The sequence below is a fragment of the Rhodococcus sp. G6(2025) genome (assembly GCF_058628105.1).
In genome coordinates this window covers 225,963-280,963 of sequence record NZ_CP179750.1, presented here as the reverse complement: position 1 = coordinate 280,963, position 55,001 = coordinate 225,963, and the positions used below count along the sequence as shown (strand labels likewise).

Sequence of the window (55,001 nt, the reverse complement as noted above, 5' to 3'; positions counted from 1 at the left end):
CGTCTCCCGCCAGCCGCGGTGGTAGCCCGCCCACATGCCGACGAGGGACCCGATGATGCAGGACAGCGCGACCGCGGGCAGCGCCACCAGGAGGGTGGTGCGGCACGCGACGATCAGCCGGGCCAGCATGCTGCGTCCGAGCGGGTCGGTGCCGAGGATGTTCATCCACCCGTTCGCCACGTGGAACGGTGCGAGGTTGGACTGGTCGAGGTTCTGATCCGTCGCGGCGTCGCCGACGAGCCACGGGCCGAAGACGGCGACGAGGAACACGAACACCAGGATCGCCGCCGCGACCGTGGCCATCCGGTCCCGCGGGAGCAGTCGCCACAACGGCGCCTTGCTCCGGGACGGTTTCGGTGCCGGAACGGTTTCTCCGACGGGGGCAGCGACGGCAGGCGTCTCGTCGGGGCCCGGGTAGAGGTCGCCGGCGCCGTCCAGGCGGGGTGCGTTGTCTATGGACATCTCGGCGGCCTCCTAGACCTTGGACTTCTCACGGACACGCGCGTCGAGAAGTGCGTAGCCCGCGTCGATCAGGATGTTGAGGACGAAGATGCTGACCGCGGTCAGCAGCACCGCCGCCTGCAGTACTGCGAAATCGCGCTGCAGGATCGCGTCGATCATCAGCTTGCCGATGCCGGGCCATCCGAAGATCGCCTCGACGACGACGGCGCCGTTGACCAGGCCGACGGTGAGGTCGCCGGCCACCGTCAGCGCCGGAGCCGCGGCGTTCCGGAGCGCGTGATGGGTGACGACGCGCAGGTCGCCTGCGCCCTTACTCCGAGCAAGACGTACGTATGGTGCGGACAGCGCCGACACCATCGCGCCGCGGACCACCTGGGTGAGCACGCCGAGGGGCCGGATGAGCAGAGTCGCGATCGGCAGGATCCACGACAGCGCGCTTCCGGTACCCGACGTGGGCAGCACCCCCAGCACCACCGCGAAGATCCACACGCCGGTGATGGCGAACCAGAAATCGGGGATGCTGGCCGCGGTCATCGACAGCAGGCTCGAGATCCGGTCGGCGAGCGAATTCGGCCGGTACGCCGCCCAGCAGCCGATCACGATGGCGCCGATGATCGCGAGCAGCATCGTGAAGAACGCCAGCTGCAGCGTGGCCGGGAACGCCCGCAACGCCATGGTCGCGGCGGATTCACCGGTGCGCAGCGATTCGCCGAAGTCGAGGTGGGCAACCCCGGACAGGTAGTCGACCATCTGGCTCAGGACCGGCTTGTCGAGGCCGTTCTCGGCCGCGAACTCGGCGCGCTGATCCGGTGTCGCGGAGACCGGGAGGTAGAGGTTGGTCGGGTCGCCGGTGAGGCGGGCGAGCAGGAACACACCGAAGAGGACGACGAGGAGGGGTACGAGGCTGGTGTAGACGCGTCGGCGCAGGAAGGCGAACATGACTCACCGCCTTCGGATCGGGTTCGGTTGGGACATCTCAGTTCCTCCGGGGGGCTGGGAAGAGGGGTTAGCCGTTCGCGGATGTGTCCGCGTGGGTCATCTCGCTCAGGCGCATCTCGTCGCCGGTCGCGGAGTTGGGCGCGTACTGCACGGTCGGGGACTTGGCGAGCACCGCGTTCATGTGGGCGATGTACGCGAACTGCCGGATCTCCTTCGGCTCGTTGGCCAGTACCGAGGCGAACGCGTCCTGCCGGGCGTCGCCGACGAGTTGCTCGGCGGCGTCGATCTGCGCGTCGTATCCGGGCGAGCCGAAGTAGCTCTGGTATCCGTCGCTGCGCATGTACTGGTCGACGGTGAACTGCGCGTCACCCGCCTGGTTGCCGTGCTGGATCATCAGCAGAATCGGTCCGGTGCCCTGCGGGAACGGCCGGATCTGGTACTGCATCTGCCCGGCCGTGTCCATCATCTCGATCTTCACGTTCAGGCCCGCCTTGCTCAGCGAGTTCTGGATGACCTCGATGGTCTCGTTGATCTTCGGGAACTGGCCCGTGCGCCCGATCAGGCGGATCTGGTTGTCGACGGGAACGCCGTCGGCCTTCGCCTCCGCCACCAGTTGCGCGGCGCGATCGGAGTCGTAGGGGGTCGGCTGCAGGTCGGGGTCGAACCCGACGATGCTGCTGCCGACGAGTTGCCCGGCCGGCTCGCCGAGGCCCTGGAACAGTGCCTTGACGATCCCCTCCCGGTTGACGGAGAGGTCGATGGCCTCGCGGACGCGGTAATCGTCGAGCGGAGGTTCGGTGGCCATCATGCGTAGCGCCGTCGTCTCGTTGTTGGGGTAGGCGACACCGAGGTCGCCCGCGCCGTCCTCCGGACCGAGGTACGTGGCGAGTTCGGCCTCGTCGTTGGTGACCATCGCGGCGCGGACGCTGCCCTCGGTCCGCCACTGGTAGATCGCCCGCGTGTACTCGGGCGCCATGCCCCAGTACGTGTCGTTGCGGACCAGCGCGAGTCGCTGCCCGTGATCCCAGTAGTCGATCTTGTAGGGGCCGGTGCCGATGGGATCGCGCACCTTGTCCTGGGCGTCGGTGGTGGAGGGCACCATCTCCACGAACGAGATCCGCAGCGGAAGGATCGGGTCGGCGACGGGAGTCTGCACCGTCACGGTCGACGGGTCGATCGCGTTCACCACGAGTTCGTCGTCGCCGAAGACGTACCCGTCGACGTCGCAGCCGATGGTGGAGTTGACGGTGCGATCAATCGAGAAGGCGGCGTCCTCGGCGTCGAAGACGCTGCCGTCGCTGAACGTGACGCCCGGACGGATCCGGAACGTCCAGACCGTGTCCGACGTCTGCTCCCATGAGTCGGCGAGCTTCGGTTCGAGATCGCCGGTATCGGCGTTGCGTTCCACCAGCGGCTCGGTGATGTTGGAGCGGACGACGACTCCGGTTGAGGTGAGTGACGCGTCGCAGGGTTCGAGCGTGGGCGGCTCCTGCGGGAGCACGATCCGCAACGTGTCGGGGCTGGCGGCGTCGCTGTGGCTCGAATTGGCCACCGAGCAACCTGTGACCAGAGCCGGCACCGTCAGTGCGGCGGTGGCCGCGACGACGGCGCGGTAACGGGTTCCCTGCTGCAGCGAACGTGCAGGGCTCATGGTGTCCTCCGTAGGGATGTGTCGCGTACTCGACGCGAGTGAAGAGGGCCCGCCTGTGACGGTAGACACACGCTATGAGCGGCCCGGAGGAGCGTCAACAGGGGAAAACGGCCCAAAACGGCTCGTGAGGGCGGTCACACGCACAATTGATGGAGACTGCGATCACCCCGGCAGGCCCCTGACCGGCGCATACAGGGGGTTACGGCATCTGCGCACGTCAACGCGCCGCCAACCAATGCCGTTTGAGTATCGATCCATGTTATTTACGTGTTGGACAGGTATTCCGGGCGCCGCTTAACGTACGGGTAACCGGTGACGCGGAGAGTCGCGTCACCACTCGTCAGGAGGCACGATGGTGACCGCTGAGTCGTCCGTGAAAGAAGCTGCTGTACAAACTGTTTCGGGAGGACGCGTCCTGAAGGTCGGGCCGCTGAAGCCGTCCCTCACCGCGACGCTCGCCGAGAAGTACGACGCACTCGACCTCCCGCTGGGCGACGACCGCACCAGCTTCCTCGCCGAACACGGCGAGTCCGTCACCGCGGTCGTGACGTCCGGCCGCACCGGAGTCGACGCCGCACTGATGACGGAACTGCCGAACCTCGGCGCGATCGTGCACTTCGGAGTCGGTTACGACACAACCGATGTCGTGCTCGCCGAGGAACTCGGAATCGGTGTGAGCAACACCCCCGACGTCCTCACCGACTGCGTCGCCGACACCGCCGTCGGATTGCTGATCGACACGCTCCGCGGCTTCTCCGCCGCCGACCGCTTCGTGCGTGACGGCCGCTGGCCCGCCGAGGGCAACTTCCCCCTCACCCGGCAGGTTAGCGGCACGCGGGTCGGCATCGTCGGGCTGGGACGTATCGGCTCCGCCATCGCCACCCGCCTCACCGGCTTCGGTTGCACGATCTCGTACCACAATCGGCGCGAGGTTCCCGGCTCCCCGTTCGCCTACGTCGGCTCGGCCGCCGCACTCGCCGCCCGGGTGGATGTGCTGATCGTCGCCGCAGCGGGCGGAAAGGGCACCGAAAAGCTCGTGGACCGACAGGTTCTCGAGGCCCTCGGACCCGACGGCTACCTGATCAACGTGGCACGCGGAAGCGTCGTCGACGAGGACGCGCTCGTCGAACTGCTCACCGAACGCAAACTCGCCGGTGCCGGACTGGACGTATTCGCCCGCGAACCGCACGTTCCCGAAGCGCTCCTCGCGCTCGACACCGTCGTCCTCCTCCCCCACGTCGCGAGCGGCACGACCGAGACCCGGGCCGCGATGGAGGCTCTCACCCTGCAGAACCTCGACGAATACCTCGCCCAGGGCACCCTGACCACCCCCGTACTCGAGCCGAGGTCACGATGAGCGTCATTCTCAGCTACGTTCCGACAATCGAAAGTCGAGGCGCCCTGGCCTTCGGATTCACCGAAGCCCGCATGCGCGCAACCGATCTCGTCGTGATCGCGGACGGCGACAGCGCCTCGAATCCCGGCTTCGGGGCCGAACTGCACTCCGCGAGGGAGGAAGCGGACGCAGCCGGCGTCGACTACCGCATCGCGCGGAACGAACCCGACCGCTCCCACGCCGACAACCTCATCGACGCGTCCTACGACTCCGCCGCCGAACTCCTCGTCCTCGGCATGCGGCGACGCTCCCCCGTCGGCAAACTCCTCATGGGCAGCGTCGCCCAGCGTGTGCTCCTCGAAGCGCAGTGCCCCGTCGCCGGAGTCAAGCCGCCCGTCGCAGCAGAGGTCTGAGCGGCACGGACGAGGTTGATTCCCCGGCCCATCCATAACGCTCACGGCGCCGAATACCAGCCGTGGGACAGCCATGATCGATGGGCCTCAGCGCGCCGACGGCGCGGAACTGGGCGGTCGCCTCCTGACCTTGGTCGGCGACCGCGACTTCCAGGCGCTCGCACCCGAGATCTCCCAGATCGCGTGCGACCACGGCAGCGACCGGTCGGCGTTCACGGCGGTCGTGGCGTGGATCGTCACGACCATCGCCGACCTCATCGCGGATCCGGCCTCGAGCGTCACCGACGCCGTCGACAGCTTCATCAGCGTCGTACCCGTCGTGCACGACACCGCCGAGCTGAACGAGGAATTGCCCGCGCCCGCCGAGTGGCTGTTCACCGCCGTCGTGAGACACCTGCAGAGCAGGCATCGGGAGGGATCCGATCCCCCGCCGCCCGTGCCTGCCGACACCGCACTCATTCGCATGCAGGCCCTCGTCGAAGCCTTGCTGTGGCTCGACGCCCTGCTCGAATGCGACCACAGCCTGTAGGCGAGCACAATTCCCTGACTCGGGGACGGTGCCCTCACAGTGACGGCCGTCTCTAGTCGGAATAGCCCGGCCCGTAGGCCCGTTCCCCCAGTGGATCCCGATCCTGCGCGGCGGCACCGAGAACGGCGCTGCCGAACACGCCTACGGAAAGACCGATATCTGTGAATCTCTTCTCCCCCTTGACACTCGGCGAACTCGAACTGCCCAATCGGGTCGTGATGGCACCCCTGACCCGCGTCCGCTCCGGGCGTGACGGTGTGCCCGGACCGCTGGTGGTCGAGCACTACCGTCAGCGGGCCTCTCTCGGTCTGATCGTCGGCGAAGGCACGTACCCCAGCCACGCCGGCCAGGGCTTCCCCGGCCAGCCCGGGCTGGTGACACCCGAGCAGGTTGCGGGCTGGAAGAACGTCGCCGACGCCGTGCATGCGGCCGGTGGACGGATCGTCGCCCAGGTCATGCACGCCGGCCGCGTCACGCACGAGGGAACAACCGGCGGTCACGAGGTGGTCGGCCCGAGCGCCGTCGCCATCGACGGTGAGACCCGCACCTATGAGGGGAAGGCTCCGTACCCGGTGCCCCGCGCGCTGCGTACCGAGGAACTCCCCGCCGTGATCGAGGATTTCGTCCAGGCGTCGCGGAACGCGGTGGCAGCCGGGATGGACGGCGTCGAAATCCACGCCGCCAACGGCTACCTGCTGCACGAATTCCTCTCCCCGGCATCCAACCTGCGTGAGGACGCGTACGGCGGCTCCCCCGCGAACCGGGCACGCTTCGTCGTCGAGGTGGTCGAGGCCGTCGCAGACGCCATCGGCGCCGGGCGGGTGGGTATCCGCATCTCACCCGAACACAACATCCAGGACGCCCTGGAACTGGACGCCGACGACGTTCGGGCCACCTACGGCGCGCTGGTCGACGCCATTGCTCCGTTGAAGCCCGCCTACCTGAGCATTCTGCACAAGGACCCGTCCGGGCCCCTTGCCCAGGACCTGCGGACGCGCTTCGGCGGCCCGGTGCTGATCAACAGTGGTTTCGGGGCGGTCACCACCCGCGACGAAGCGCTGGCCATCCTCGACGACGGCCACGCCGATGCCGTCGTCGTCGGGCGTCCCGCGATCGCCAACCCGGATCTCGTGCGGCGCTGGCAGGAAGACCTGCCGCTCAACACCCCGGACCCCGAGACCTTCTACTCGGAGGGCGCGAGGGGCTACACCGACTACCCGGTGTTGCAGCACTGAGCCGACCCGCAGGCCGACACATTGTGGCCCATGACGCCAGGTCATGGGCCACAGCGCTATCCGACGGACGCCCCCGTGTCGCGTATCCGGGCCCGGCACCGTACGGTTAGTCGTAGTTGAGTACACAGCTACCGAGTTCACGGACCGCCCGGCGCGTCCGTGCTCCAATCGGGCGTACCAACTGTGCACGCTGTGCCAGGACGCCCACCTCGAAGGTGGCCGACAGTGAGAGCACCATTCCGCACGACGCTCTCGCAGCCGAAGCTCCCGACGAACAGCTTGACTTCTATCTTCTCGTGACCTGTCGGAGGAACTGCATTTTCGGACCACTGAACTCCGGGCCTGCTCTGCCGCGGCGACGCTCACAGAAGTTGAAAGGTGATCGTTCATGCCACTCACCGTGGAGCACACCACTCGTTACGCCGATGCCCTCATGACGCTGGCCCTGGCCGCCCACCGCCCGGCCACCGTCGTCAACACCGGCAGCGGATACGCCGTCCGGGTCGATTTCGAGCGCGGCATTTACCTGCTCGCCACCAACGCACCGGGGGATCTCAGTTCCGATCCGGACGCGCAGAACCCGTGGGTGGTGACTTTCTTTCAGAAGCAGCCGGCCGCCGAGGACACTCGGCTCGTGACGGTGACCGGGGAATGGCTCGTCGACGCGTTCGACCAGGCCCTCGCCATGATGCCGATTTCGGGGATCGCCGACGACCCGGACGCACAACCCGCCGAGCTGCGCCTCGCCGGCACGGAGGTCCACGACCTCGCTCACTGACACCGTGTGACGGGGCTCCATCCGCCCGTCACCGCCCGGCAGCAGACCGTCTACCCCCACCGGGTAGGCGGTCTGCGAGTCTTCCCAGCCGCTCGACCGCGGGCAGCGCCTGCGCGATCTTCTCCGCGTCGCGGGCAATGATCTCGGCGCTCTGGTCGATGCCCTTCGCGCTCACGGCGAGCCCCTCCGCGGTCTCCGCGATCTGCTTGGCGGCGTCGAGCAGTTCGGACAGGTCGTCGAGTGCGGGCCCCAGACGGTCGATCAGCACCCCGATCTGGCGTATGCGGAGCATCACCGTCGTGACGGCGCGTTCCCACTCGCGGATCTCGCTCGAGACGTTCTGCAGGATGTTGATGGGAGGCTCCTTGTCGGTGCTCGGCGGCCGGGCCTGGCGACGCGCACCCAACCTATCTGTTACTCACAGTTCCCCATACTCGGCCTGGCCGTTCAGATCGTGGCCGGTGGCCGCGCGCGCGTAGGAGTGGAGACTGGCGATCACCTCGGCGCGGCGCAGCGCATCGATCTGGTGGTTTTGGTCCTGGTCGGCGCTGGAGATTCGCGGGTTACCGGGATGGGGGTCATCTTTCTATGAGCACACTGGCGCGGACCGGCTGGCGATGATTTCGGCGGCGATGGAGATGGCGGTCTCGGCTGGCCCCCGGTTGCCGATGTCGAGGCCGATCGGGCTGGATAGCGTGGCAAGACTTTCTGGGCGGAGGCCGGCCGCGGCCAGGTCCCGCCGTCGGTTGGTGTCGGCGGTGAGTGACCCCATGGCCCCGACGTAGGCGAGGGGCTGTGTCCATTTGGCCTCGTCGAGGCATTCGAGGAGGACGGGAATGTCGATCTTGGGGTCGTGGGTGAGAACGACAATGACTGTGCGGGAATCGAATCGGCCTTTGTTGCGCTCACTTGTGATCCAGTCCGACGGCCACTCGCACACGACCTCTTCGACATCGGGAAATCGCTGCGGTGTCGTGAACACGGGGCGGGCATCGCAGATGGTGACCCGGTAGCCCATTCGGGTACCGACTAGCCCGGTCTCCATTGCGAAGTCGGTCGAACCCACGATCACCATCCGGGGCCGGGACGGGAAGCGGCGTATCAGCGTTCCGGAGGAGGTCAGGCCGGTGGGGGCGTCGAGTTCGTTTGCGATGCGGTGGGTACCTGCTTCCGGTCCGGTGAGGATCGTCTCGAGGATGACGGTTTCGTCGCGCAGCGTCCGTTCCATGAGGTCGGCGAGTTGCGGCATGGTCTCGCGGTCTACTCGTTCCACGAGCACGATCAGTGATCCGCCGCAGGTCAGTCCGGGTTCGAGGATGTCGCCGGTGGGGCCGTAGTGCTCGATTCGGGGGTGCCCGGTGGCGAGGACGTCGAGGGCGGTTTCGTAGAGGGCGCCTTCGACGCAGCCGCCCGAGATGCTGCCGACCACGGTTCCGTCCTGGTGGACTGCGAGCATCGCGCCGGGGTCTCGTGGGGATGACCCGTGGGTGGCTATGACGGTGGCGACCGCGATAGCGCGGTGTGCTTCCCATTCAGTGTGGATGTCGCGAAGGACGGTGTTCACGAGTGCCTCGCAATTCTGTTCGCGTCACGGTTCCGGCGACCGGGGCTGGGGAGCCGTCGCGGTGGTGGCGAGGATCGTACAATAGTTTTGCGCAAAGATAAGTCCTGAAATTGTCGGTGAGTCGGTCGCCGGTAGGCGAGACTGATTCGCGGCACCGTGCCCGTATCGAATCTGGAGTGTGAAGTGGCCGAATCGGATCGGGCGGATGGGGTCGGTGAGATCATCCGGCAGTGGGCTCGGACGCGTCCCGAGCTGGACGTGTCGGCTTTGGAGATTTTCGGACGGCTGCATCGGAGTTTTCTGCTGTACCGGGCTCAGATCAATGAGCTGTTCGAACGGTTCGGGACGAACGAGGCGGGGTTCGACGTTCTCGCCTGCCTTCGGCGTGCGGAACCAACGTTCCGGCGCACTGCCGGGGAGCTGGCGAAACAGACCTTGGTGACAACGGGTGGCCTGACAATGCGGGTGAACCGGCTCGAGGAGGCCGGCCTGGTGCTACGTGAGCGCGATGACATCGACTCCCGCGTGGTGTATGTGACGCTCACCGGGGCGGGCCGCAAACTTGTCGACGCTGTTTCGGATGCACACTTCGCGGAACTGGCCCGGATGCAGGGGGGACTCGGGGGTGGTCAGCGCGAGCAGCTCGCCGATCTTCTGTCCGTTCTGGAGGGGTCTTTACAGGCTGCTGCATCGGAGAACACCGCAAAGTCGGCCGGTGCAGCGCCTGCGTAGGGGGTCGAAACCACATGAGCGCTCCGGGGTGTGCTCGCCGGAAGACCTGCCGTGATCCTCCCAACCAGGACTGTGACCTGCAACTCTTCGGGGAGGGGTGTGCTCCAGGTGCCGCAATCCTCGAAATGACCGGGCCGGACAACTTTGGCCGCGCTATTGACCTCGGGGAGCCAGGAACGTAGAACTATCTTATAGCAAAGATACTTTGCGCTGAGTCTTCTTGGACCGTCATCCGTTGTCCTTTCGAATGGAACGAGGCACATGAACAAGAGCGGCCTTGCCACGGTGGCTGCGGAGGGCGGCGGCACAGTGACTGCCCTGCCCTTGCGCGGCGATGCGACCCCCGAGCAGAATCCAGCTGACGGCAGGAACGCCTCGCGCGGCACCTTGGACACCGTGCTGTGCCACACCGACCCGGCCGACTCCTGCGACTGTGTTGGTGACGAAGATCCGATCGTCGTTCGCGAGCATCTTCAGGGCCGGAATCGGCGTAGGTTCGTCTACACCGGATTCTGTTCGGTAGCCGTCCGCGCCGCACTCGACGTCGTCTCCGCGGCCGTGGAAAGGCGCGCCCTACAAGGGGTGAATCACCACATGCATACCGGCTATGGCATACCGCGCCGCACACTCGTGCGGGGAGCCCGCTGATGCGCATCCAGGCCCTCGGCGCCGGGTTGGTGGCGCAGACCCAATTCGCGATGGCCCCTTTCCGGCTCCATCGCCCCACCACCATCGAGGACGCCCTCGCGATCGTGTCCGAACATCCGGATGCCGTCATCGCCGCGGGCTGCTCGGATCTGGTCGCCCAGATCCGTGAGGGGTGCGCCCCAAACACGTTGGTGTCGCTGCAGAAGGTCGATGCGCTCCGCGCCATCAGTCACGAGGCCGGCGTACTTCATATCGGCCCGATGGTGACCCACCACATGGGTGCGACGGACGAGACCGTCGGCACCGCGATCCCGGACCTCGCGGCGGCATGGGCGTCGATCGCCACGGTTCGGATCCGCTACACCGCGACCGTCGGCGGAAACCTGATGGCGCGGCGGTACCGCTACGAGATGCCGCTGCTTCTCGGGGCGCTCGGCGCGGACCTGGTCTTCGACGCCGGCGCGCTCTCCCGCCCGGTCGCGTCGTTGTGGGCGGACAGCGGAACCGATCAGCGAGGTCTGTTGACCGACATCACCGTACGAACGGACGACCTCGTCTGGTTCGGATATGAGCGTTCGATGCGTCCGACGGCGACAGTGGCCCTCGCGGTGCGCCGCAACCCCGACGGCACCCTGCAGGTGCGCGCGCAATCGGGCTCCGAATACCGCCACGGATTCGCTCTGACGGCCGACACCGGCGCCCGCGAACTCGATCCGCTCGAGGTGAGCGCGCAGCTTGCCCAGCAGCTACCGGACGATTGTGCCGATTACACCGGCTCGGCGGAGTACCGCCGGCACCTGGTGCGTGTGCTGACGCGCCGCCTGCTCACCGCGGCGTGTGCGCAGCTGAAGGGAACGACAACGAGATGACCGAGTACCCCGATCACGAGACCGACCGATCCGCTGCCCCCGACGGTGAACTCGACACCTGCATCGAGTTCGCCCTGAACGGCGTCAAGCAGACCGTGCGCGTCGCCGCCAACGCCATCCTGCTCGACGTCCTGCGCAACAACCACGGCTGCAACGGCGTTCGCGGTTCCTGCGAGCGCGGGGTCTGTGGAGCGTGCACCGTGCTCGTGGACGATCTGCCCGTCGCCTCCTGTTCGACCTTCGCGTTCAGCATCGACGGCGCCTCGGTCGAGACAGTGGAAGGGTTGGCCGCGCCCGACGGCGCGCTGTCCCCGCAGCAACGTGCATTCTCCGAGTGCGGGGGTTTCCAGTGCGGCTTCTGCACGTCCGGGATGTTGATGCTCACCACCGGGCTGCTGCGTCAGGACCCACAACCCGATCGCGGCACCATCCGCGAATGGATCAGTTCCAACACCTGTCGCTGTACCGGATACGAGATGATCCTCGAATCGGTCGAGCGCGCTGCCGAACTGACCGGTGAGACGAACGGGGAATCCGCGTGACGACGACAGCCGAGTCCTTCACTCACGACGTCCACCCCGACGCCGCGAGCACCGGATACACCGTGTATTCGCTGCCGACCGCCTCTCCGGACAAGCGGGTCACCGGGCGCGATCTGCCGCGCGCGGACGCCGCGGTCAAGGTGACCGGCAAAGCGGTCTACAACACCGACATCGTGCGACCGGGCATGTTGCACGCGAAGGTGCTGCGTAGTCCGCACGCGCACGCTCGTATCGTGTCCATCGACGCGAGCGCCGCCGAGGCACTGAACGGCGTCACCGCGGTACTGACGCGCAACGAAACCGACGGCCTGGCGTGTTACGGCACCATGGTCAAGGACCAGCCGGTCGTCGCGACCGACACCGTCCGCTATGTCGGCGACATCGTCGCCGCCGTCGCTGCGGTAGATGAGCGCACGGCCCTGGCTGCACTGGACCTCATTCAGGTCGAATACGAGATCCTGCCGGCGGTATTCGACGTCGACGAGGCCCTCGATCCGTCGTCGCCGACAATCCATCCGCTCGAGCCGCGCGGCGGGTTGCCCCCGTACCGGAACGGCGCGTCGGCGTCGCTGCGCAGCGACCACAATGTCAGCTACGAATTCCGTTACAGCACTGGATCACCGGACGTGTGGGAGGAGTGCGACCACATCTTCGAGGACACCTTCCTTTTCTCCCGGATGAACCACATGCATCTCGAACCGTTCGTCACGGTCGCGGAGGCAACCGACGAACAGATCGAGGTCTGGACGGCGACGCAGAGCCCGTTCAACCTCCGCCAGGAACTCGGGCACGTATTCAACCTCCCCGAAAACCGGATCCGGGTGCACGTCGCCCTGCTCGGCGGCGCGTTCGGCGCGAAGAACGGCCCGAAGGCCGACCCGGTCGCCATCCGCCTGTCCCAGCTCAGCGGCGGCCGGCCGGTGCGGTTCTGCATGAGCACGGAAGAGGGCTTCCTCACCGTGTCGCAGCACGCGGCGAAGCTGATCGTCAAGGCCGGCGTCAAGGCGGACGGCACCTTTGTCGCCCGCAAATCGACGGTGCTCCTCGACAGCGGGGCCTACGCCGAACACAGTCCGGCGGTGGCGGAGAAGGCCGGCTACCGGATGCCGGGCGCGTACCGCTGGCAGCACATCGACACCGTCTGCAAGGCGGTTACCACGAACACTGTGCCCGCCGGCGCCATGCGCGGCTTCGGGGCCACCCAGACCACGTGGGCCGGCGAACGTCAGATCGACCTCATCGCGCAGCGACTCGGCATCGATCCCTACGCACTGCGGCTGAAAAACCTCAAAAAGCTCGGCGAAGAATTCGTCCCCGGGGATGCGGGGATCGACTCCGACCTCGCCGAAGGAATGCGTCTGGTCGCGGACGCTATCGGCTACCACTCCAGGGATCGCAGCGGAAACCGCGGCATGGGGGTATGCGTCGGGCTCAAGGACAGTGGCGGCGGCAACAAGCCCGCGATGGCGCGGGTCAAGGTGACCGCCAACGGCGACGTCTTCCTCAATTGCGCGCTCACCGAAATGGGCCAGGGCGGGCACTCCGCGATGTCCCAGATCGTCGCCGACGTCCTGCGCACCAGCCGCGACCGCGTCGTGTACACGCGCATCGACACCGACCACACCCCCTTCGATCAGGGCACCAACGCCTCGTCCGGCGTGGTGGTGATGGGACAGGCCGTCCGGAACGCGGCGGAGAACCTGCGTAGACAAGTGCTCGAGTGGGCCGGTGAACAGTTCGCCATCGACCCGGCCACCTCAGTGCTCGACGACTGGACGGTGCGCACCCCCACAGGCGAGGTATATCCGCTTTTCGAGCGGATCATGGAGTTCTTCGGCCACACCGGGTTCGAGTTCTCGGCCGACGGCTATTACAAGGTGCGCAATGATGCCGATGCGCCATTGGCCGCCCGGTGTGTCTTCTACGAGATCGGGTGGGCGGCAGCCGAGGTCGAAGTCGACCCGGAGACCGGTAGGGTTACGGTCCTTCAGCTCGCGGTCAGTGGAGACGCGGGCAAGGTGATCAACAAGATCGGCTGCCGCGGTCAGGATGAAGGCGCCGCCATACTTGGACTCGCGCAGGCCCTGTTCGAGGAAATGCGCTACGAGAACGGTGAACTTCTCAACGCCGAGGCCCTGCTGTACCGCGTCCCACTCGCGGAGGACCTCCCCGAGCGGTTCGTCTCGATCACCCAGGAGCAGGGACACGGCGCCGGCCCCTTCGGCGCCAAAGGCATGGGGGAGGGCGGCATGCTCCCCATCGCCCCGGCAATTGCCCAGGCCATCGCCGACGCGGTCGGTGCCCAGCTTACCGAGTTGCCGATGACACCAGAACGCGTCTTTCGTGCACTCTCAACCGGCGGCGTACCCGGTCTCCCGCCGTTGTCGCACGCCTGAATTCAACCGGACCTCAGACCACCGGTCGTCGGCACAGACGCCGACGACCGGAACGTCGACAGGAGCAGGACCCGACGGCGGCATCCTCACGCGCAACGTCGCTGTTCCTGCGTCGCAGCGACACTTCGGCGCCGCACCCACACCCCCGCCCGCCGCCAACACCGGAACAAGTACACCGTGCCACGGCTCGTACCGGGCCGGCACATCCCGCCATGTCGTACCCGCCCGAATCCGCCACCGGATCCCGTCGATGAGCTGCCGTTTCGTGCACTTCGGCGAACGGCCCGCCCTCCTACCCAGAGGCAGCAGCGGCACCAACCGCGCCCATTGCACGTCGGTAACGTCCGCCCGCCCCGGCACCGCGACGCTGGGCGGCACCGACACACCCACTTGATCGAAAACTCACAGCCGAACCACCTTTGAAACACGACCTAAACCTCGGGGTACAGCCAAGGCCGATCGTCGCGGCCCTCGACATAGGTCCCGACGGGCGGACCGTCGAACAGCCCCAGCAGCAACTCACGCGCCGCCCGAGTGGCACCGGCGAGCTCAATCCGGGGTGAAAAACAGGTCCACCCCGATGACGAACCACGCCGCCGGCGCGGCGATCGGCGCAACGCCAGCACAAACGGAACGGCGAATTGGCGGGCAGCACGCCACGGAACCGTCACCAACCCGAACACCACAACCAACACCGCCGGCGCCGCCCAACTCAACTTCCGGAAGCGGATCGATGACCGGTCACCCCCAAGAGATCCGGGTGTCGGCTGGTTACGGGTTGTTCGGTTCCCGCTAGAAGATGGCCCGTGGGATCAATCCGGTGGTTCGTCCATCCTGATCAAGGACGTGTCCTGCCCTCTTGAATGTGTGGAGGCTGATGAACCGGTCCGAAATGGTGATGGACGGAAGTTCTCGCGTGAGTGCAGCCGCGAATGGCGCGATCTCGCTGATCGTCTGAAACCACATCGTGGCGACGATTGTCGAGGTTCCGGTAGTGGCGTTTGCAATTCGGCATTTTGGAATCCGGCTCAATAGGTTGCCGACCGTGTTCAACTCGCTCGGTGCGGTCGTGATCATGAAAGTCGTCTCGACGACTGGTCCGACAAGTGTGTTCGCTCCCTCGCAGCGCAGGGCCACGTGGCCCCCGTCGATCAGCCTTTCGACGCGGCGTCGCGCGGTCGGTCCGGTCACATCGCATTGCTCGCCGAGTGTGGTCCATGCTTGACGCCCATCTTTCGCCAGAGCTCCGAGCAGAGAACGATCGAGATCGTCCAGGAATGGAATCGTTTTCCTGCGTGTGGGCGCTGCCTGGGGCAATTGGAGAAGATTGGCCTGTTCCAGGTCTAACGCCTGGACGCGCCACCGCGCGCCTTCTGTGTAGTTGGTGAGCACGACCGTCGTTGCCACCGACCTGATTCCTTCGATCACCTCGATGCGGTCGGTGAGCAGACGGGTGAGGTCGGCAATGCTGGAGACGAACACGATCACATGGAAGTCCGACGTCCCGGATGTGCTCGATACCGTGTCGACTGCTGGTTCGGCAATCAGGGCTTCTGCAACGTCATGCTTGCTCTGGGGTCTGCAGGTGATCGCAAGCCATGCGGCACATCCGAATTGCAGGAAGGTCGGGCCCGGAGCCACCGCGATCCATGCCGAGCCGCTCTCGGACAACAGCTTCCATCTTCGGGCGAGTGTCTTCGGCGAGTACTGAAGTGCCTCCGCCAAGTCCGCCCAGTCAGCGCGGGGGTTGAGCTGCAGCGCGCCGATAATTGCAAGGTCCAGTTCTGCTGCAGCCTGAGAGGTCATATTGGACATTATGGCCGTAAAAATTATGGAAATCGGCCAAAACCGAGTTCTCGTGAGGTGCGCCACTCAGAGTGGTTGAGCGCGAGTTGCGCAACCGGGACTCCCGGCCCACGAAGTCGAGGTCGATGCATGTGGACACAATCAGTCAGGGGTGAGGAAGGTGCCGTCCAACGGGCGGGTAGACAGCGGGCGGGCGTCGTGGCGCACGTAGTCGGGGCTGGCACCGGTCCCGTGCTCCTGCTGCGCGGAATCGGTGGTAGCGCCGACAGTTTCGCACCACAATTCGGTGAGCTCAACAGTTCCCTGAGGCTGCTCGCGTGGGACGCCCCGGGATCCGGGCGCAGCGGGGATCCCGGACGTCGGTTCGACCTGGACGACTACGCTGACGCCGCGGCCGAGGTGATCAGGGACCGCTGCGGCCAGGTAGGCCAGGTAGGCCAGATGCGTCCTGGTGGTCCACCCATCTCGGGAGCGCCGCAACGCGTGGTCGGCGGGCTCGATCTCGACCTCGCCGGGCGGCACGGACTGCGCCTCGGGAGCCCAGCGCACGCCCGCCGCATGCTGGTGAGCCTGCGCGATGGTCGAATCCACGCTGACGTCCCACACGGTCGCACCCCGCGCGGCTCGGGTGAGTGCCGGCAACCCCGCCAGGATCCGCATCTCTGCGGACATTTCTGTTCGTGGTGTGCCAGCTTGCCGCTGACCATGTTTCGCACATTAATCCGACGTGGATTTCTCTTGCTTTCCGCCCACGAGTGGAAATCGTTAACTGTGCACACGGTCTATTTCTTCGTGCCGGCCATGCGTGGCTGATTCCACCGAGGTGCGTAGCGGCGTTTCGGGCCGGGGAATCCATTTTCCGCTCTATTTCATTCGTCACTCAGTGTCTGAATCTTGCGGTCTCGCGGTTAGGCATAACAGCAGGTTGAGGGCTCAAACTTTAAGAAATGAGAGCTTGCGCACAACTAGCCTCAGCATTAAGATATTGACCACTTAAGTAATTTGGTGGTTTCGATCTGTGCACGTTATTCAGAAACAGAGGCGCCCTAAAACGCTCTGATTCGCCACGGGTTCACGCGCCGCGTGACCCATGTTCGTCAAATAGCCGGGAGGCACAATATGGGTGGTGCAATCGCACGACCAGCGGGCGCAGGCTCGCCGAAGAAGGTCGCACTGGCGAGCCTGATCGGCACAACCATCGAGTGGTACGACTTCTTCATCTACAGCACCGCAGCCGTGCTCGTGTTCAACCATCACTTCTTCCCCAGCTTCGACCCGGCCATCGGAACCCTGCTGGCCTTCTCGACCTTCGCCGCCGGCTTCGTCGCCCGTCCGATCGGAGCCATCGTCTTCGGTCACTTCGGGGACAGGGTGGGCCGAAAATCGATGATGGTCGTCACCATCTTGATCATGGGCGTCGCCACCGTACTGATCGGCCTGTTGCCGACATATGCCACCATCGGCGCCTTCGCTCCGGTGCTGCTGGTGCTGCTGCGACTGACGCAAGGCTTCGCGCTCGGCGGCGAATGGGGTGGCGCTGCGCTCATGGCGACGGAGCATTCCCCCGATAGCCGACGTGGTTTCTTCGGCAGCTGGCCGCAGGCGGGGGTGGCGGTCGGACTGATCCTGGCGATGACCGTGTACCTACCCCTCGATGCAATGGCCGATGATCACTTCATGGCCTGGGGGTGGCGTGTTCCGTTCCTCCTCAGTGCGGTACTGGTGATCACCGGACTGATCATCCGGGTACAGGTCGCCGAGAGTCCGGAGTTCGACCGGGTCAAGGATGTGCACGCCGTCGTGCGCCTGCCGATCATCGAAGTTCTTCGCACACATCCGAAGCAGGTGCTCCTGGTCGCCGGCGCCAGCCTGTCGCCGGGCATCTTCTTCTACCTCCTGACCGTGTACAACTTCGTCTACACGCAAGAGGCAGGCGGCCTGAGCCAAAGTTCCATGCTGATTCTGGTGATCGTCACCTCCGCGGTCGGATTCGTGGTCACCCCGATCGCAGGTGCGCTCTCCGACAGATTCGGCCGGCAACGGCTCTTCCTGCTCGGCCTTGCCCTCATCGGTTCTCTCGCCTTCCCCCTCTACTGGGCGCTCGACTCGGGCTCGTACGGCTTCATCGCTGTCTGCTACGTCGCCGCGACCATCGCCGTATACATCCCGTGGGCGCTGCAGCCGGCATACTTCTCCGAGGCGTTCGACGCACGAGTCCGCTACAGCGGGCTGTCGCTGGCCACCACCCTCGGCAACCTCTTGGGCAGCGCCATCGCGCCGCTCATCGCCGGAACACTACTCAGCGCAACCCATGCGTCCATCTCCATTTCCCTGTATGTCTTCGTCACCGCAGCACTGTCGTTCGTCTGCGTACTGGTGCTCGGACGGACGAACCGGAAAAAAGATACGCAAGCCGACAGCGGAATCGGCACCGATAACGTGAGCGGGCTCCGCACTCCCACCTACTCGGAGTGATGCCCCTCATGGACGTCGCCTCTCGGGCACGGAAGCACTCACAATGACAGCGAACTCTGATCGGTCCCACAACTCCTGAAAGGACAACCTCTCGGAGAAGGGGTGCTCACCGTCCTGTGCTCTAGGGGTTCAGGCTCCGCCCGCCGCGGCACAGAATTCGCCCCCATCTAGTAACAGATAACACGCTGACGGAAGGAAACCCTATGAGCAGCAATGAATCACGATACGAAACATTCACCCTGGAACGCGCAACACCAACCATCGGGGCGTTCATCCACGGCCTGGATCTTCGTGACGAGATCACACCGCAGTGCCAGACCGAACTGCGCACAGCCTTCCTGGAACACGAAGTCCTGTTTCTTCGCGATCAGCACCTCGAGCCAGAAGATCAGCTCCGATTCGCGAAGGTGTTCGGAGACCCCCAGGAAGTAAGTGCATTCTTTCCCTCCCTTCCGGGAAACCCGTTCATCGAGGTGCTCGAATCTCGCGGTCGCGCAGCCGGAACCGACGTCTGGCACTCCGATCTGACCTGGCAGGCGACTCCAAATTCCGCGACCTGCCTCCACGCCCAGGACATCCCGCCCTGCGGTGGTGACACACTGTGGTCGAGCATGACTGCCGCGTATGACGCGCTACCGGAGACGATGAAGAACCTCATCGACGGGCTCGAGGCCGTGCACGATTGGGAAAAGGAACTGACCGGCGTCGTCCGCCAAGGAGATGACGGGGAAGCACGGTACGAGGAAACACGCCGAAAGTATCCTCCGATGACCCATCCCGTCGTGCGCAAGCATCCAGAAACCGGTCGCAGACTTGTCTACGTCAACGAGTTGTTCACCTCACGCATCTCGGGGGTTCCTCCGCAGCTGAGTGACTCGCTACGAAACATGCTCACGGGCCTCGCCAAGACCCCGGAATATCAGGTCCGATTCCGTTGGGAACCGAACTCCCTCGTGATCTGGGACAACCGGTCGACGCAACACTACGCGGTCGGCGACTATCACCCGCACTACAGGCGCATGCACCGCGTCACCCTCAGAGGCGACCGCCCGGCCTGACACCCGGTGGCCTGCTGGGCGACCAGATTACCGGTCGCCCAGCAGCACTCATCCCTTCCTCGCTTTGGCGCGGATAGATAGATCCGCAACTGCAGAATATCTACCGGGGCAGAGGATCGAGGAAATCCCCGTCTCCGTCTTCATTCATTTCGTGTGTCATGGTTGCCGGTCCTGCTCGACGACCCACGCTGCGATCTGCGCGCGGGAGGTGAAACCGAGTTTGGTGAGTAGGTGCTCCACGTGACCTTGCGCAGTGCGGGGTGATATCACCAGTCGGGCGGCGATCGCCCTGTTGGTCAGGCCTTCGGCGGCGATCAGTTCGGCGACCTGCCGTTCACGTTTGGTCAGTTTCACTGAGGTATCCGACGTGGCGTCCGGGAGCCGTTCGCCGAGGGCATAGGCGATGGCGGCGTCAAAGCCCAAGCGCCGACCCTCTCGGCGCGCCGCCTCCATGGAGCTCTTGCCGAGCGCTCCATAGGCATTCTGTTCGGACTCCTCGCGGGAGACGAGTAATTGGGGGAACCCCACCGTGGGGCTGCCCACGGTGCGTCCGAGTTCGTCGGCGGCCGCCATCAGGATGACCGCGCGTCGCGCGTCATGCGCTTCGGCGGCGATCGAGCCCAGTGTCTCGAGGCACGCGATGGCGGTGCGCGGGGTATTCACCCGCCTGGTCAACTGCAATGACTGTTCGAGTAGCCGAACTGCCCGATCGGTATCACCGTGGCGCCACACCGCGTCACCCATGGCCCAGAGCGCGAACGACTGGTACATCGATTCACCGTGCGCCTGTGTGATCGCGACGATCTGTTCGTAACAGTCACTCGCCCGCTGGGATTCGCCGAGTTGTTCGTAGGCCATCCCCAGCCGGTGCAGCACCCCGACGTGTGAAACGTCCTCCTGTGTGCCGAAAACGGTGCCGGCGCTTTCCAGTCGCGCGCAGGCGCGTGTGGGATCACCCCTGAAAAGGGCGAGAAGGCCGTCCGCGTACTCGATGTATGCGTGGCTCACCGCGTCGGTTGTCTGTTCGGCCAGCCTGCGGCCCTCCTCCACCAGTGCGGCCCCCGCGGAGAGGTCGCCCTGCAATTCGGCCAGGACGCTGCCGGCGTACACCGCTTTGATTCGCTCCAGGGTCGGCTCCGCTGGAAAGTGTGCAAGGACGCGGCCCAGCCAGAATCGCCCCTCGCTGAGCAAGCTCCGGGAGAGCCAGAAGGGGAGCAAGCTCGCGGCGATGCGAAGTCCGATGTTGGGGCTGTCGGACACGCAGAACTCCATCGCCTCCCGCAGATTCGCTTGTTCTCGCTCGAATCGTGCGATCCAGTCCAGTTGCCGGGAGCTGATCCACTCGGCTTCAGCCTCGGCGGTCAGTTGCTCATACCAGTCGCGGTGCCGTCGACGCAGTTCGACATACTCCTCGGTGGCCTGGAGCTTCTCATGCCCGTACTCTCGCAGGGTCTCGAGCAGCCGAAAGCACACGGCCGAGCCGGATTCCACCCGGATCACGATCGATTTGTCCACCAGGGAGGTCACGGCGTCAAGCGGATCCGACGATGCCAGGCCATTCCCGCAGACCTGTTCCACCGCATCGAGTTCGAAGCTACCGGCGAACACGGACAACCGAGACCACAACTGTTGCTCCTGCGGGGTGCACAGATCGTAGCTCCAATCGATACACAGCCGAAGGGTCTGCTGACGAGAGGGTGCGCCTCGGCTGCCGCGGGTCAGCAGCGTGTAACGGTCGGTCAGCCGCGCAAGGATCTGCTCGGGCGACATCGCCCGCAACCGTGTCGCCGCCAGTTCGATCGGCAGCGGCAATCCGTCCAGGCGATGGCAGATCCCGGCGACCGCGACACCGTTGTCCTCGGTGAGCTCGAATCCGGGCACAGCTGCGGCTGCGCGATCGGCGAACAAGGTCACCGCATCGTAGCTGGGCAGCCCCTGCAGGGAGGGCCGTCCGTCGGGGTCGGGGACAGTGAGCGGGGGCACCCGGAGCAGTGATTCCCCGCCGATACCGAGTGGCTCGCGGCTGGTGGCGAGGATTCGCAATCCCGGACACGTCCGCAGCAGCGTCTCGGCCAACCCCGCGGCCCCGCCGAGGACGTGCTCGCAGTTGTCGAAGACCAGCAACAGCTCGCGCGGCACCAGAAACTCCACCAGCACGTCGATCAACGGCCTGGCCGAGTGATCACCCAATCCGAGAGATGCGGCGACCATGTCGACGAGCAACGACTCGTCACGCAGCTCGCCCAGCTCCACGAGCCACACTCCGTCGGCGTAATCGCGGTGCGTGATGGTCGCGACCCGCAACGCCAGACGCGTCTTCCCCACACCACCGATCCCGGTGAGCGACACCAAACGAGAATCCGACAACAGGTTCTTGAGTTCTGTCACCTCGTTCCGTCGGCCGACGAAACTGGTGAGTTCCAGGCAAATATTCGTCTTGACGTCCCCGACGGTGCGCGCCATCGTCAGGCGCTGCACGACAGAGTTCGGCAGTTTCCGCGGCGAGGACCCCGTAACGCCCTGCACGGCCATTCCGTCGACCGCAAATCCCCGGTGGAGCTGGATCTCGCGGAGTTCGTCGCCGAGCTGGACGGCGGACGGGCGGTCGTCCGGATTCGTCGACATCGCCCGCTCGATCACTTCCGCCACGTCGGCGGAGATTCCCTGCTCACGTAAATTCGGCACCGGATGTGTTGTGATCCTCAGGAACTGGGCAACCAGCTGTTCACCGCTGCGCCGTTCAAACGCGGCGTGGCCGGTGAGCGCGCAGAACAGCGTCGCCCCGAGACCGTAGATATCCGAACTGGAGGTCGGCGGATCGCCCGCGATCACTTCGGGCGCGGTGAATGCCGGCGAGCCGGTCACGGTGCCGGTGGTCGTCTCGAATCCTCCGGAGATGTGCGCGATACCGAAGTCGGTCAGCGCGGGTTCGCCGTAGTCGGTGAGCAGGATGTTCGCCGGTTTCACGTCGCGGTGCAGGATGCCGAGCCGGTGCGCCGTCTCCACCGCGCCAGCCAGCTTTACTCCGAGCCGCAGCGCGTCGCCCAATGGCAGGGGACCGTGGTCTCGGATCCGCACCTGCAAGGAGTCCTGCGGGTGATAGGGCATGACGATGTAGGGGCGGCCGGTGGCGGTGGCACCGGCTTGCAGGACAGGGACGATGTTCGGGTGGCCGGTCAACCTGCCCATCGCCTGCTGTTCCCGGAAGAATCGTGCCCGGTTCTCCGCTTCCATGTCGGCGGTGAGGACCTTCACCGCGACCGTTCGGTCCAGCTCAGTCTGGACACACCGGTAGACAACGCCGAAGCCACCGCGGCCGATTTCCTGGGCGTCTTCGAGCCCGGCGGCTGCTAGCTCCGCTGTGACTGAAGCATCCACCGCGCGCTGTGTCCGGTACGGATCGGCATCAACCATCGGCTACGCCGATTCACCCGATACGAGACACCCTTGACGATGCAGCACGGCGCTCACCTCACGAAAACGTCCTACCAGGATATCGCTGCAACGCTCGAGCCGGGACGCCACCGCCCTCTCCGAAATCCACTGGCAGTCGTTAGGCCGGAGAAGAGACGTTCTGCAGGATCTTGATGGGAGGCTCCTTGTCGGTGCTCGGCGGCCGGGCCTGGCGACGCGCACCCAACCTATCCGTTACTCACAGTTCCCCACACTCGGCCTAGCCGCTCAGATCGTGGCCGGTGGCCGCGCGCGCGTAGGAGTGGAGGCTGGCGATCACCTCGCCACGGCTGCGACGTCCGGCCAGCACCTCCATCTGGTAGCCGTCCTCCATGGCCACGAAGTTCGCTGCGAGCAGGCGCGGCGGGTCGGTGAGCGTGAAGTGACCCTGAGTCTGACCGATGACGAGAATGCCGTAGTAGACGGCGATTTGGCGCTCGGTCAGCGAACTGTCCAGGGCCGCCGCCTTGGCGTCGCGCAGCGATCTCGGCCAGCATTCGAACAGCAGTCGGACCAGTTCGTCGTCCGGTCCGCTCGCGACGCCGTGGTCGATGCAGGCCCGGAGGCGGTCGCGCGCGTCGGGGAACTGGTCGGCGACGCGCTCGCGCTCCTGACTGAACCGCTCGATGGCCCGCTGATACGTCTCGTAGATCAACGCGTCCAGGTCGCCGTAGTAGAGCACCGCCGCAGGGGTGACCCCGGCCTGCTCCGCGATGTCACGCAGACGCACCCCCTCCAGTCCGCGCGCGAGCACCGCCCGCTGGACGGCCTCACCGAGTTCGGCCCGGCGGGCCCCCTGATCCTTCTTCCGTGCCACGCCCTCGCTCCATCCTTACCGGTTTCTATATGGAGATTTAGACAATACCTGCCCAGCTATTGACAGGTAGATCACACTGTTCTTAAATTTCTATTTAAAGAATCCAACCCGATCTCAGGAGTCACCGTGTCGACCAATCCCACCGACGCCGAGACGAGTCTCGACCCACCACCAGCACCCACCGGAAAGGGACTGCGGGGCGGCTCCGTGGGTCTGCTCGCCGCAGTCGCGCTCGGCCTGTCCTCGGTCGCGCCGGCGTACAGCATCGCGGTCACGCTCGGTTTCGTGACGATGGTCGTCGGAAACCTCGCCCCCGCCGCCCTGCTCCTCGGTTTCGTGCCGATCCTTCTGACCGCGTTCGCTTTTCGCGAGCTGAACCGGGAGATGCCGGACTGCGGCACCACGTTCGTCTGGACCACCCGCGCGTTCGGTCCGCACACGGGATGGCTCTCCGGCGGCTGGGTGGTGCAGATCGCGACCCTCATCGCGATGACGGCACTCGCCCGAGTCGGAGCCGGGTACCTCCTGACCCTGCTCGGCCTGGATTCGCTGGCGTCCGACAACGTCGCCGTGATCGTCACCGCGGTCCTGATCGTCGCCGCGGTCACCACCATCGCCTACCGCGGGCTGCAACTGGCCGCGTCCGTGCAGTACGTGCTGCTGGGGCTGCAACTGGTCGCCCTGTTCGGGTTCGGAGCGGCCGCGTTCGCCCGCACCGGCGCCTCCGCACCGAGCCTGTCCTGGCTGAACCCGTTCGCGTTCGGCGGCTTCGGCCCCTTCGCGGAGGCGGTGCTGCTGTGCCTGTTCATCTACTGGGGATGGGACGCGCTGATCACCGTCAACGAGGAAACCCGTGACAGCGACCGCATCCCCGGTCAGGCCGCCGTGATCTCCACCCTCGTCCTGCTCGGCACGTACCTCTTCACCGGATTCGCCGCGATCAGCTTCGCCGGCATCGGCACCGACGGGCTGGGCCTGGGCAATCCCGACAACGCGGGGGACGTACTCGCCACGCTCGGGCCGCCGGTACTCGGCGCGGGCCTGTCGAAGGTGGTCGAACTCGCCATCTGCGTGTCGGCGATCTCGGCGCTGCTCACGTGTGTCATCGGCAGCTCACGCGCCACCCTCTCCATGGGCGCCCACGGCGCACTGCCCCGCGCCTTCACCCGAATCCACCCCACCTACCGCACGCCCGCGTTCGCCACCGTGTTCTTCGGTGCGACCGCCGCGGTCCTGCTGACCGTCCTCACGCTCGTCTCCGGCAACTTCCTCGGCGACGCGATCCTTTCGATCGGACTGCTCATCGCGTTCTACTACGGCGTCACCGGTCTCGCCTGTGTCTGGTACTTCCGCCACCGCCTGACCGACTCGCCGCGCGACCTGTTCCTCCGGGGAATCCTGCCCGCACTGGGCGGGACGATCATGCTCGCCGCCTTCGCGCGCAGCGCCCACGACATGCTCGACCCGGGCTACGGGGCGACCTCGTTCCACGGCATCGGCGGGGTGTTCCTGCTCGGTGTGGGCTCGATCGCCGTCGGCGCCGTGGTGATGCTGCTCGTCCGCACCCGTTTCCGCCGCTTCTTCCGAGACGGCCGCACCGCCGTCACCGAACTGACCGTCACAGAGGACTGAACCCATGCGCACACTGACCATCGCCGCCATCCAGACCGCCCCGGTCCCGTTCGACGTGGAGGCCACCTGGCAGCGGTTCGCCGACCAGGTCCGCGCCGTGCGCGACACCTTCCCGCACGTCGAACTCGTCGTGGTCCCCGAACTCGTGCTGGCCGCGGAGGCGCCTCTCCTGCAGGCCCGCGCCGACTGGATGGACCAGGTGGCGCTGCCACTCGCCGGCCCCCACATCGACCGGATCTGCGCACTCGCCGAGGAAACCGGCCTGTGGCTGGTGCCCGGAAGCCTCTACGAGCGCGGCGACGACGACAAGATCTACAACACCGCCATCGCCGTGTCGCCGCTCGGCGAGGTGGTGGCCCGCTACCGCAAGGTCTTCCCCTGGCAGCCGTACGAGCAGACCGCACCCGGCAGCGAGTTCGTCGTCTTCGACATCCCCGGCACCGGCCGGATCGGCCTGGCCATCTGCTACGACGGCTCCTTCCCGGAAACCGCACGCCAACTGGCCTGGCTCGGGGCGGAAGTGATCATCCAACCCACCCTCACCACCACCCGTGACCGCGAGATGGAACTCGTCTGCTCCCGCGCCAACGCGTGGACCAACCAGGTCTACGTCGTCAACGTGAACGGCGCCGACCCGGCCGGAGTCGGCGCCAGCGTCGTCGTCGACCCCGAGGGCATCGTCCGCCAGCAGGCCGGGTCGGGAGAAGAAGTCCTCGTCGACACCCTCGATCTCGACGCCGTGACCCGGGTCCGCACGTACGGCACGTTCGGCCTCAACCGCCCCTGGGACCAGATCGCCCGGCACGGCGACGGGATCCGACTCCCGATGTACGGCGGCGCGGGCATCCAGACACCGCCGTGGCACGACGACGCCACGCAGGTCGCCGCGTCCACACCCAGCTGACCCGCCCTCCCGGAAGGGGCGGTCACGAGAGACCCGCCCCTTCCGGGACCGGTCCTGGATAATTGCGAAGGTGAGGCCCCTCGCTGCGTCGTCCGTCGACACGGTCCTGCAGGACTATCAGCCGCGCATCCTGCGCCGCTACCTGTGGATCACGACTGCGCTGCACCTCGCGGGGTTCGTCCTCCCGCCCATGGTCGGGTTGTCGATTCGGCCGGAAACCGTCGCCGCTCGCACGGCCGGCGTTCTCCTCGGAGTGTTCGCACTCGTCGTGCTGCACCGGGGCGGACGCAGGCCGAGCCGACGCGCCTACCAGGTCTGCACGACGGCGGCACTGCTCGCCACACCGATCGTCATGTCCGGTCTCGTTCTCGCCGTGGCCCAACTGCTCTGCGCGATCGCGGCGATGTTCCTGGCGATGTACTTCGTCGTGTTCTACCCGAAACGGCAGTCACGGCTCCTCGTCGGATGCCTCACCGCGTTGATGGTGGTCGGAGTCGTCGTCGCACCCACCGCCTTGACGCTGGTGCCGGTCGAGGTGGACACGGTGACCGTGAAGGCCGCCGTTCTCGTCGTGGCCGTCAGCTGCGTACTCGGTGCGGCCGAGATGTTCGGATCCCTCACCCGGACCCTGATCGAATCGGCCAGCACCGACGGACTGACGGCCCTGCTCAACCGCGCCGGTTTCGAGCTCGCGTTCCGGCACGCCCTCGAAAGCGCGGGCACCGGACAGGTCTCCGTGACGTTGGTCCTCATCGACGTCGACCAGTTCAAGTCCACCAACGATCACTACGGCCACGCCGCGGGCGACGCGGTTCTCGTCGACCTCGCCAACTACCTCGCCGAGCACATGCCCCGCGGCGCCCTTCTCGCCCGGGTCGGCGGCGACGAGTTCGTCACCTGCGCGGTCGGCGAGCACCACTCCGAGCTGCCCGGCGTGATGGCGCAACTCGCCCGGCAGAGCCCGACCCCGTTCAGCTTCGGCTGCGCGTCGTGCACCGGCGAGGCCGACCCACTCACCGCGCTCTACCGGCACGCCGACCGCGAGCTGTACTCGGCGAAGCAGCGACAGCACCCACCCGAACCGCCCGCCGACGAACCCACACTGCGGACGGGGTGAAACACCTGGGCAGACGCCGCACCCTGCGTCATTCGGCGATTCGCGCGGTCACCGGACGCCGGTCCGCCGGCTTCACGTGCGTGACCATCCACACCGCTGCGACGACGAGTGCGCAGCCGGCGAACTGCCCGATGCTGGGACGCTCGTGCACGATCGCGATGGAGAACAGCATCGCCAGCACCGGCTGGAGCAGCAGCAACGTGGCGCCCACCTCGGCGGCGAGCCGCGGCAGGGCGAATCCGATGAGGACCCAGCCGAGCACCTGGCTGCTGAGCGACAGCGCCGCCAGCCATCCCAGCGCGGGCCATCCCGGCGTGAGGTCCACCGTTCCCCACAGTGATCCCACTGCGGTCCCGACGACTCCCGCGGCGATCGTCGACACGAACACCTGCGACGACGCCCGGTGTGCGGATCCGGCGCGGCCGATGACGAAGATGTAGATCCCGTAGGCCACGCCCGCCGCCAGCGACAGCAGAGTTCCGAGGAACAGCTGATCGCCGTCGCCGCTGCCGCCGAGGATTCCGCCGGCGAGAGCCACACCGGCGAACAGGAAGGGAACCGCCGCGACGAACCGGACCGGCACCCGCGCACGGAAGAAGACCCACGCGAGCAGTGGCACGACGACGACTTGCACGTTGACGACGACGGTGGAGATTCCGGCGCCGATCAGGTGGATCGATCGCGCCCACAGCGCGAAGTCGACGCCGAGCATCATCCCGCCGAGCACCTGGGCGCCGATCACCCGACGCGGAATCCCGCCGTACCGCCGAAACTCTTGCAGCGCAAGAAGACCGAGGATGGGCAGCGCCAGCACACACCGGAAGAACGTCGACGTGGCCGGCTCCACCCCGGACAGCTTGATGAGACTGCCGGTCAGCGAAGTCGCCACCGCACCCGCCAGCACCAGCAGTCGCGGATCCACGGACGCGACGCTGAAGGAGGGGCTGACGAGGGCACGGGGACGCAAACGGAGAGCGGTAGTCACACCGAGAATTCTCCGAGGCCCCAACCATTACAACAAGTGAATAGTCGTGTCATGAAAGCAGTAGCATTACTACTATGTTGAGCGTCGATCGCCTTCGCGCGCTGTGCGCTGTCGCCGAACACGGATCGATCGGCGCCGCAGCCCGCGCCCTGCACGTGACGCCGTCCGGGGTGTCGCAGCAACTCGGCAAGTTCGAACGGGAGGTCGGCGTCCGGCTCCTGGTGCCCGCGGGCCGCGGCGTCCAGCTCACCGATGCGGGCCGGCTCCTGGCCCGTCGCGGGCAGGAAGTGATATCGCTTCTGGCGCAGGCCGAATCCGAAGTCGTCTCCCTCGACCGCGACGTGGTGGGAGAACTGCGAATCGGGTCCTTCTCCTCCGCAGGCAGAGTCGTCGTGCCGACTGCCGTGGCGACGCTGCGCAGGCGTCACCCGCAGCTCGCGGTCAGCTTCTTCGCCGGCGAGACCGAGGACCTCATACCCGCGATCGTGCGCCGGGAACTCGACCTCGCCGTCGTCGACAGCTGGGTCACGATGCCACTGCACCTGCCCGAGGACGCAGTGCACACCCTGGTGCACCGCGACTCCGCCGACGTCGCACTGTCCCGGGACCATCCGCTGGCGTCCCGCGATCACGTCGATCTCGACGAGATCGCGGACATGCCGTGGACGACGTGGAAGAAGGGCGCGGTGTACCACACCTGGCTGGTGCAGACGTTGCGCAACCGCGGCGTCGAACCGGATATCAGGTACGAAGTGCCCGAATTCGCGGCTCAACTCGAATTCGTCGCGCACGGTCTCGCCGCCGCACTCGTGCCGCGCCTGGCCCGCGTCTGGGTGCCGGACAACGTGGCGATCGTCCCCGTGCGTCCCACACTCGAACGCGAGATCTACGCACTCCGCCGCGCCGACAACGACCGCCCCACGGTCCGGGCCGGGATCGAGGCACTGACCGAAGCCTTCGCCGGAATCGGCGCGTGACAGCTCCCCCGTCGCCCGACCTTTCGCGACGGGTCTGACGCGGCCACACCGGCCGCGCACGAACACCTGCCAGAAGGCCCTACACGTGCAGGCGTTTCGGTTGCACAATGGTGGTGGGCAACCACCCGGAGGTGCGCGATGAGCGAAACGTGTGCAGCGCCGACACGGCTGTGGCGTCTGGGTCCATGGAGCCGCAACCCGCTCATGCGGGGGTGCGACCGGCTCCGCTCCGCGATGGTCCTCATCGGGGTGTTCTTCGTGCTCATGATGATTCCACTGGCCGCGGCCTACGGAACCGAGACGTACTCGCGGCTCGACCAGCAGACGCAGGCCGAACTCGCCACCCGGCACCCGACACCCGCCAGGCTCGTCGAGGATTCCCGCACCGGGACCACGGGAGAACCCCTGCCGGCCGCACCCCAGTATCAAGCCCACGCACGGGTGCAGTGGTCGGCGAACGGGCAGACACACACCGCCGACGTTCCCACCGAATCGGCCGCGAAGGCCGGCCAGACCGTCACCGTCTGGCTCGACCCGAACGGCGATCTCGTCCCGGCGCCGGAGACCGGTTCGCAGAACGCCGCCACGGCGGTGAGCGTCGCGTGCGGGATCTGGGTGACCGCGACCGGCGGGTACTGCCTCCTCTTCCTCGTCGTCCACTGGGTCGCGTCCCGCCGGCAGCAGGCTCAGCTGACCCGCGAATGGAACGAACTCGACCGACCACCCGGGTGGCACGTCAGCTGACGGACGACGGAACCGAGCCGCGACGGCTACCGGCCGGGTGCCCCGTTCGGCGGCTGCCCGCCACCCTCACCGGGACCGCTCGGCGCGGACTGCGTGTTCGCCGACTTCTCGGCGACACCGATCGTGATCGAGATCGTCATACCGGTGGCGGGTTCTCCCGACACGGTGGCCAGCTCGGCATCCCAGCCGTCCCCGAACACGTTGTCCGAGTCCAGGGAGACCTTCGACAGGTTGCCGACACTGTTCGCGTACCCGCTGTCGTAGGCGAAGACGGTGGTGCACGCGTCCTGCGGCACTGCGATCTGCGACGTCAACCGGGCGCCCTCGCCCGCCACCGCAGATTCCAGTGAGTCGAACACCTCGAAGTGAATGTGCGGCCAGCGTCCCGAGTAGCAGGCCGGGAAGATCGACGTGAACGACACCGTGCCGGCGGAGTCCGCCACCTGAACGCCGCGCAGGTAGTTCTGCTCGGTGATGCCCTGACCGTAGAGCGAGTACTCGCCGTCCCGGTCGCAGTGCCACAGGTAGACGGCCATTCCCGCGCCGGCCGCGCAGTCCTTCGTCAGATCCTGCAGGTTCAGTTCGATGGTCGTCGCGACACCCTCCGCCGTCCCGGAGTACGCGCCGAAGCTGCTGCGAATGTCCTGCCGGACGATCCCCGACTCGACCAGCACGTTCGGGCCGTTGGACCCGTCACCGGGATACGGTCCGGCCGTTTCCTGCGGCGCCGCCGCCACGCACGTGCCGTCGCTCACCGTCTCCGCCGTGGTCGCGGCGGCCCCTGTCGACGACGAGGACGACGTCGCCGTCGATCCCGCCGACGAGCACGCCGCGAGCGCGGTCGCACCCGCCGCGCCGAACACGAACAGTGCGCGGCGACGCGACAACATCGATTTCAGGTCGTGGCTGAGGCCGCGATCGTGCTCGTGCACTTCGTCGGCGTGGTGACGCGGGCTGTTCGTCATGAGGACCTCTCCATGGGCTGTTCCGGTTACATCCCATACAAGCGGTCGCCGGTGCGGGCCCCCTCGAGCTTCGCTGTGGAGTCGCTGTGAACGCCTGTCGCCCAGCAGCGGTCGCCTTGGGGCCGTCTCGCGAGACGCGTCGGTCAGAGAGATTCGGCGCCGGCCGTGCCGGAGAATGATTCGTTCTCGAGGTCACGCACGAGGGGGATGCCGAGCGCAGCGAGCAGCATCCGGCAGTCGTCGGCATCGATCGAATGGTGGGCGACCGTCCGCTGCGCCTTACGGACGGACTCTTCGTCGAGCTCGCGTTCGCTTTCGAATATAGAAGCATCCCGGTCGGACATGGCTCCCACCTTTCCTCGGCATCACCTGAATAGCCCGGAGTGAGGCCACCGAAACCGACACGGGACAGCGCGACCGGGTGACGTCCGAAGCGGATTCAGATCCGTCCGAGGTGAGGTACGAGGCCTGTCGAACCGGCCCGCGGGAGGATCAGCGACTGTAGGTCGCGAACAGCCTGCGGATGCTCTCGTCCCAGTACTGCTGGCGCCGGCGTTCGACCGCGCGGGAGAACATCGCCCACACCGCACCCAGGAGCAGCGCGCTCGCGGCGAGGGTGATGAGCACTGCCGCGACCGCGGCGCTGACGACGTCGGAGGTCGTGATCCGCGGGCCGGCCCAGCTTCCGTCGTCGCCGACGGCGATGGTCTTCGAGGTGCCCGCCGGAGTCCCCGAGGGGACCTCGATGCTGTCGGTGCGGGACTCGGAGCCCCATGCCCACGTCGCCTTCACCATCGGGGTGGTCCGGACCGAGCCGCGGGGCGACAGGGTGATCGGGGCGTCGGCGTTGGTGACGGCCTCGACGAGGGTCGTGGTGGCGCGTTGTTGCGCGGCCCGCGCACTCTCCTGGTGGTACTCCCAGGTGCCGATCACGGCGGCGAGCACGATCGCGAGACCCGCGAGGGTGACGATGACGGATTTCAGGGTGGCCGCGAAACGATCGACCGGTCGCGCGAACGGGTTGGACGGTCGACCCGACACCGAGTACACCACGGTTGCCTTCGAGCGCCCCAACACAATCCACCTCATTGTTTCGTCCACGTTAAATGTCAGCTTCACCAGTGTCGCCACTGATCAGGCAACAGGGAAACCGAAATGGACAAACTTGACGAGTCTCACACTCCGCGGGCAGACCGGAGTCGGCCCCGCTCAGCGCTGTGCGGGGCAGAGCGGCACTCAGGTTTCGAGGTGCGGATCGGACTGTTCGCTGGACACCGTCCGGCTGCTCAGGTGCCCGCCGCCCCACTTCGAGTCGGTCCCGGCGTGGAGTGCGAGCAGGTCGTGTCCGAAGTCGTTGTCGAAGTCCCGCAGCACGGTGTGCAGGTGGTTCCCGCCGCCGACGGCGTTGACCGCCTCGATGAGGTACCGGTCGGTGTGGACGCGGAAGTAGTGCGGTGCGCCGCGCTTCTGCGCACCGGCCCACGCGAAGAAGACCCGGTCGATGCCGCCCTCCCGCAGCGCCTGCCGGTGCCGGTCGCCGGCTTCCTCGGGCAGTCGCTCGAGTTAGCAGTCCACGATCCCCAGCAGTGCGTGCTGCTGGTCACCGGACAACTTCGCCCCGCTGATCCCGGACGGCCGATCGCGGACGAACTTCAGGGCGACCCGGTCGGCGTCGGTGATGGTGTAGCCGGGCATGCCGAGGTCGTAGTGGTCCGGGTATTCGTAGGCCCCGATCCGCGGCACCTGCCGGGTCACAAAGTCGGCCGGTGCGACGTCGTGGATGACGGCGAGGCCGCGCTGCTCGTCGTCCAGGGAGGCCAGCAGGTCGAAGGCCAGGCCCTCGTCGTCGGCGAGGGGTTTGAGCACCCCGTCGTACTCGGTGGGCTGCGCGCCCAACGCGACCGGGGTGGCGGAGATCCACCGCTCGTCGACGATCGTCAGGTTGAGGCAGACGTGGTGACCGAGGAAACGCAGCGTCCAGGTGTCCTCGAATCCCGGCCGGCCGAAGAAGGTCAGGAAGTACGAATCCGAGGTGCGCCAGGTCTGCAGTGCCGGTCCGAGGAAATCCTGCTCGTAGTCCCGGAGGACGTGCTCGAGTTGGGGGATCGAGAGCACCTTCGTGAAGGTGCGCAGCGGCACGGCCAACCGGATCAGATCCCACACCAGCACCTTCTGGTGACGGTCCAACTGGTGCAGCGGGATGCCGGTGCGGTCCGGTTTGGGGATGATGTCCCAGTTCAACCGCCGCGGGTCGTCGAAATCGTCGATGATCGCGGTCGCCCGTTGCCGGGGGTCGAACGTATCGATCAAACCCATGGCGGTCACGAGCAGCTTGGTCGCCGTCTGAGGCGCCTCATGGAGAGCAGACACGTGAATCTTCCTTCTCGAGTGTGGAGGTGGAGCGTCCGGCGAGGGGAGGTGTTCTCACCATCCCGCCGCGATGTCGATCGCCTTCTCGGCGCTCGCGAGGTCGCCGCCCCGCCACGCCACGTGCTGGTCGGGTCGGACGAGGACGAAGGGGGCGCCGAGGAGACTGCCCAGAGATCCCCCGGTGTCGGACAATCGCAGCACCGTCACAGGGACACCGAGTTCCTCGGCCTTCGCCGTCAGCGGTTCGAGTTCGGCGGTGTGCCGCGAGGATCCCACGTCGTCCAGCACGACGAGGGTGTACTCCGGGCCGAGAACGTCGTAGAGCGAACGGCCGTCTCCCAACCACGCGTGCGGCAGTAGCGCTCCGGGGCACGCGGTGGGCACGTACTCGACGGGATCTTCCGCCGGCGGCGCCGATCCGTCGGGCACGATGACGGGCGAGTCGGTGTAGGCGTAGCCGAGAACGAGTCCGAGTGAATGGAATTCGCTCTTCTTCACGGCGAGCGCCTCTGCCGTGCGGCGGCGCGCCTCCTCCGCTGCCGGACCGTCCTGACCGATCTCGACGGTGGAGAAATGATGCGCGAGAGCCTTTTCCTGCGCTCCGGCTTCGGCGATGGTGCGGGCGGCGACGGGCCGGCGTTCGGCTTCGTAACTGTCGAGCAGTTGCGGCCCGGCCCAGCCGCGCAGCGTCGCCGCGATCTTCCAGGCGATGTTGACGGCGTCACCGATGCACGTGTTGTACCCGTGCCCGCCCCACGGCGGATTGAGATGCGCGGCGTCGCCGACGAGGAACACCCGGCCCTTGCGGTAGCTGTCGGACAGCAACATTCGTGCCACCCACGGGTCGGTGGCGATGATCTCGACCGGGACCGGCTCTCCGATGAGGCGGTGCACGAGCGCGGTGGCGTCGACCTCCTCGTCCCGGACGTCGACGCCCTGCACGATCGCCCACCAGGTGTCCGACAGGTCGAGCCGGCCCACGATGCCCGCCGCCCCGGGCGCCATCACCCAGTGGTGGACGGCACCGTCGAACGGCACCCGCTCGGCCAGGCCCGGCGCACGGAACAGGATGCTGAGATTGGGGCGCTCGCCGGACGTGCCCTCGAACCGGGCGCCGATGGACTCGCGCACGATGCTCGCGCCGCCGTCGCACCCGAGGACGTAGTCCGCCACGACCGTTCGGGTCTGCCCCGGACCCTCCACCGTGGCACGGACGGTGCCGTCGGGGAGTTCCTCGAGCGACGTGACCCGCTCCCCGAGTTGCAGGGTGGCGAATTCGCTGCGCTGCACCGCCTCCCGAAGCACGGTCTCCACGACAGGTTGTGGTGCCTGCTGGCCGCGTTCGGGCGCCACCGTCGGGGTGGCGACGTCGAGCTGGAAGCCGTTCTCGAACCGGGTGATCTCGTGGCCCAGCAGAGTCGAGCAGAACACGATGTCCTGCGCCCACTCGACGGGAAGGGGCGACGCGGCACGCACCTCGTCGGCCAGTCCCCACCGCCGCAGGTGCGTCATGGTGCGGGCGTTGGTGGTCTTGGCGCGCGGGCGTTCGGCGTCGACGTCGACCCTCGGTTCGACGACCAGGCTTGCCACCCCGTGGTGGGCCAGTTCGAGCGCGGCCGCGAGCCCGGACGGCCCGCCGCCGGCGATCAGTACCGGTGTCCGGTCGACACCGGACGCGACGTCGGTCATGCGCCCTTCCTTCCGCTGGCATCGACGATCGGGGTCCGCAGGACGCCGAGCTTGTCGATCTCCACCTCGACGATATCGCCGGGCCCGAGCAGCCACGGTGGGTTGCGCACGTAGCCGACGCCCTCCGGGGTGCCGGTGGCGATGATGTCGCCGGGGTGCAGGGTGAACGTCTCGCTGATGAGGGCGATGATCTCGCCGACCGAGAAGATCAGGTCCCGGGTGTTGCCGTCCTGCACGACCGTTCCGTTGACGCGGGTCTGCACCCGCAGACCGTCGGACAGATCCCCGACCTCACCGGCGGGAACCAGCGGGCCGAGGGGTCCGGACCGGTCGCCGTTCTTGCCGAGCGTCCATTGCGCGGTCAGTTTCTGCGCCTTGCGGGCGGTGAGGTCGTTGAAGCAGGCGTAGCCGAGCACCCCGGCCTGGCCGGTGGCCGCGTCGACGCTTTCGAGCCGGGTGCCGATGAACGCGGCCACCTCACCCTCCCAGTCCAGGCCCGCCTCGTTGGCCGGTACCGGTGTCGGGGCTCCGTCGACGCTCAGCGACGGGGTCCACCGCCCGAACAGCGTGGGGTAGGGCGGCGGGGTGAAGCCGCCCTCGGCGGCGTGGGCCTTGTAGTTGAGGCCAACGCAGATGACGCGGGCGGAGTCGGGCACCGGCGGCACCACGCTGACGAGCGTGACGTCGATCTCGGGCGATTCGAGGTGTTCCGCTCGTGCCACCCACCCGGCGGCGTCGCTCCAGAATTCCTCGAGTGTGGCGAGCGGTCGAACGAAGCCGTCACGGAGGACACCCACGGTCACGGCGTCCTGATCCTTCTTGCGATAGCCGACAATCTTCATCTATTTCATCCTTTTCGTCCGCCACCGTTCGGTGGCGAGTTCTAGCGGGAAACTTCGGTGCTGCGCGCGGTGGCCGCTTCGAGGTGGTTGTCCGCGTCGGCGGGGGTGGTGGTGCGGGGGCGTCGCGGGAGGGTGGCCATCACGACGCCGCCGATCAGCGCGGGCACGGCGAATGCCAGTGAGCTGACGATGACGGCACCGCCACCGGCGACGAAGAACGCGCCGTACGTGGGGCCCGCGATCGCGCCCGCCCGGCCGATTCCGAGCGCCCATCCGAGCCCGGTTGCCCTGAATCGGGCCGGGTAGAACGTCGCGATGTGATCGTTGAGCATGTTCTGGGTGCCGAGGCCGCCGAATCCGGCCAACGCCACCAGCAGCATCAGGACGGCGGTCGGCGGGTGTGTGCCCAGCAGCGCGAGAGAGACCGCGGCAGTGGAGAACCCGGCCAGGACCAGCGGTTTCGGACCGAACCGTTCGGCCAGCACGGAGGCGAGCAGCGTTCCGACGATGGCGCCGGCGCTGTAGACGAGCAGGAACGTCACCGCCGAACCGATCGGGTAACCGGCATTGCGCATGATCTGCGGCAGCCAGGTGGTCACCCCGAACATGGTGAGCATGCTGCAGATCGCGACGAACCAGATACCGACCGTGGCCCGCCCCATCCTGTCACCGAAGAGTTTGGCGACCGGCGACTTCGACGCCCGATCCCCGGAGGATCGTTCGGCGACGAACGCCCGCGACTCCGGCAGAAACGCGAACGCCAACGGCAGCAACGTGATCAGCGGAACCGCACCGAGTGCGTAGACCGGACGGAAACCGAACTCCTCGAGCAGCAGCAGGGACGCCGCCGATGCGAGGACGCCGCCGAACGCCGGTCCGGTGAGCACCATGCCGAGGATCCGGGACCGGTAGGCCGGGGACGCGAACTCCGCCGCCATCGCGATGGCGGTGGGCATCAACCCGCCGATCCCCAGGCCGGCCACCAGCCGGGTGGCGGCGAAGATCTCGAAGGTGGGGGCGATAGCGGTGACCAGGGTTGCCGTCGAGAAGAGCGTCAGGCACGCGAGGAACAGGCGGCGGCGGCCCAGGATGTCGGTGAGCGTCCCGGCGGTCAGCGAGCCGATGAGGACTCCGACCAGGGCGGCGCTGCCCACGGTGCCTGCCGCCCCGGCGGTGATGAACCAGGGGGCGTGGCCGATCAGGGCGGGCAGGGTGGCGCCGTAGACGAACAGGTCGTATCCGTCGCTGAGGAGGGCAGCCCAGCAGAGGACGGGCACGAGCACTCTGCCGCGGCCGCCGGGCGAGGACGTGGAGAAATTCATGCGGAACACTCCTGGTCAGTGGGGGGAGGATCAACTCCTCCAATAAACGGTTATAACCGTTATGTGTGATGGTAGCCACAGACCACTACCCACTGTCAAGCACGGGAACCGAGAAAGGGCTGCGAGAAGCGATTGCTCAGTGAGCGTGCGCCTGAGCGGCCGCGCGGGCTCGGGCCGGGTCGCCGGACTCGATGGCATCGACCAGCGCGCGGTGCACGTCGATCCGTCGCGCGAAGTACTCGCTGTTGGTGGCGCTTCGTTCACGGCTCGCGCGCGTCGCGTGCTGCTCCACGTAGGTTTCGAGGCTCAGATAGGTTTCGCGCAACACCTGGTTGGGGCCGATCGCCACGATCCGGCGATGCAGATCCCACACGGCACGGATGAACGCCTCGGGGTCGCCGGCCGAATCCTCGAGAACGGTCATCACCTGCCGCAGGTCGGCGACGTCGGCATCGGTCCGGTGACGGGCGGCCAGTTCCGTCACGAGGGGTTCCAGTTCTTCCCGGACGGCGATGGCGTCGGCGACTCCCGCCGCGTCGCCCTCGACGGTCAGCAGGGTACGGCCGAGCCGGACCACCGAGGACGGTTCGGCGACGAACAGGCCACCGCCGGGTCCGGGCCGGACGGTGATGACTCCCCGATCCTGCAGGAGCCGGACGGCCTCGATGACCGTTCCGCGGGCCATCCCCGACTCCGCCTGGAGTTCCTTGCGGGTACCCACCCGATCACCGGGCGCGAGTTCACCCGCGGCGATCCGGTCCTGGATGTGGGCGACCAGGGACTCTGCCCGGGTGACGGTGCTCTGGATCGCCATGGCACGAGTGTAGAGCTCGGCCGCTCCGGACGTGTGCGCGCCGGACGGGTCTCAGCGACCGTCGCCTCGTGCCGGCGGCGGGCCGACGACCTCGAGGTCCAGCTCGGCACGCGCCCGCGCGAACCCTTCGGCTGGGAACTGCATGTCGCCGCCCTCGGTGTGGACGTGCGCGTCCGTCGGGACGTTCATGTACTCGAAGAACTTCTCGAACACGCCAGTGGTCAGCAGGCCGAGCATCTGCGTGTTGTGGCTGTCGAACGCGAAACTGTGGATCGTTCCGGCAGGCGCATGGAGGAAATCACCCTTGGTCAGCATGATCTCCCGGCCGTTGGCGTGCAGGAGAATTCGACCCTCGATGCAGAAGAAGTTCTCGGTGTGCTCACGGTGGAAGTGACGGGGAATGTACGCACTCTTGCCGCCCATGGTGTGCATCGCGAAATACGTTCCGCCGGTGTTCCGCGGTCGTGCGAGGTAGGTGTTCAGTTGGTCGAGACTCGCCCAGCGGTCGCCTTCGCCCGCCTGCAGCACGTAGGGGGACTCCGCGGCGGGCAACGACGTGCCGGTCACCGCAGGCAGGTCCGTCTTCTCGAGATCGTGGACCCGGACACCGAACCGGTCCGCGAGTTCGGATTGCCGCGCGTCCGACATCGGCGCCGCCTCGGCGTCGAAGACGTGCGATGAGGTGGCCTGACCGGTGGCTTGCGACCACCGGTGCCCGTCGCCGACGGTGAGCCAGCTCAGGAACCGCGTCCGGTGCGCGAGCATGCGGTAGGCGTACGGCGTCCCGGCCGGGACGGTGACCGAGTCACCGGGCACGAGCAGGTGCGATTCGCCCGGCAACCAGATCTGCAGCCTCCCGTCGGTGACGTACAGGAAGCGGTGCTCGCGATCGTGGGCGAGGAACGGCGTCTCGGTTCCCTTGCTGCCGTATACATATGCGGCACCGAATTGCCCGCCGGTGTCCTCCGGCCGGGCGATGACGGTGATCAGTTGCCCGCCGAGTTCGTGGCGCTCGCCTTCCCCGGCGGCCATGGCGTAGGGCACGCAGCGGCCGGGGAGGGTGTCGAGTTGCGGAGCGGCAGCGTGGACCTCGTCGAGGACGGGAATGTCGAAAGTAGTCATGGGGTGGGTGTTCCTGGTTTCAGTGTGTGCGAGAAGAAGGCCTCGACCGCAGCGAACGAGGCGGACGGGTACCTCTCGGTCAGTGCGCGACCGAAGTCGGTCACCGCGCGAGTCGAGGCGGGCGCCTGCGGATCTCGTTCGAGATGGCCTTGGTCGAGGGTCTGGTCGGGGCCGAGTTCGAGGACGTGGCCCGGGTTGAAGAACCCGTGCCCGAATCCCTCGATCAGATAGAGAATGGCCTCGTTGCCGTGCGCGACGAGCGCGTCGTACAACGCGACGCTCTGCGTGAACGGCACCAGGTTGTCGCCGAGACCGTGCATGACCAGAAACGGCGGTGCTCCGTGCGCCACCTGCAGTGCGGGGCTCGCGGATCTCGCGGCGTCCAGTCGGTCGCGGATCGCGCCGCCGAGCAACGATGCCTCCGGGGAATCGTCCTCCCCCGGCGCCTGTTCCGCGGAGAGGTCGACGAGGCCGGGCAGGTCGGCGGGCCCGTAACCGTCGACGACGGCCTGCACCGAGCTGTCGACGGTCGCGGGTTCTTCCCCCGGCAATCGTGTTGTGCCCGAATGCACTCCGGTGAGCGCGGCGAGGTGCCCACCAGCGGACGAGCCCCACACACCGATCCGGTCGGGGTCTATGCCGTGGTCCGCGGCGTTGGCGCGCAGCCAGCGCACCGCCCGCCTGACATCGAAGAGCTGGCCGGGGTGGCAAGTCCCGGGCGCGAGCCGGTAGTCGATGCTGGCCATGACATAGCCGTGCCGTGCGAAGTGTTGCACCAGATCTGGGCATGCAGTGCGGTCTTGAAGCCGCCAACCACCTCCGTGCACCCACACGATCGCAGGCAAGGGGTGCTCTGCTTCGGCGGGACGGACGAGATCGAGTAGCAGATCGGGCGCGTACTCGACGGTGGATCGGCGGACGACGGTCGAAGCCGTGTCCAAGGGACTGAACTCCTTCGGATGCAGGACCCGGGCCTGGGTCGCCGCTTGCGCGGTTGTAAGGCCCTTCCTTAGGTCACTGTCTGTCGGGCACAGTAGCAGCTTCGGCAACCCGAACGGAAGACCCGCACCTGCCCCGCGGCTCGCGTCATGCAGCGATCGTCGCGTGCATCTCCCACACGATGATCTCGGCACCGGTGTCGGTGGTCACCTGTTGGCCGCCGCCACCGCTGAGCCGGACGGCGTCACCCTCGCCGAGGATGCCGACGCCTTCCATCGACGCTTCGCCGCGCGCGACGAACACGTGGAGGAACGGGGCGTCGGGCAGGGTGATCGGCGCTTGCCCGGGCTGCAGACGTGCGACGTGCATTGCAGCGTACTTGTTCTTGATCCGGATCGCCGAGTGGTCCGCGTAGTGCGGCATGCCCGACGCGACGGGCACCAGTCCCCCGGCGAGCAACTCGTGGTCGATCTCGAGTTGCTCGTAACCGGGTGTGATGCCGGCTTCGTCGGGCACGACCCACATCTGGATGAAGTGGACCGGATCGGTGTGCTCGTCGGCGTGCTCACCGGTGACGCCGTCCAGTCGCCACGAGTCGTTCTTCTCCGAGTGCAGGATTCCGGTCCCGGCGCTCATGCGCTGGGCCAGTCCGGGGTAGATGACGCCGGAGTGTCCCATCGAATCCTGGTGCACCAGTGAACCCTGGAGCACCCAGGTGACGATCTCCATGTCCTGGTGAGGGTGGGTGTCGAAGCCCTGACCCGGGATGACGATGTCGTCGTTGTTGACCATGAGCACCCCGTGATGGGTGTTGGCCGGGTCGTAGTGGTTGCTGAACGAGAACGAATGCTTGGAATCCAGCCAGCCGGCGTCGGTCTTGAACCGGTCGTCGGCTCGGCGGACGTCGATGCGGGGTGGGGTGATTGCGGCAGTCATGAGCGAATCCTCTCCAGGTTTCTCAGAGCCAGGCTTCTCAGAGTCGGGGTTCTCACAGAACGTGTGAGCCGTACATTTCGCCGAGCGGGTCGGCGATGAGTTCGAGGCGGGCACCGTCGGGGTCGCGGAAGTACATCGACACCTCGCTGTGTTCGACCAATTCGACGCCGGCGTCGATCAGTTTCGTGCGCAGGTGGTTCCAGCGGCCGGGTTCGACGCTGATCGCGATGTGGTGGAGTCCGCCGAGCACTTCCCGGTACGGGCCGACGTCGAGGCCCGGGAAGTCGAAGAATGCCAGCAGGTTGCCGTTGCCGATGTCGAAGAAGAAGTGCGACGACCCGGCGTAGTCCCGATTCTCGATCAGTTCGGTGAGCGGAAACTCGAGCAGGTCTTGATAGAACCGGACGGTGCGCTCGACGTCACTGCTGATCAGCGCAGTGTGATGGAGTCCGCGGGCCGAGGACGCGGGCCTCGACGCCACCGGCTTCAGATGCTCGACGCGGATCCGGTCGCGTTGCTCCGCGAACCTCTGCGAACGCTCCTGCTCGTCTGTGGTGCTCATTGCCCTGCCCCTCTCCGCGGAGCGCAGTGATTGCGCTTTCAACTAAATTCAGACTACAGCAAGTCGTTGCGCTGTCAACTACTTGAGCTATGCTGGTGTCGTGGAACCGACCCGATGGCTCAGCGCCGACGAACAGAACACCTGGCGCGCCTACCTGGACGCCACACGCCTACTCCTGCAGGCGCTCGATCGGCAGCTCACCCGCGACGCCGGCATCTCGTTCACGGACTTCGAACTGCTCGTCGTGCTGTCGGAGGCGCCGCAGCGGCAACTGCGGATGCGCGAACTCGCCGACGCGGTGACCACGACCCGCAGCGGCGTGACCAGGGCCATCAGCAGGCTGGTCGACACCGGCTGGGTGCGCCGCGTCGAATGCGAAGACGACAAGCGGGGAACATTGGCCGAGCTGACCGACGCCGGAGCCGAGAAGCTCGCCGCCGCCAGCCCCGGACATGTCGCGGAGGTGCGCCGCAACATGTTCGACCTGCTCAGCCCCCGCGACGTCGGCATCCTCGGTCACGACTTCAGCGAAATGCGCACCCACCTGCTGGAAAACCCCTGAGCCCGGAAAGGTCGACCATGAGCAGCACGGCACCCGTGAACGAGTACGTCCACATCGACAAGCAGAGTCCGGCCGTCTATCAGGCGCAGATCGGCGTCGCCAAGGCCGTCCGTCATGCGACCACCGAGGTCGGGATGGACCGGCGATTCGTCGAGCTGATCAACGTGCGCGTCTCCCAGATCAACCGCTGCGCGTACTGCCTGGACGTTCACGTCGCCGCGGCGCTCGCGGCCGGCGAGACCCAGCAGCGCCTCGCGGTTCTGCCCGCCTGGCGGGAGACGGCACTGTTCTCCGATCGGGAGGTTGCGGCGCTGACCTTGGCCGAATCGATCACGACCCTCCCGGACGCGCATACCCAGGAGGCCGACTACGCGTTCGCGCGCCAGTTCCTCTCCGAGCCGGAGATCGCCACGGTGAGCTGGATCGCCGTCACCATGAACGCCTTCAACCGGATCTCCATCGTCAGCCGCCATCCGGTCCGGCCGAAGCAGTAATACCGCCGTTCACCAGCCTTTCGCAGAATTTAGTTGACTTCGCAACGACATCGGCCTAACGTAGTAGTTGCAGATTCAATTACCTCGATTTCGAGTGACCATTCCACAACTCAAGGAGTTTTCATGACCACCGCCACCGCCACCCTGCCCAACCTCACCGCCGGAACCTGGGCCATCGACACCGTCCACTCCACCGTCGGCTTCTCCGTCCGCCACCTCATGGTCAGCAAGGTCCGCGGCACCTTCAACGACTTCACCGGCGCGATCACCGTCGCCGAGGACGGCACCGCCGCCGTCACCGCCGAAATCCAGGTCGCGTCCATCGACACCAAGAACACCGACCGCGACGCCCACATCAAGTCCGCCGACTTCTTCGACGCCGAGCAGTACCCCACCGCCACCTTCACCTCCACCGCCGTCCGCCCCAAGGGCGACGACTACGTGGTCGAGGGCGAATTCACCCTCCACGGCGTCACCCGCCCCGTCGAGCTCGCCCTCGAGTTCAACGGCGTCAACCCCGGCATGGGCAACGGCCCGGTCGCCGGCTTCGAAGCCACCACCGTCCTCAACCGCAAGGACTTCGGCATCACCATCGACATGCCCCTCGAAGGCGGCGGAGCCGTCGTCGGCGACAAGATCACCATCACCCTCGAGATCGAGGCCGGCCTGCAGGCCTGACCCCACTCGCACCAGCGCCCCGTCATCCACCCGGATGGCGGGGCGTTTCGTCGTTAATACGACGCAACACTTTCGATCGACGTGATCCAGGTCATTGTGATCTTGGGCGGGCTCGAGTGACCCTGGCCCCTTCGATAACGGCGACTGCGAAACGAAGGTGACCACATGGGTAGCGACTCCGAACTCTCGTTCGCGCTCGACCTCACGCTGGACGAGGCGCGGCGGCGCACCGCTGTTCTCGAGGCGATCGGCGAGGACTGGGACCCCGTCGCCGTGCTCGCGGAGGAAGAGCGGGCGTACGACATGCTGTACTCCGGCCTCGACCCCGAGCAGCAGCGCATCTACGACGAGCTGGTCCAGGCGGGTGTGCTCCCGGATCGGACGGTGGGCCGTGTTACCGATTGATCCGACCGCGGACTTCTCCCGTCGCGCCTGGTTGCCCTGCCCTGGCTGCGATCACGGCTCGGACTGCCACGACTGCGGGTCCGGCCGCAATTGCGACCGGCATTGGCAGTACCTGCTGAGCAATCAGGGAACCCACGTCCATCTGCAGTGCCCCGACTGCACCCACCTGTGGAGTATCGACACTCGCCACGGGCGACCGCAGCGGCGGCGGAAGGCGGCGTAGGCGCCGGCCCACCGCTCGGTCATCCCCGACTCCGCGGCCTGTCGGCGAGCAGTTGGGTGAGCCGGTGCGCCTGGCGGAGGAGGAGTTCGCCCAGTTCGCGGCGGCGCTCCTCGCGGAACCGGCTCTCCACCCCCGTGATGCTCAGCGCCCAGGCCGGTGATCCCTGGGCGTCGAAGACGGCGGCGCCCATCCCCCAGCTGCCCTCCACCAGCAGTCCGGGATTGACGGCGTACCCGTTCAGGCGTGTCTCCGCGATGCGCTCGGCGATCTCGTCCCGCCTGTGCTGTGTTCCCCACTCGCCGGTGACGTCGGCGCGCGACAGGTAGTCGTCGATGTCGCGGTCCGGCAGGTGGGACAGGATGACCAGACCCGCCGACGCCACCCCGAGCGGTAGGCGGATGCCGACGTACAGCACGTGGGAGCGCAGCGGGAAGCTGCCCTCCTCGCTCGCGATGCAGACCGTTTCGTCGCCGCGGCGGGCGGACAGGAAGACACTCTCGCCGGTCTCGCGGGCCAGATCGCGCAGGACGTCGCGGGATCGGTCCGTGATGTCGTACCGGCTGGCCGCGAGCGAGCCGAGCAGGTACAGCTCGGGTCCCAGCGACCATTTCCCCGACTTCTGGTCGCGGTCCACCAGCCCCTCCTCGGCCAGCGAAACGAGGAGACGGTGCACGGTGGGGCGGGCGAGACCCGTCTCCCGTGCCAGGGCGGACGTCGAGGATCCCGACGATTCGAGGGCGGCGATGGCCCGGAAGAGGGCGCCCACCCGCCGAATGACCTGCGGCCGCTGCGCGTCGTCCATGACCGCAGTATACGTTCACTCAGTGAACGCTCTTCGGCACTGCGTTCAAACCGCGAGCACTCTCTCCGAAATCCTTGAAATGCATGAAGCGACCCCTTTTAGTGGAGCAAAGCTCGTCGCACGTAGACGTTCACCAGGTGGACGATGTGATGCGGAAGACGGTATCGCCGGTACGGCGGCCAGGAGAAAGGATGCACATGGGATCGAGAGTGTTCGACACCCCGGAAGAAGCAGTCGCGGACGTGTCCGACGGCGCGTCGATCGCCGTGGGCGGGTTCGGCCTGTGCGGAATCCCCGACTCGCTGATCCGCGCGCTCGCCGACTCCGGTGTCGGGAATCTCGAGGTCTTCTCCAACAACTGCGGTGTGGACGACCACGGACTCGGAATTCTGCTGGGCGCCCGCCAGATTCGGCGTGTCACCGCGTCGTACGTCGGCGAGAACAAGGAATTCGCGCGTCAGTACCTTTCCGGTGAGCTCGAGGTGGAGCTGACCCCGCAGGGCACGCTGGCCGAACGCCTTCGGGCGGGCGGAGCGGGCATCCCCGCGTTCTTCACCCCCGCCGGTGTGGGCAGCCCGGTCGCCGACGGCGGACTGCCGTGGCGGTACGCCGCCGACGGTTCCGTCGCCCTCGCGTCGCCCCCGAAGGAGACCCGCGTGTTCGGCGACAAGCGCTACGTTCTCGAACTCGGCATCACCGCCGACTTCGCCCTGGTCCACGCACTGCGGGGCGACACCGCCGGCAACCTGGTATTCGACAAGTCGGCCCTGAACTTCAACCCCCTCGCGGCGATGGCCGGGAAGGTGACCATCGCGCAGGTCGAGGAACTCGTGCCCGCAGGCACCATCGATCCCGCCCAGGTGCATCTGCCCGGAGTCTTCGTTCAACGCATCGTCGAGACCGGCCCCCAGAACAAGCGGATCGAGAAGCGGACAGTCAGCAGCACGGAAGGAGCCACTCGATGACCGGCACCAACGGATGGACACGTGAGCAGATGGCCGCTCGCGCGGCCGCGGAGATGGTCGACGGCGAATACGTCAACCTCGGCATCGGACTGCCGACGCTCATTCCCGGATACCTCGGCACCGACGTCACCGTGACCCTGCATTCGGAGAACGGGATCCTCGGCACCGGCCCCTACCCCACCGACGAGAACGTCGACCCCGACCTGATCAACGCCGGCAAGGAAACGGTCACCGTCAATGCCGGTGCCGCATTCTTCGACTCCGCGCTGTCGTTCGGCATGATCCGCGGCGGCCACATCGACACCGCCGTCCTCGGCGGCATGCAGGTCTCCCGCACCGGCGACCTCGCCAACTGGATGGTCCCCGGAAAGATGGTCAAGGGCATGGGTGGCGCGATGGACCTCGTGCACGGCGCGAGCCGCGTCATCGTCCTCATGGAACACACCGACCGGGACGGCAACCCCAAGATCATCGACGCCTGCACCCTGCCGCTGACCGGCCAGGGCGTCGTCAACCGCATCATCACCAACCTCGCCGTCATCGACGTGGTCGGCGACGGCACCCTCGCTCTCCGTGAGGTCGCTCCCGGCGTCACCGTCGACGAGGTCGTCGCCGCCACCGGAACCCCCCTCGAGATCCGCGAATCCGCACTCGTCTGAGCAATATTCGTCACGACACCAAGGACAATCCCATGACTTCTTCCGCCAGGTCCGTCATCGTCGCCGGAGCCCGGACCCCCGTCGGCCGGCTGACGGGTTCGCTCGCGTCACTCTCCGGATCCGATCTCGGTGGCATCGCCATCAAGGGCGCCCTCGACAAGGCCGGGGTGGCACCGGAACTGGTGGAGTACGTGATCATGGGGCAGGTCCTCACTGCCGGTGCCGGTCAGATCCCGGCCCGGCAGGCCGCGGTCAACGCGGGCATCCCGATGTCGGTGCCCGCCTTGACCGTCAACAAGGTGTGCCTGTCGGGTCTCGACGCCATCGCGCTCGCCGACCAGCTGATCCGCGCCGGCGAATTCGATGTCGTCGTCGCCGGTGGGCAGGAGTCGATGTCCCAGGCGCCGCACCTTCTCCCGAACTCGCGGAGCGGTTTCAAGTACGGCGACACCACCCTCGTCGACCACCTCGCCTATGACGGCCTGTACGACATCTTCACCGAGCAGGCGATGGGTGCGCTCACCGAGGACCGGAACGCGAACACCGACAAGATCGGTCGCGAAGAGCAGGACGCCTTCGCCGCCGCCTCACATCAGCGCGCCGCGGCCGCGTGGAAGAACGGACTCTTCGACGACGAGGTCGTACCCGTCACCATCCCGCAGCGCCGGGGCGAGCCGCTCGTCGTCACCGAGGACGAGGGCGTCCGCGCCGACACCACCGCCGAGTCGCTGTCGAAGCTGCGGCCCGCCTTCAGCAAGAACGGCACCGTCACCGCGGGTTCCGCGTCGCAGATCTCCGACGGCGCGGCCGCGGTCGTGGTGATGAGCAAGGCCAAGGCCGAGGAGCTGGGACTCGAATGGCTCGCCGAGATCGGCGCCCACGGCGTCGTCGCCGGGCCGGATTCGACGCTCCAGCAGCAGCCCGCCAATGCCATCGACAAGGCGTGCACCCGTGAGGGACTCGACCCCTCGGCGCTCGATCTCGTCGAGATCAACGAGGCCTTCGCCGCCGTCGGCATCGTGTCGACCCGGCAACTCGGAGTCGACCCGTCGAAGGTCAATGTGAACGGCGGCGCCATCGCCATCGGGCACCCGCTCGGCATGTCGGGGGCACGGGTCGTGCTGCACCTCGCGCTCGAGCTGAAGCGACGCGGTGGTGGAACCGGCGCCGCCGCTCTCTGCGGCGGCGGCGGGCAGGGCGACGCCCTGCTTCTCCACGTGCCCGGCGAGTGACCATCTCTCTGGCACAGTAGGTTTCGCGTCACCGGGTCATGATCGACCCGATGCGAGTGCGGCGACGGCCGGCGCGAACATGGTGGACTTGATGGCGCCGAGCGTGCCGGTGTCCTTCCCCGCGAGCGGCGCGATCAGGTCGACAGCGGCGCCGAGGACCGCCCCTTCGGGGGCGGTCCCGTCGACCAGCCCACTCGTCTGCGCGGCGGGGCCGCCGTAGCGGCGGCCGGTGGTCATGGCGGTGATCGCGGTCTGCGGTGTCAGCTTGGCCTGGATCAGCGCGGCCATCCCCGGGGTGAACGGAATGTGGATGTCGACCTCGGGGAAGCAGTAGTACCCGCGGTCGGACCGCATCACCCGGTAGTCGTGGGCGATTCCGAGCATGGCGCCGGCGCCGAACGCATGCCCGTTGACCGCGGCCACCGTCGGCAGCGGGAGCGTCAGAATCCGGCTGAACAGGGCCTGCACGCGCCCGACGTACCAGTCTGCGCGGTCACCGTTGGCCATCAGCCAGTCCAGGTCGAGGCCGTTGGAGTAGAACTTCCCGGTGGCCGTGGTGACCAGGGCCTGCGCGCCGTGGTCGTGGGCGTCGTCGAGGAGCCGGTCGACGGTGTCGAGCCACTCGGGGGAGAAACGATTCTCGTCGTCGCCGAGGTCGAGGACGGCGATCGTGTCCTGGTAGGTCAAGGTGGCGGTCATCGGGAACCTTTCGTGTTGCTGTCGTGACGTTTCCCCGGGGGCGGGGGGTCGAGAGTGAGGACGGCGCGGACCGCCGCCTCCAGGCGCAAGCGCATGGCGTCGTCCGGTTTTCGCCGGGCGTGCAGCAGGAGTCCGGTGGGGAGCCCGACGACGCACGCTTCGATCACTTCGACCGCGCGACCGTCCTTGCGCCCCCACAACGCCAGCGCCAATCGGACGAACAGTTCGACGAGGACGGAGTCGAGGCGCGACAATTCGGCGGCGACGTCCTCGGGGACCTCGGAGCCGAGCAGTTCGTCGCGGCGCACGGTGAGAAGGAGCCGCGACGACTGCGGGAACCGGTCGGCGAAGACGGCCGGGGTGTCGGCGGCCGCGACGACGGCGTCCACAGGATCGCGCCCCAGAGCCTCCTCGACCGATTCCTGTTGCAGGTCGAGAAATCGGTGCGCCGCCCGCAACCAGGCGCGCCCGACCAGCCCTCCCCGCGAGCCGAATGCGTGGTAGATGGCGCCGTTGGACATCTCCGTGGCCGCGGCGACCGCGCGCAGGGTCACCGCACTGGGTCCGCCATCGACGGCCAGCCGTTCGGCGGCATCGAGCGCGGCGTCGAGGTCGTGGACTCGTGGCCTGGGCATACGGCGAACAATAACAGATCGTGCGTTCTATTACTCGCGGGTAGGTAGCCACCGATCGGGCCGCGGGAACCGCCCGATGGTTGGCTTGCCGTTGTGCGCCGAGTCACAATGGGTTAGCTTTGTTCGGACATAAACACATTACGTGTTCTGTACATGGAATACGTCGAGGAGATGTTCATGGCCAGCGATCTCACCCGAACTACCGCCCCGTCCCTGCCTGCCGACGCCCCTGGGCGGCACTCGCACAGACTCGGCATCATCGCCGTCGTCGCCACCTTCGGCGGCCTGCTCTTCGGATACGACACCGGAGTCATCAACGGCGCACTCGCACCGCTGAAGGAAGACCTCCAGCTCACCTCGTTCACCGAGGGCCTGGTGGTGAGCATCCTGATCTTCGGTGCCGCGATCGGCGCTCTCATCGGCGGACGGATGTCCGACCGGTTCGGACGCCGGCACAACATCCTGGTGCTCGCGATCATCTTCATGATCGGGACGATCGGCTGCGTGCTGTCCCCGACGTGGGAGGTGCTCGCACTGTTCCGCTTCATCCTCGGCCTCGCCGTCGGCGGCGCATCCGCGACCGTGCCCGTCTACCTCTCCGAGATCTCCCCCACCGAACGACGCGGCAGCGTGGTCTCCCGCAACGAGGTCATGATCGTCGTCGGACAGTTCGCCGCATTCGTGATCAACGCCATCATCTTCAACATCTGGGGCGAGCACGAGAACGTCTGGCGCTTCATGCTTCTGGTCGCCGTCATTCCGGCCATCTTCCTGTTCGCCGGAATGCTGCGGATGCCGGAGAGCCCGCGCTGGCTGATGTCGCAGGACCGGCACGACGAAGCGCTCGCCGTGCTTCTCCAGGTTCGGTCCCCGGAGCGGGCACGTGCCGAGTTGGAGGAAGTTCGGGCGCTCGCCGAGGAAGAGAAGCTCTCACAGACCGGCGGGGCCGCCGACCTGTCGGTGAAGTGGATCCGCCGCCTCATCTTCATCGGCGTCGGCCTCGGAGTGTTCCAGCAGGCCACCGGCATCAACTCGGTGATGTACTACGGCACCCAGCTGCTCGGCGACGCCGGATTCTCCTCCAACGCCGCCATCGTCGCGAACACCCTCAACGGTCTGTTCAGCGTGCTCGGCGTCCTCACCGGCGTCGCCCTGATCAACCGGATCGACCGTCGGAAGATGCTCATCGGCGGCTTCACCCTCACCACCACGTTCCACGTGCTCGTCGGCCTGTCCGCGTTCCTGCTGCCCGACGGCACGCTCAAGGCATACCTGATCCTGACGTTCGTGGTGCTGTTCGTCTTCTCGATGCAGGCCACGATCGGCCCCCTGGTGTGGCTGATGCTGTCGGAGATCTTCCCGCTGAAGATCCGCAGCTTCGCCATCGGTGTCTGCATCTTCGCGCTGTGGATCGCCAACGCGGTTGTCGCGCTGCTCTTCCCGCCCGTCGTGGCCGCACTGGGAATCGGTGCCACGTTCTTCATCTTCGCCGGCCTCGGCGTGCTGGCTCTCGTCTTCATCAAAACCCAGGTCCCGGAGACCCGTGGCCGCTCGCTCGAGGAACTCGAAGATCAGTTCCGGCGCGACTACTCGTGACAGTCGCCGCACCGTGTCCCCTGAAAGGTTGATCCCATGACAGTGCTCGTAGCCGTGACCGACTCCTCCGAAGGATCGCACGCCCTCCTCGCCGGCAAGAAGGAAGCCGCGATGCTGGGTGCCGACCTCCTGGTGGTGAACCTCTCCCTCACCGAACCCGAAGAGGTGCACACTCTCGCCGACGACGGTGTGACCGTCCTCGACCGCATCGGACGCGGAGACCGCGATCCCGCGACCGCCGTGCTCGACCTGCTCGACGAACGACCCGACATCGAACGACTCGTGATCGGCGTCAAACGACGCAGCGCGGTCGGCAAGGCGCTGCTCGGCAGCGTGAGCCAGCGCCTCATCCTGCAATCCCCGATCCCCGTCCTCGCGGTCAAAACCCCTCAGTAGGAGCCGAGTTGAGCAAGCAAGGGAGCCTGCGCCTGGTCGCGGGCATGGTCGGCGGCGGGCAGGGCGCCGACATCGGCAAGACCCACCGCTACGCGATGCGCCTCGACGACCGATACGACCTGCACGCGGGGGTCTTCGGGCGAGACGGCGCATCGTCGGCGCGGATCGCCGAGAGTCTCGGTGTGCCGGCAGATCGCACCTATCGCGACTACCGGGAGATGGCGGAACGGGAATCCGCCCGCGAGGACGGCGTCGACGTGGTCGCCGTGACCACGCCGAACGACAGCCACTTCGTCATCGCGCGCACGTTCCTGGAGGCGGGCATCTCGGTGGTGTGCGAAAAGCCCCTCACGCCCGACTCGGCGTCGGCTGCGGAACTGGTCGCGATCGCCGAGTCGTCCGGTGCGATTCTCGCCGTCCCGCACTGCTATTCGGCGTATGCGATGGTCCGGCACGCGGCCCGGATGGTGCGCGACGGCGACCTCGGCCGGATCCGATTCGCCGCGGTCGAGCACGCGTCCGGTTGGGCCGCGGCACCCGTCGAACTCGGCGAGCACCGGCAGGCACGCTGGCGCACCGACCCCGGCGTCGCGGGATTCCCCAGCGTCGTCGGCGATCTCGGCACCCACGCCTTCCACCTCCTGCGGTACATCACCGGACTCGAAGCCACCAGGGTGTCGGCCGAACTGGACACCCTCGTCCCCGGGCGGCGGGTGTTCGACAACGCCACCGTTCGCCTCACCCTCTCCAACGGGGCACCCGCGACACTGTGGGCGAGCATGGCCGCCACCGGCAACGAGCACGGCCTGCGCATCCGGGTGTTCGGCGACACCGCGAGCATCGAATGGCGGCACGAGGACCCCCAGCACCTGACGGTGCGCGACCTCGACGGTGGCACGACGATCCTCGCGCAGGGGATGCGCACGCTGTCCGAGGACGCCGGCCGGCTCACCCGTCCCGGCCTGGGACATCCCGAAGGCTTCCTCGAGGCGTTCGCGAACTTCTACCGTGATCTCGCGGACGAACTCCGCGCCCGCCGCGACGACACCCCCACCACCGTCCGCGATCTGTCCTTCCCCACCGGACGCGACGGGCTGATCGGCGTGCAGTTCGTCGAGGCGACGGCCGCCTCGCACGCCGCCGACTCCGCCTGGGTCGTTCCCGCTTTCGCACTCGACAGGGTCGGTATCTGACATGCAGTGTTTCGCCCTCATCGGAGCCGGATTCATCGGTGGAGTGCACGGCGCCAACCTCGCCGCGCACCCCGACGTCGATCTGGCCCTCGTCTTCGACATCGACCTCGCTCGCGCGACGGACCTCGCCAAGTGGCACGGCAGCCGTGCGACGACCGATCTCGCGGAAGTCTTCGACCCCACGGCAATCGACGCCGTCTTCATCGCGTCGTCCACCGACACCCACGGCGAGCACCTTCGCGCCGCGGCGACGGCGGGGATCCCGGCCCTGTGCGAGAAACCGATCGACCTCGATCTCGCGCGCGCCGTCGACATCGTGCGCTTCGCCGAGACCCGATCGCTGCCGGCGATGGTCGATTTCAACCGCCGCTTCGACCGCGACTACGCCGAACTGCAGCGGGTGGTCACGTCCGGTGAGATCGGTTCGGTCGAGCTGATCCAGATGACCAGCCGCGGTCCGGCGATGCCGCCGCTCGAGTACGTCGCGGTCTCGGGTGGGCAGATGCGTGACCAGACCGTCCACTTCTTCGACCTGGCCCGGTGGATCTCCGGGCTCGACCCCGAGTCCGTCTTCGCGACCGGTTCCACGCTCGCCGAACCCCGCCTCGCCGAGTACGGCGACGTCGACACGTCGGCAGTCACCCTGCGTCTGCCCGGCGGCGCGCTCGTCCAGATCGACTGCACCCGGCGGATCGGCTACGGCTACGACGAACGCATCGAGGTGCTCGGTTCGACCGGCATGGTCGAAGCGCGTCGCCAGCGCGCCGGATCCGTCTCCCGTTACAGCGCCGGCCGCGTCGTCGACGACGGCTTGCACGCGGGATGGTTCGAACGGATCAGAGGCAGCTACCGCACCGCGCTCGACCACTTCGTCGACGCGCTGGAAAACGGTGCCGCCATCGGCCCGACCCTGGCGGAGGCGCTGAAGGCGCAGGCGATCGCCGAAGCCGCGACGCGCTCACTCACCAGCGGCCGGATGGAACCGATCGAGTACCCGGCCTGAACCCGGTCACACCGGGTCACCGAGCACGACGACGTCGGCGCGGGCGCGGCCGGGCGCGACCAACGCGGTGTTGCGTTCGTCGCTGCGCCGCACCCACTCTCGCGCATCGTCGGGCGACTTGCCGAACCGGATGTGCCGCTCGACGAGCCGGGTGACGCGCTCCTCGTCGTCCGGCGCGAGGAACCATGCCTCATCGAGCAGGTCACGCACCCTCGCCCACGGCTGCTCGTCGAGGAGCAGGTAGTTGCCCTCGGTGATCACCAGCGGCACGTCCGGCGGGACGGCGATCGACCCGGCGTAGGACTCCTCGACGTCGCGGTGGAACTCCGGGGCGTACACCGTCTCGCCGCCGGGTTCACGCAGCCGGCGCAGCAGCGCCACGTAGCCGGCGGCGTCGAACGTGTCGGGTGCGCCCTTGCGGCCGGCCCGGCCGAGGCGGACCAGTTCCGCACCCGCCAGGTGGAATCCGTCCATCGGCACCACCACCGCGGAGGGTCCCAGCGCCGCGAGCACTGCCGCGGCAACGGTGCTCTTGCCTGAGCCGGGAGGTCCGGCGATACCGAGAATCCGGCGCGTGCCCGGCTCGGTCAGCGCCCGGGCGCGCGCAATCAGTCCCGGCAGTCCACCCTCATACCGCACCGGACCGCCAGTCGTGCCCATTGCGTGCTCGTCGTCCATAGGCAGACCGTAGCTCAGCCGACGTGGACCTCGGTGCCCTCCGCCTGTCGCCCGTCGCCCAATGTCACCGCCGGCCAATCAGATTGAACTGTTGTGACATGGGGCGCGCGGCACGGGCCTCACGTCCACGCCAGCCGTCAAGCACTCGCGGCCGGGTTGGACAACTGACCTGCTCCGTCGGGCTCGATTCACCCAGTTTTCTACCGGTTGTTTCTGCTCGGCGAATCCCGCGAGCATCCGATGCACGTCGGCGGCCTGGCGGTCTTCAACCCACCGGACGGGGCGCCCGCGGCCGACATGCGCGCGATGTTCGACACGGCCCTGGCCGGCAACCAGGTCGCCCCACCTTTCCGTAAGCGGGCCCGCCGTTCGGTCACCTCGCTCGGCCGGTGGGGATGGAACCACCTCCCGCACGACGAGGTGGATCTCGAGCACCACGTGCGCCGCGAAGGGTTGCCTTCCGGAGGAGCGTGAGTGGTTCGACTCCATCCTGTCGCCGCGCACTCTCGTCGACGTGGTCCGGCAGCACCATCCTGGCGTCGACGGTCCGTACTCGTGGTGGTCGTGGCTGGGGCAGTTGATCGGTGAACGACACCGGGTGGGGCATCGACTACCATCTCGCGACGCCGCGCCTGGCACAGGCTGCGGTCGCGGCCGGCACCGATCGGGAGCCCGCGGCCGACCGGCGGATGAGTGATCACGCTTCGGTCGTCGTGGACTACGACCCCTGATCGGGGAGATTCCCGGGGTTCGGGAATCCGGCTATCGCCCCATCGCGGGTGGTGCGCGTGCAGTCATCCATTCATGCGCTGGTGGTCATGGTGTGGTGGCCGCGTTCTTCCTAGTGTTTCAGATCACAGACGCTCAGCGAGGTGCACGTTCGCTTCCCGCGGAGCCGTGGGAAGAAAGGACGGACACCGTGGCGACACTGCAGACGGTCCAGAAGATCGGGCCGGTGCTGGACCTGTTCACCGCAGCGCAACCGGAATGGGGGGTCTCCGAGGTCGCCGCTGCCATCGACGTCCCCCGATCGAGTGCACACGCCTTGCTGTCGAGTCTCGTCGACACCGGACTGCTCCAGTGCCGCACGCGTGGTCGCTACCGGATCGGGTGGCGGGTGATCGAACTCGGCGAAACCCTGCGGGGCACCGTCGACGT

56 protein-coding genes and 3 pseudogenes (2 of these 59 cut by a window edge) are annotated in these 55,001 nt (G+C 67.1%); 31 read left to right on the top strand and 28 right to left on the bottom strand.

Annotated features, from left to right (window positions below; genetic code table 11):
* The 3 genes from ACLIVD_RS01435 to ACLIVD_RS01425 all read right to left on the bottom strand — a co-directional run.
* Positions 1-462, bottom strand: partial view of an ABC transporter permease gene (locus ACLIVD_RS01435; protein WP_491931814.1) — the start only. Its footprint begins 567 nt before the window's first position; 462 of the gene's 1,029 nt are visible here — the first part of the coding sequence; it begins with the start codon at positions 460-462; the stop codon falls past the left edge of the window.
* A gap of 12 nt (positions 463-474) precedes the next feature.
* The gene (locus tag ACLIVD_RS01430; protein ID WP_005256530.1) at positions 475-1,401 is read right to left on the bottom strand and encodes an ABC transporter permease; all 927 of its coding nucleotides are present in this window, start codon (positions 1,399-1,401) and stop codon (positions 475-477) included.
* A gap of 67 nt (positions 1,402-1,468) precedes the next feature.
* The gene (locus ACLIVD_RS01425; protein ID WP_283336502.1) at positions 1,469-3,052 is read right to left on the bottom strand and encodes an ABC transporter substrate-binding protein; all 1,584 of its coding nucleotides are present in this window, start codon (positions 3,050-3,052) and stop codon (positions 1,469-1,471) included.
* Positions 3,053-3,404: 352 nt separating this feature from the next.
* On the opposite strand from ACLIVD_RS01425, the gene ACLIVD_RS01420 reads away from it, so the two are divergent.
* The 5 genes from ACLIVD_RS01420 to ACLIVD_RS01400 all read left to right on the top strand — a co-directional run bounded on the left by ACLIVD_RS01420 (position 3,405) and on the right by ACLIVD_RS01400 (position 7,343).
* Entirely contained in the window at positions 3,405-4,409 is a 1,005-nt protein-coding gene (locus ACLIVD_RS01420) for a 2-hydroxyacid dehydrogenase (protein WP_283336501.1), read from the top strand.
* Positions 4,406-4,801 carry a universal stress protein gene (locus ACLIVD_RS01415; RefSeq protein ID WP_491931813.1) on the top strand — a complete coding sequence of 132 codons (396 nt, stop codon included), beginning with the start codon at positions 4,406-4,408 and terminating at the stop codon, positions 4,799-4,801. Before ACLIVD_RS01420 ends, ACLIVD_RS01415 begins: the two co-directional genes overlap by 4 nt.
* 73 nt (positions 4,802-4,874) lie before the next feature.
* On the top strand, positions 4,875-5,330 hold the full coding sequence (locus tag ACLIVD_RS01410) for a hypothetical protein (RefSeq protein ID WP_283336499.1): 456 nt from the start codon (positions 4,875-4,877) through the stop codon (positions 5,328-5,330).
* A 161-nt stretch (positions 5,331-5,491) separates the two neighbouring features.
* Complete coding sequence (locus ACLIVD_RS01405; protein WP_283336498.1) at positions 5,492-6,565, top strand: alkene reductase; 1,074 nt, start codon at positions 5,492-5,494, stop codon at positions 6,563-6,565.
* A gap of 388 nt (positions 6,566-6,953) precedes the next feature.
* Positions 6,954-7,343, top strand: coding sequence for a hypothetical protein (locus tag ACLIVD_RS01400; RefSeq protein WP_280784792.1), 390 nt, complete (start codon positions 6,954-6,956; stop codon positions 7,341-7,343).
* A gap of 28 nt (positions 7,344-7,371) precedes the next feature.
* On the opposite strand, the gene ACLIVD_RS01395 is transcribed toward ACLIVD_RS01400, so the two are convergent.
* Both ACLIVD_RS01395 and ACLIVD_RS01390 read right to left on the bottom strand, forming a co-directional pair.
* Entirely contained in the window at positions 7,372-7,749 is a 378-nt protein-coding gene (locus tag ACLIVD_RS01395) for a hypothetical protein (RefSeq protein WP_280784793.1), read from the bottom strand.
* 180 nt (positions 7,750-7,929) lie between these two features.
* Positions 7,930-8,907, bottom strand: a complete 978-nt coding sequence (locus tag ACLIVD_RS01390; RefSeq protein WP_283336496.1) for an XdhC family protein — start codon at positions 8,905-8,907, stop codon at positions 7,930-7,932.
* A gap of 183 nt (positions 8,908-9,090) precedes the next feature.
* On the opposite strand from ACLIVD_RS01390, the gene ACLIVD_RS01385 reads away from it, so the two are divergent.
* From ACLIVD_RS01385 to ACLIVD_RS01365, 5 genes are all read left to right on the top strand, one after another.
* Entirely contained in the window at positions 9,091-9,639 is a 549-nt protein-coding gene (locus ACLIVD_RS01385) for a MarR family winged helix-turn-helix transcriptional regulator (RefSeq protein ID WP_283336495.1), read from the top strand.
* A 261-nt stretch (positions 9,640-9,900) separates the two neighbouring features.
* Entirely contained in the window at positions 9,901-10,287 is a 387-nt protein-coding gene (locus tag ACLIVD_RS01380; protein WP_283336494.1) for a hypothetical protein, read from the top strand.
* Positions 10,287-11,156, top strand: coding sequence for an FAD binding domain-containing protein (locus ACLIVD_RS01375; RefSeq protein ID WP_009477007.1), 870 nt, complete (start codon positions 10,287-10,289; stop codon positions 11,154-11,156). The genes ACLIVD_RS01380 and ACLIVD_RS01375 overlap by 1 nt, the downstream gene beginning before the upstream one ends.
* Positions 11,153-11,698: a (2Fe-2S)-binding protein gene (locus tag ACLIVD_RS01370; RefSeq protein WP_280784797.1), complete on the top strand. Its 546-nt coding sequence runs from the start codon at positions 11,153-11,155 to the stop codon at positions 11,696-11,698. The genes ACLIVD_RS01375 and ACLIVD_RS01370 overlap by 4 nt, the downstream gene beginning before the upstream one ends.
* Positions 11,695-14,094 (top strand): xanthine dehydrogenase family protein molybdopterin-binding subunit, encoded by a 2,400-nt coding sequence (locus ACLIVD_RS01365; RefSeq protein ID WP_009477005.1) that lies wholly within the window; start codon positions 11,695-11,697, stop codon positions 14,092-14,094. Before ACLIVD_RS01370 ends, ACLIVD_RS01365 begins: the two co-directional genes overlap by 4 nt.
* On the opposite strand, the gene ACLIVD_RS01360 is transcribed toward ACLIVD_RS01365, so the two are convergent.
* The 3 genes from ACLIVD_RS01360 to ACLIVD_RS01350 all read right to left on the bottom strand — a co-directional run bounded on the left by ACLIVD_RS01360 (position 14,050) and on the right by ACLIVD_RS01350 (position 16,572).
* Positions 14,050-14,409, bottom strand: coding sequence for a transposase (locus ACLIVD_RS01360; RefSeq protein ID WP_477953805.1), 360 nt, complete (start codon positions 14,407-14,409; stop codon positions 14,050-14,052). The two genes, ACLIVD_RS01365 and ACLIVD_RS01360, sit on opposite strands and share 45 nt — an antisense overlap.
* Positions 14,410-14,886: 477 nt before the next feature.
* Positions 14,887-15,900: an Lrp/AsnC family transcriptional regulator gene (locus ACLIVD_RS01355; protein WP_280784798.1), complete on the bottom strand. Its 1,014-nt coding sequence runs from the start codon at positions 15,898-15,900 to the stop codon at positions 14,887-14,889.
* Positions 15,901-16,041: 141 nt separating this feature from the next.
* Positions 16,042-16,572 carry a transposase gene (locus ACLIVD_RS01350; protein ID WP_283336491.1) on the bottom strand — a complete coding sequence of 177 codons (531 nt, stop codon included), beginning with the start codon at positions 16,570-16,572 and terminating at the stop codon, positions 16,042-16,044.
* A gap of 447 nt (positions 16,573-17,019) precedes the next feature.
* Between ACLIVD_RS01350 and ACLIVD_RS01345 the strand changes: the two genes are divergently transcribed.
* Together ACLIVD_RS01345 and ACLIVD_RS01340 are read left to right on the top strand one after the other, a co-directional pair.
* On the top strand, positions 17,020-18,375 hold the full coding sequence (locus tag ACLIVD_RS01345; RefSeq protein WP_283336489.1) for an MFS transporter: 1,356 nt from the start codon (positions 17,020-17,022) through the stop codon (positions 18,373-18,375).
* Between the two features lie 203 nt (positions 18,376-18,578).
* A complete protein-coding gene (locus ACLIVD_RS01340; RefSeq protein WP_280784801.1) occupies positions 18,579-19,433 on the top strand; it encodes a TauD/TfdA dioxygenase family protein in 855 nt (284 codons plus the stop codon).
* A gap of 156 nt (positions 19,434-19,589) precedes the next feature.
* Here the strand turns inward: ACLIVD_RS01340 and ACLIVD_RS01335 are convergent, their stop codons facing one another.
* Together ACLIVD_RS01335 and ACLIVD_RS01330 are read right to left on the bottom strand one after the other, a co-directional pair.
* A complete protein-coding gene (locus tag ACLIVD_RS01335) occupies positions 19,590-22,847 on the bottom strand; it encodes a protein kinase domain-containing protein (protein WP_283336488.1) in 3,258 nt (1,085 codons plus the stop codon).
* A 259-nt stretch (positions 22,848-23,106) separates the two neighbouring features.
* Positions 23,107-23,703: a TetR/AcrR family transcriptional regulator gene (locus ACLIVD_RS01330; protein ID WP_280784803.1), complete on the bottom strand. Its 597-nt coding sequence runs from the start codon at positions 23,701-23,703 to the stop codon at positions 23,107-23,109.
* 126 nt (positions 23,704-23,829) lie between these two features.
* Between ACLIVD_RS01330 and ACLIVD_RS01325 the strand changes: the two genes are divergently transcribed.
* From ACLIVD_RS01325 to ACLIVD_RS01315, 3 genes are all read left to right on the top strand, one after another.
* A complete protein-coding gene (locus tag ACLIVD_RS01325) occupies positions 23,830-25,335 on the top strand; it encodes an APC family permease (RefSeq protein WP_283336486.1) in 1,506 nt (501 codons plus the stop codon).
* A gap of 4 nt (positions 25,336-25,339) precedes the next feature.
* Positions 25,340-26,239 (top strand): carbon-nitrogen hydrolase family protein, encoded by a 900-nt coding sequence (locus tag ACLIVD_RS01320; protein WP_491931812.1) that lies wholly within the window; start codon positions 25,340-25,342, stop codon positions 26,237-26,239.
* A 70-nt stretch (positions 26,240-26,309) separates the two neighbouring features.
* Positions 26,310-27,356: a GGDEF domain-containing protein gene (locus ACLIVD_RS01315; RefSeq protein ID WP_491931811.1), complete on the top strand. Its 1,047-nt coding sequence runs from the start codon at positions 26,310-26,312 to the stop codon at positions 27,354-27,356.
* A 28-nt stretch (positions 27,357-27,384) separates the two neighbouring features.
* Here the strand turns inward: ACLIVD_RS01315 and ACLIVD_RS01310 are convergent, their stop codons facing one another.
* On the bottom strand, positions 27,385-28,341 hold the full coding sequence (locus ACLIVD_RS01310; RefSeq protein WP_491931810.1) for a DMT family transporter: 957 nt from the start codon (positions 28,339-28,341) through the stop codon (positions 27,385-27,387).
* Between the two features lie 74 nt (positions 28,342-28,415).
* Here ACLIVD_RS01310 and ACLIVD_RS01305 point away from each other — a divergent pair, with 74 nt between their 5' ends.
* Complete coding sequence (locus ACLIVD_RS01305; RefSeq protein WP_105423218.1) at positions 28,416-29,318, top strand: LysR family transcriptional regulator; 903 nt, start codon at positions 28,416-28,418, stop codon at positions 29,316-29,318.
* A 138-nt stretch (positions 29,319-29,456) separates the two neighbouring features.
* Positions 29,457-30,062, top strand: coding sequence for an Rv1733c family protein (locus ACLIVD_RS01300; RefSeq protein WP_491931809.1), 606 nt, complete (start codon positions 29,457-29,459; stop codon positions 30,060-30,062).
* 26 nt (positions 30,063-30,088) lie between these two features.
* On the opposite strand, the gene ACLIVD_RS01295 is transcribed toward ACLIVD_RS01300, so the two are convergent.
* The 13 genes and pseudogenes from ACLIVD_RS01295 to ACLIVD_RS01235 form a co-directional block, all read right to left on the bottom strand.
* Entirely contained in the window at positions 30,089-31,027 is a 939-nt protein-coding gene (locus tag ACLIVD_RS01295) for a dioxygenase family protein (protein WP_283354549.1), read from the bottom strand.
* 143 nt (positions 31,028-31,170) lie between these two features.
* On the bottom strand, positions 31,171-31,371 hold the full coding sequence (locus tag ACLIVD_RS01290; RefSeq protein WP_105423212.1) for a hypothetical protein: 201 nt from the start codon (positions 31,369-31,371) through the stop codon (positions 31,171-31,173).
* Positions 31,372-31,519: 148 nt separating this feature from the next.
* Positions 31,520-32,104, bottom strand: a complete 585-nt coding sequence (locus ACLIVD_RS01285; protein WP_105423210.1) for an Rv1733c family protein — start codon at positions 32,102-32,104, stop codon at positions 31,520-31,522.
* 159 nt (positions 32,105-32,263) lie between these two features.
* Positions 32,264-32,401, bottom strand: coding sequence for a hypothetical protein (locus tag ACLIVD_RS01280; RefSeq protein WP_491932981.1), 138 nt, complete (start codon positions 32,399-32,401; stop codon positions 32,264-32,266).
* A 27-nt stretch (positions 32,402-32,428) separates the two neighbouring features.
* Positions 32,429-33,343, bottom strand: a pseudogene (locus tag ACLIVD_RS01275) (DUF3500 domain-containing protein); the annotation flags it as partial.
* 108 nt (positions 33,344-33,451) lie between these two features.
* Positions 33,452-35,086: an FAD-dependent oxidoreductase gene (locus tag ACLIVD_RS01270; RefSeq protein ID WP_477951397.1), complete on the bottom strand. Its 1,635-nt coding sequence runs from the start codon at positions 35,084-35,086 to the stop codon at positions 33,452-33,454.
* Positions 35,083-35,928, bottom strand: coding sequence for a fumarylacetoacetate hydrolase family protein (locus ACLIVD_RS01265; RefSeq protein WP_418340463.1), 846 nt, complete (start codon positions 35,926-35,928; stop codon positions 35,083-35,085). The genes ACLIVD_RS01270 and ACLIVD_RS01265 overlap by 4 nt, the downstream gene beginning before the upstream one ends.
* A 41-nt stretch (positions 35,929-35,969) precedes the next feature.
* A complete protein-coding gene (locus ACLIVD_RS01260) occupies positions 35,970-37,250 on the bottom strand; it encodes an MFS transporter (protein WP_491931808.1) in 1,281 nt (426 codons plus the stop codon).
* Positions 37,251-37,386: 136 nt separating this feature from the next.
* On the bottom strand, positions 37,387-38,064 hold the full coding sequence (locus ACLIVD_RS01255) for a FadR/GntR family transcriptional regulator (protein ID WP_005237792.1): 678 nt from the start codon (positions 38,062-38,064) through the stop codon (positions 37,387-37,389).
* Positions 38,065-38,115: 51 nt separating this feature from the next.
* Positions 38,116-39,186 carry a quercetin 2,3-dioxygenase gene (locus tag ACLIVD_RS01250; RefSeq protein ID WP_283336476.1) on the bottom strand — a complete coding sequence of 357 codons (1,071 nt, stop codon included), beginning with the start codon at positions 39,184-39,186 and terminating at the stop codon, positions 38,116-38,118.
* Entirely contained in the window at positions 39,183-40,127 is a 945-nt protein-coding gene (locus ACLIVD_RS01245) for an alpha/beta hydrolase fold domain-containing protein (protein ID WP_491931807.1), read from the bottom strand. The genes ACLIVD_RS01250 and ACLIVD_RS01245 overlap by 4 nt, the downstream gene beginning before the upstream one ends.
* A gap of 145 nt (positions 40,128-40,272) precedes the next feature.
* Complete coding sequence (locus ACLIVD_RS01240) at positions 40,273-41,061, bottom strand: pirin family protein (protein WP_317571558.1); 789 nt, start codon at positions 41,059-41,061, stop codon at positions 40,273-40,275.
* Positions 41,062-41,113: 52 nt separating this feature from the next.
* On the bottom strand, positions 41,114-41,623 hold the full coding sequence (locus ACLIVD_RS01235) for a VOC family protein (protein ID WP_317571559.1): 510 nt from the start codon (positions 41,621-41,623) through the stop codon (positions 41,114-41,116).
* A gap of 100 nt (positions 41,624-41,723) precedes the next feature.
* Between ACLIVD_RS01235 and ACLIVD_RS01230 the strand changes: the two genes are divergently transcribed.
* The 4 genes from ACLIVD_RS01230 to ACLIVD_RS01215 all read left to right on the top strand — a co-directional run bounded on the left by ACLIVD_RS01230 (position 41,724) and on the right by ACLIVD_RS01215 (position 43,762).
* A complete protein-coding gene (locus ACLIVD_RS01230; RefSeq protein ID WP_009476979.1) occupies positions 41,724-42,185 on the top strand; it encodes a MarR family winged helix-turn-helix transcriptional regulator in 462 nt (153 codons plus the stop codon).
* A 17-nt stretch (positions 42,186-42,202) separates the two neighbouring features.
* A complete protein-coding gene (locus ACLIVD_RS01225; protein ID WP_477951393.1) occupies positions 42,203-42,679 on the top strand; it encodes a carboxymuconolactone decarboxylase family protein in 477 nt (158 codons plus the stop codon).
* A gap of 123 nt (positions 42,680-42,802) precedes the next feature.
* Complete coding sequence (locus ACLIVD_RS01220; RefSeq protein WP_283330859.1) at positions 42,803-43,357, top strand: YceI family protein; 555 nt, start codon at positions 42,803-42,805, stop codon at positions 43,355-43,357.
* Between the two features lie 165 nt (positions 43,358-43,522).
* Positions 43,523-43,762, top strand: coding sequence for a DUF6400 family protein (locus ACLIVD_RS01215; RefSeq protein WP_005237803.1), 240 nt, complete (start codon positions 43,523-43,525; stop codon positions 43,760-43,762).
* A 242-nt stretch (positions 43,763-44,004) separates the two neighbouring features.
* Here ACLIVD_RS01215 and ACLIVD_RS01210 read toward each other — a convergent pair whose 3' ends face one another.
* The gene (locus ACLIVD_RS01210; RefSeq protein WP_009476976.1) at positions 44,005-44,787 is read right to left on the bottom strand and encodes an IclR family transcriptional regulator; all 783 of its coding nucleotides are present in this window, start codon (positions 44,785-44,787) and stop codon (positions 44,005-44,007) included.
* A 197-nt stretch (positions 44,788-44,984) separates the two neighbouring features.
* Here ACLIVD_RS01210 and ACLIVD_RS01205 point away from each other — a divergent pair, with 197 nt between their 5' ends.
* From ACLIVD_RS01205 to ACLIVD_RS01195, 3 genes are read left to right on the top strand one after another with little or no spacing between them, the layout of a single operon-like run.
* A complete protein-coding gene (locus ACLIVD_RS01205) occupies positions 44,985-45,752 on the top strand; it encodes a CoA transferase subunit A (protein ID WP_016884572.1) in 768 nt (255 codons plus the stop codon).
* Positions 45,749-46,411 carry a 3-oxoacid CoA-transferase subunit B gene (locus ACLIVD_RS01200; RefSeq protein WP_005260718.1) on the top strand — a complete coding sequence of 221 codons (663 nt, stop codon included), beginning with the start codon at positions 45,749-45,751 and terminating at the stop codon, positions 46,409-46,411. Before ACLIVD_RS01205 ends, ACLIVD_RS01200 begins: the two co-directional genes overlap by 4 nt.
* 32 nt (positions 46,412-46,443) lie before the next feature.
* Positions 46,444-47,643 carry an acetyl-CoA C-acetyltransferase gene (locus ACLIVD_RS01195; RefSeq protein WP_105414646.1) on the top strand — a complete coding sequence of 400 codons (1,200 nt, stop codon included), beginning with the start codon at positions 46,444-46,446 and terminating at the stop codon, positions 47,641-47,643.
* Positions 47,644-47,679: 36 nt separating this feature from the next.
* Here ACLIVD_RS01195 and ACLIVD_RS01190 read toward each other — a convergent pair whose 3' ends face one another.
* Positions 47,680-48,342, bottom strand: coding sequence for an enoyl-CoA hydratase/isomerase family protein (locus ACLIVD_RS01190; RefSeq protein ID WP_283353006.1), 663 nt, complete (start codon positions 48,340-48,342; stop codon positions 47,680-47,682).
* A complete protein-coding gene (locus tag ACLIVD_RS01185) occupies positions 48,339-48,977 on the bottom strand; it encodes a TetR family transcriptional regulator (protein ID WP_491931806.1) in 639 nt (212 codons plus the stop codon). The genes ACLIVD_RS01190 and ACLIVD_RS01185 overlap by 4 nt, the downstream gene beginning before the upstream one ends.
* Positions 48,978-49,130: 153 nt before the next feature.
* Here ACLIVD_RS01185 and ACLIVD_RS01180 point away from each other — a divergent pair, with 153 nt between their 5' ends.
* From ACLIVD_RS01180 to ACLIVD_RS01165, 4 genes are read left to right on the top strand one after another with little or no spacing between them, the layout of a single operon-like run.
* Positions 49,131-50,573 (top strand): sugar porter family MFS transporter, encoded by a 1,443-nt coding sequence (locus tag ACLIVD_RS01180; RefSeq protein WP_280782732.1) that lies wholly within the window; start codon positions 49,131-49,133, stop codon positions 50,571-50,573.
* Positions 50,574-50,609: 36 nt separating this feature from the next.
* Positions 50,610-50,969 (top strand): universal stress protein, encoded by a 360-nt coding sequence (locus tag ACLIVD_RS01175; RefSeq protein WP_009476970.1) that lies wholly within the window; start codon positions 50,610-50,612, stop codon positions 50,967-50,969.
* 8 nt (positions 50,970-50,977) lie between these two features.
* Positions 50,978-52,162 carry a Gfo/Idh/MocA family protein gene (locus tag ACLIVD_RS01170; RefSeq protein ID WP_491931805.1) on the top strand — a complete coding sequence of 395 codons (1,185 nt, stop codon included), beginning with the start codon at positions 50,978-50,980 and terminating at the stop codon, positions 52,160-52,162.
* A 1-nt stretch (position 52,163) separates the two neighbouring features.
* The gene (locus ACLIVD_RS01165) at positions 52,164-53,165 is read left to right on the top strand and encodes a Gfo/Idh/MocA family protein (RefSeq protein ID WP_491931804.1); all 1,002 of its coding nucleotides are present in this window, start codon (positions 52,164-52,166) and stop codon (positions 53,163-53,165) included.
* Between the two features lie 6 nt (positions 53,166-53,171).
* On the opposite strand, the gene ACLIVD_RS01160 is transcribed toward ACLIVD_RS01165, so the two are convergent.
* A complete protein-coding gene (locus ACLIVD_RS01160) occupies positions 53,172-53,843 on the bottom strand; it encodes a nucleoside/nucleotide kinase family protein (RefSeq protein WP_283353010.1) in 672 nt (223 codons plus the stop codon).
* 240 nt (positions 53,844-54,083) lie between these two features.
* On the opposite strand from ACLIVD_RS01160, the pseudogene ACLIVD_RS01155 reads away from it, so the two are divergent.
* From ACLIVD_RS01155 to ACLIVD_RS01145, 3 genes and pseudogenes are all read left to right on the top strand, one after another.
* Positions 54,084-54,311, top strand: a pseudogene (locus ACLIVD_RS01155) (wax ester/triacylglycerol synthase domain-containing protein); the annotation flags it as partial.
* Positions 54,289-54,574 (top strand): annotated as a pseudogene (locus ACLIVD_RS01150) (exodeoxyribonuclease III); the annotation flags it as partial. The pseudogenes ACLIVD_RS01155 and ACLIVD_RS01150, both read left to right, overlap by 23 nt.
* A 188-nt stretch (positions 54,575-54,762) precedes the next feature.
* Positions 54,763-55,001, top strand: partial view of an IclR family transcriptional regulator gene (locus tag ACLIVD_RS01145; RefSeq protein WP_491931802.1) — the 5' end (the start) only. 577 nt of this gene lie beyond the right edge of the window; 239 of the gene's 816 nt are visible here — the first part of the coding sequence; the start codon lies at positions 54,763-54,765; its stop codon lies off the right edge, out of view.

Excerpts from the sequence above, each read along its gene's own strand:
- ACLIVD_RS01430 (WP_005256530.1), bottom strand. The coding sequence starts at position 1,401 with ATGTTCGCCTTCCTGCGCCGACGCGTCTACACCAGCCTCGTACCCCTC.
- ACLIVD_RS01425 (WP_283336502.1), bottom strand. The coding sequence starts at position 3,052 with ATGAGCCCTGCACGTTCGCTGCAGCAGGGAACCCGTTACCGCGCCGTC.
- ACLIVD_RS01420 (WP_283336501.1), top strand. The coding sequence starts at position 3,405 with ATGGTGACCGCTGAGTCGTCCGTGAAAGAAGCTGCTGTACAAACTGTT.
- ACLIVD_RS01415 (WP_491931813.1), top strand. The coding sequence starts at position 4,406 with ATGAGCGTCATTCTCAGCTACGTTCCGACAATCGAAAGTCGAGGCGCC.
- ACLIVD_RS01410 (WP_283336499.1), top strand. The coding sequence starts at position 4,875 with ATGATCGATGGGCCTCAGCGCGCCGACGGCGCGGAACTGGGCGGTCGC.
- ACLIVD_RS01400 (WP_280784792.1), top strand. The coding sequence starts at position 6,954 with ATGCCACTCACCGTGGAGCACACCACTCGTTACGCCGATGCCCTCATG.
- ACLIVD_RS01380 (WP_283336494.1), top strand. The coding sequence starts at position 9,901 with ATGAACAAGAGCGGCCTTGCCACGGTGGCTGCGGAGGGCGGCGGCACA.
- ACLIVD_RS01375 (WP_009477007.1), top strand. The coding sequence starts at position 10,287 with ATGCGCATCCAGGCCCTCGGCGCCGGGTTGGTGGCGCAGACCCAATTC.
- ACLIVD_RS01370 (WP_280784797.1), top strand. The coding sequence starts at position 11,153 with ATGACCGAGTACCCCGATCACGAGACCGACCGATCCGCTGCCCCCGAC.
- ACLIVD_RS01355 (WP_280784798.1), bottom strand. The coding sequence starts at position 15,900 with ATGACCTCTCAGGCTGCAGCAGAACTGGACCTTGCAATTATCGGCGCG.
- ACLIVD_RS01350 (WP_283336491.1), bottom strand. The coding sequence starts at position 16,572 with ATGTCCGCAGAGATGCGGATCCTGGCGGGGTTGCCGGCACTCACCCGA.
- ACLIVD_RS01345 (WP_283336489.1), top strand. The coding sequence starts at position 17,020 with ATGGGTGGTGCAATCGCACGACCAGCGGGCGCAGGCTCGCCGAAGAAG.
- ACLIVD_RS01340 (WP_280784801.1), top strand. The coding sequence starts at position 18,579 with ATGAGCAGCAATGAATCACGATACGAAACATTCACCCTGGAACGCGCA.
- ACLIVD_RS01335 (WP_283336488.1), bottom strand. The coding sequence starts at position 22,847 with ATGGTTGATGCCGATCCGTACCGGACACAGCGCGCGGTGGATGCTTCA.
- ACLIVD_RS01320 (WP_491931812.1), top strand. The coding sequence starts at position 25,340 with ATGCGCACACTGACCATCGCCGCCATCCAGACCGCCCCGGTCCCGTTC.
- ACLIVD_RS01305 (WP_105423218.1), top strand. The coding sequence starts at position 28,416 with ATGTTGAGCGTCGATCGCCTTCGCGCGCTGTGCGCTGTCGCCGAACAC.
- ACLIVD_RS01300 (WP_491931809.1), top strand. The coding sequence starts at position 29,457 with ATGAGCGAAACGTGTGCAGCGCCGACACGGCTGTGGCGTCTGGGTCCA.
- ACLIVD_RS01295 (WP_283354549.1), bottom strand. The coding sequence starts at position 31,027 with ATGACGAACAGCCCGCGTCACCACGCCGACGAAGTGCACGAGCACGAT.
- ACLIVD_RS01290 (WP_105423212.1), bottom strand. The coding sequence starts at position 31,371 with ATGTCCGACCGGGATGCTTCTATATTCGAAAGCGAACGCGAGCTCGAC.
- ACLIVD_RS01270 (WP_477951397.1), bottom strand. The coding sequence starts at position 35,086 with ATGACCGACGTCGCGTCCGGTGTCGACCGGACACCGGTACTGATCGCC.
- ACLIVD_RS01265 (WP_418340463.1), bottom strand. The coding sequence starts at position 35,928 with ATGAAGATTGTCGGCTATCGCAAGAAGGATCAGGACGCCGTGACCGTG.
- ACLIVD_RS01260 (WP_491931808.1), bottom strand. The coding sequence starts at position 37,250 with ATGAATTTCTCCACGTCCTCGCCCGGCGGCCGCGGCAGAGTGCTCGTG.
- ACLIVD_RS01255 (WP_005237792.1), bottom strand. The coding sequence starts at position 38,064 with ATGGCGATCCAGAGCACCGTCACCCGGGCAGAGTCCCTGGTCGCCCAC.
- ACLIVD_RS01250 (WP_283336476.1), bottom strand. The coding sequence starts at position 39,186 with ATGACTACTTTCGACATTCCCGTCCTCGACGAGGTCCACGCTGCCGCT.
- ACLIVD_RS01240 (WP_317571558.1), bottom strand. The coding sequence starts at position 41,061 with ATGACTGCCGCAATCACCCCACCCCGCATCGACGTCCGCCGAGCCGAC.
- ACLIVD_RS01235 (WP_317571559.1), bottom strand. The coding sequence starts at position 41,623 with ATGAGCACCACAGACGAGCAGGAGCGTTCGCAGAGGTTCGCGGAGCAA.
- ACLIVD_RS01225 (WP_477951393.1), top strand. The coding sequence starts at position 42,203 with ATGAGCAGCACGGCACCCGTGAACGAGTACGTCCACATCGACAAGCAG.
- ACLIVD_RS01220 (WP_283330859.1), top strand. The coding sequence starts at position 42,803 with ATGACCACCGCCACCGCCACCCTGCCCAACCTCACCGCCGGAACCTGG.
- ACLIVD_RS01215 (WP_005237803.1), top strand. The coding sequence starts at position 43,523 with ATGGGTAGCGACTCCGAACTCTCGTTCGCGCTCGACCTCACGCTGGAC.
- ACLIVD_RS01210 (WP_009476976.1), bottom strand. The coding sequence starts at position 44,787 with ATGGACGACGCGCAGCGGCCGCAGGTCATTCGGCGGGTGGGCGCCCTC.
- ACLIVD_RS01205 (WP_016884572.1), top strand. The coding sequence starts at position 44,985 with ATGGGATCGAGAGTGTTCGACACCCCGGAAGAAGCAGTCGCGGACGTG.
- ACLIVD_RS01200 (WP_005260718.1), top strand. The coding sequence starts at position 45,749 with ATGACCGGCACCAACGGATGGACACGTGAGCAGATGGCCGCTCGCGCG.
- ACLIVD_RS01195 (WP_105414646.1), top strand. The coding sequence starts at position 46,444 with ATGACTTCTTCCGCCAGGTCCGTCATCGTCGCCGGAGCCCGGACCCCC.
- ACLIVD_RS01190 (WP_283353006.1), bottom strand. The coding sequence starts at position 48,342 with ATGACCGCCACCTTGACCTACCAGGACACGATCGCCGTCCTCGACCTC.
- ACLIVD_RS01185 (WP_491931806.1), bottom strand. The coding sequence starts at position 48,977 with ATGCCCAGGCCACGAGTCCACGACCTCGACGCCGCGCTCGATGCCGCC.
- ACLIVD_RS01180 (WP_280782732.1), top strand. The coding sequence starts at position 49,131 with ATGGAATACGTCGAGGAGATGTTCATGGCCAGCGATCTCACCCGAACT.
- ACLIVD_RS01175 (WP_009476970.1), top strand. The coding sequence starts at position 50,610 with ATGACAGTGCTCGTAGCCGTGACCGACTCCTCCGAAGGATCGCACGCC.
- ACLIVD_RS01165 (WP_491931804.1), top strand. The coding sequence starts at position 52,164 with ATGCAGTGTTTCGCCCTCATCGGAGCCGGATTCATCGGTGGAGTGCAC.
- ACLIVD_RS01160 (WP_283353010.1), bottom strand. The coding sequence starts at position 53,843 with ATGGACGACGAGCACGCAATGGGCACGACTGGCGGTCCGGTGCGGTAT.